This is a genomic window from Marinomonas sp. TI.3.20 (genome assembly GCF_038155025.1).
Taxonomy (GTDB): Bacteria; Pseudomonadota; Gammaproteobacteria; order Pseudomonadales; family Marinomonadaceae; genus Marinomonas; species Marinomonas flavescens.
Window position 1 is genome coordinate 403,700 of record NZ_JBAKAS010000001.1, and the last position, 56,611, is coordinate 460,310.

The following is a 56,611-nucleotide window of genomic DNA, read 5'->3' on the forward strand; positions in this document are numbered from 1 at the left end:
AAGGAAGGCCAGAAAACACTGCATGTACGAATTGATGACACAGGTATCGGCATTTCAGAATCTCAACAAGCGCGTTTATTTCTGCGTTTTAAGCAAGCAGATAATTCTACAACACGACAGTATGGCGGTACCGGATTGGGGCTGGCGATCAGTAAAGAAATGATCGAATTAATGGGTGGAGAAATAGGATTTTCTGCTCAAAAAGAGAACGGTGCTTCTTTTTGGTTTAATGTTTCTCTTGAGTGTGAGAAAGAGGCGCTGAGCGGACCTCGCTATGATGTGTCGGTTGCTGTGGTTTACTCTAATGACACTGGGCGACAATATGTTGGCCAATTATTGGCGCATTTTGGTGTTCAATATACCTTACATGACAAGCTTGGGTCATTGTTGACTATGCCCATAGATTCGCTGACTGGTATTTTAGTGGATAAGTTTGTTTTGGATGATTGTTCTGAGCAAGAAGTCGCTCAGTTAGAGCAGTTGTGCCGACAACATGACATTCGTTTTATTGTCTTAAAACCTTACTCAGACATAACTGAATATTCTGATGCAAGCTTCATTGCTAAGCCGGTATTTTACTCACGGTTAGAAGAGCAGTTAGCAAATATGACCTTGCCACCGCAGGAAGAGCCAACGATGACGGTCAATACCTCGTCATCAGAAGAGCCACAAAAGAGCATTGATAATATGGAAGCAAGAATTTTAGTGGTAGAAGATAACTTAACAAACCAAATTGTGGCACGTGGTTTATTAAACATGTTTGGTGTCGATGTGGATGTGGCTATGAATGGCCAAGAAGCCATTGAGAAGGCGCAGGCGGCGTCTTACGATCTAATCTTTATGGATTGCCAAATGCCGATAATGGATGGCTACGAGGCGACTCGTGCAATCAGGCAAATGCAGGAGGGAGCAACATCATCGAATGTGCCTATTGTTGCGCTCAGTGCGAATGCCATGAAGGGAGATAAGGATTTGTGTCTCGACGCGGGTATGAATGATCATTTAGCAAAACCAATTGCGAAAGATAAGCTGCAAAGTATGCTAGAAAAATGGTTACCAGAAGCGTAGCCGAACGAAGGGAAAAGGGATGCTGATTTTTGATGTGATCGATTATAGAAATCGTTTAGCCAATAATAAAATGCTCATGGATTTAGTCGCCAAGGAGTTTATTAAAGAAAGTGCTGGGCTGGTGCAGCAATTAATTGATTATGCCGCCATAGAAGATTGGGCCAAGGTTGCTCAGGTTGCTCATCGTATCAAGGGAGCAAGTGCTGAAGTCTCGGGTATTGCGATGAGTGCGAGTGCAAAAATCATCGAACAAGCCGCAAACAAAGAAGACATAACAGTTATTCAAGAGGCCGTTATGCAATTACGGTCAAATCATATCGCCTTGCAAGAATCGCTTTCATCTCAAGCGTTTTGACATCATTTAGGCCGCTGAAATTTAATTAATCTTCATTTTTGTACATTTTTGTACTTTTTTCTTTCATTTGAAACCAAATTATCATAAAAATGAAACATTGAGCCACTACAGTGCTTTCTCAACTACTAAAATAATCATATGAGGAACTCCAAAATGCGTAAATCAATGATCGCGACAGCCGTTTTAGGTATGTCTGTTGCTAGTACCAGTTTCGCCGCAACTCAAATTGAGTGGTGGCATGCCATGGGCGGTGCTAATGGTGAAAAGTTGAATGAAATTGTTAAAGAGTTTAACGACTCCCAAAGCAAATACGAAGTAGATCCTGTTTTCAAAGGGACCTATACCGAAACCATGACTTCTGCGATTGCTGCGTTTCGTGCGCACAAACAACCTGCCATCGTGCAAGTGTTTGAAGTGGGTACGGCAACAATGATGGCGGCGAAAGGCGCGATCTACCCAGTTTACGAACTCATGAAAGACACTAAAACAGGTTTTGATCCTAAAGCTTACTTAAGCTCTGTTACAGGGTATTACTCAGATGTGAAGGGCAACATGCTATCTATGCCCTTTAACAGCTCTACTCCAGTGCTCTACTACAACAAAGAGATGTTTAAAAAAGCAGGCATCAGTGCTCCACCAAAAACGTGGGAAGAAGTTGAGACTGTTTCTAAAAAATTATTAGCTAGTGGCGCGAAATGTGGTTTCACGACAGGTTGGCAATCTTGGGTACAACTTGAAAACTTAAGTGCTCGCCATAACGTACCATTCGCGTCAAATGACGATGGTTTCACCGGCCTAGACACTAAACTTTTGTTTAATGGCCCATTGCAAGTTATGCACATTACTAAAATGCGTGAATGGCAGAAGAGCGGTATTTTCAGCTACGGCGGTCGTCGCAGTGATTCCGCACCAAAATTCTATAGCCAGCAGTGTGGCATGTACACAGGCTCATCATCTGCTTATGGTGGTATGACTCGTAATGCCAAGTTTGATTTTGGTGTGTCATCTCTTCCTTATTGGGCAAGCGAAGTTAAACAACCAGATAACACCATTATCGGTGGTGCTTCTTTGTGGGTCTTGCAAGGCAAAGACAAAGCGCAATATAAAGCGGCTGCGGCTTTCCTTCAGTTCTTATCTACTCCGAAAATCCAAGCTGAATGGCATCAGTTCACGGGTTATCTACCAATCACACACGCTGCCTACGATCTAACTAAGAAAGAAGGCTTCTATCAATCTCATCCAGGAACAGAAGCGGCTGTTATTCAAATGACGGCAACGCAACCAACGGTAAACTCTCGTGGTCTACGTTTGGGTAATTTTGTTCAGATTCGTGATGTGATTAATGGCGCGTTAGAAAGTGTTTGGAGTGGTAAAGAAACACCTCAAGCGGCTTTAGATACTGCTGTGAAACGTGGTGATGTTCTGTTACGTAAGTTTGAAAAAGCGCATAACTAATTGCCTTTATTGTTGCTATCCCTATCTGCTGTGCAGGTAGGGATTTTTGATTTCTTGTTTTCTCTTCGAGTGACGTTATGTCTGTTTATTTTCCTCAAAAAAAGCTGCCCTACTTACTGGTGTTACCACAGTTAATTATTACGGCGATTTTCTTTCTTTGGCCAGCGGGTCAAGCGATTCTTCAAGCATTTTATCGTGAAGATGCTTTTGGTTTGAGTCAGCAGTTTGTTGGTCTCGAAAACTTCGTCGATCTTTTTAACGATCCTCTGTATTACAAGTCCATGCTCGTCACCATGGTATTTAGTTTCTCAGTGGCCTTTTTAGGTATCGGTGTGGCGCTTTGGTTGGCTGTGATGGCTGATCGAGTTATTCGTGGAAAAATGGTGTACCAAACATTATTGGTTTGGCCATACGCGGTGGCTCCAGCGCTTGCAGGGGTGCTTTGGTGGATACTGTTTGATCCTAATATTGGTCCCATTGCTTTATTTTTAGACCGTATCGGTCTGCATTGGAACCATTTCCTAAATGGCGATCAAGCAATGATTCTAGTGGTGATTTCTGCCACGTGGAAACAAATCAGCTATAACTTCTTATTTTTCTTGGCTGGGTTGCAAGCGATTCCACGCTCTTTGATTGAGGCCGCGGCGATTGACGGTGCCAGCTCTTTCAGACGTTTTTGGGATATCGTTTTTCCTCTCTTATCGCCTACGACTTTTTTCCTATTGGTTGTTAATTTGGTGTATGCCTTTTTTGATACGTTTGGTGTTATCGATACCACGACTCAAGGTGGTCCAGACGGCAGTACAAATACCTTAGTTTATAAAGTATTTAAAGATGGTTTTATTGGTTTAGACAGTGGTGGTTCAGCTGCTCAGTCTATTGTGTTGATGGCAATTGTCGGTCTCATGACGGTCATACAGTTCCGTTTCATTGAGCGTAAGGTGCAATACTAATGATAGAGAATCGCCCTTGGCTAAAAATGTTTAGCCACTTTATTTTAGTGTTCGGTGTGTTGATTATTGCTTTGCCTGTGTGGGTTGCATTAGTGGGTTCAACACAACCAGAAGGATCGTTTAACTCCGGTAGCGTCCCTCTGTGGTTTGGTGATCACGGCGTTCAGAATTGGGCGCATGTGTTATTTGCTGAAGCGGGCAGTACACTGCAAATTCCAGTGTGGCACCTGTTGCTAAACTCCTTGATCATGGCGCTTGGCATTACCATTGGTAAAATCGCAATTTCAATTATTTCTGCTTATGCGATTGTGTTCTTCCGGTTTCCTTTTCGTGGGGCGATCTTTTGGGTGATTTTTATGACTCTGATGTTGCCGGTGGAAGTGCGCATTGTGCCGACGTATCAGGTCATTGCTAACTTGAACATGCTGAATTCGTTCAGTGGTTTGATTTTGCCTTTGATCGCCAGTGCCACGGCGACTTTTTTGTTTCGTCAGTGTTTTATGTCGATTCCTGGGGAATTGGTCGAGGCGGCGCGGATTGATGGCGCGGGTCCGATACGTTTCTTTTTCGACATCTTGTTACCTATGTCGCGTACTAATATCGCGGCGATGTTTGTGATTATGTTTATTTACGGTTGGAACCAATATCTTTGGCCGCTGATCATCACCACAGACGATACTTATTACACTTTGGTGATGAGTATTAAAAGTATGTTATCCGTTCCTGATGGCGACATTCAGTGGAATTATGTGATGGTAACAACTTTATTGGCGATGCTTCCTCCTGTAGCTGTTGTGGTAGGAATGCAAAAATTATTTGTTAAAGGCTTGGTTGACGCGGAGAAGTAAGCAATGACCGATTTAGTATTAAAGAACATAGGTAAAACCTACCCAAATGGTTACCAAGCGATACCAAGTATAGATTTAGTCATAGAAGAAGGAGAGTTCATCGTTCTTGTTGGCCCTTCAGGTTGTGGTAAATCGACATTGCTTCGCATGGTCGCAGGTCTTGAGACAATTACTCAAGGCGACTTGTTGATTAAAGGCAATCGTGTAAACGACAAAGAGCCTGCTGACCGCGATATTGCGATGGTTTTTCAAAACTATGCGCTGTACCCACATATGACGGTGCGCGCCAATATGGAATACGGCCTTAAAAACCGTGGTGTGCCCAAAGAAGAGCGCCAAGCCAAAGTAACGGATGTTGCTAATATGTTGGGCTTAGACGAATTGTTAGACCGTCGTCCTGGTCAATTGTCAGGAGGACAGCGCCAACGTGTGGCTATGGGTCGTGCCATGGTACGCGATCCGAAAGTGTTTTTATTCGATGAACCTTTGTCTAACTTAGACGCAAAACTTCGTGTACAGATGCGCGTTGAAATTCGCCAGTTGCAACGTAAATTAGCAACGACAACTCTTTACGTAACGCATGACCAAGTAGAAGCCATGACATTGGCAGATCGTCTTGTTGTGCTTAACAAGGGTAAAGCCGAGCAGATTGGTACACCGATGGAATTATACGATAAACCGGCTACGACGTTTGTTGCTGAATTTATTGGTTCTCCTTCGATGAATTTGTTTGATGCCATGATGACTGAAGAAGGCATTGTTTTGTCGGATAAGACTCGCTTACCTATGTCTCATGCTCATCGTGGCTCTGTGATATGGGGCATCCGCCCAGAACATTTACAACAAAGTGATGAGGCAAATGCCGATTTCTCTTTGCAAGTGCAAGCGGTAGAGTCTCTCGGCGCTGAAACATTAATCCACGGCTTACTTGAAGACGGTAGCGGTCAACCCAAACCTATGGTTATACGATTGGCTGGACCTCATTTGCCTGAAATTGGTAGTTATATGTGGTTAATTGCGCCTACGAAGCATTGGCACCTGTTTGATGCTGTTACCCAACAACGTTTGTGAGGCTTTTATGCAAACAAAAACGGCTTTAGTAAAAGACATTTTAAAAACAAAGGTAATGGGGCACCGTGGTGCTTCTTTATTAGGCCCTGAGAATACGCTGGCTTCTATTCGTGCCGCTGCGGCAACTGGGGTTAAATGGGTTGAAATTGATGTCTATTTGATCGCTCAAGGCGGCTTGATTATTTTCCATGATGCAACATTAGATCGTTGCACCAGTGGCTCTGGCGTTACTCGAGAAGCCGATCCTGCTGTCGTCAGCACATTAGATGCAGGTGCGTGGTTTGGTTCTGAGTTCGAAGGGGAAAAAGTCCCGACCTTGATAGAGGCATTAGAGTGTATCCAATCACTTGGTATGGGATTAAATCTAGAGATAAAGCACGATACTGCTGATATAGAAAATATAGTGCCAACAGTATTAGATGCTCTAAAAGAATACTGGATTGATAACGATAAGCTCTTAATTTCTAGCTTTAATCACGCTGCTTTACGTATGGTTTTTGATCTGGATCCGCAGCGTCATCTTGGTCAGCTTTATGAAGATATTCCAGCAGACTGGCAAGCGCAGCTAGAGCAGATTCATGCATATAGCCTGAATTGCTACTATGCCTCGCTAACCAAAGAACAGGCGCAAGCAGTGAAAGCGCAAGGTTATAAGCTGATGTGTTATACCGCTAATGATTCACAGCTAGTGGCGAATCATTGGGAATGGGGTATGGACGTCATTATTACCGATGATCCAACTCAATTTGCCGCGTTAATTTAGTCGAATAGGGTAATGGGTTTGAGCTTAAACGATAGACAGAGTCAAATATTAAACTGGGTTCAGCAAGTAGATAGCCTACTAGTAGAAGATATGGTGGCGCAGTTTGACGTATCTTCTCAAACGATCCGTAAGGATATTAATCAGCTTGCAGAGCAGAATCTAGTAAGGCGTACACATGGTGGCATTTCGCCGGTTTCTAGTATTGAAAACCTATCGTTTGAGCATCGCCATACTCTGAATGTAGCAGCCAAAATGGCCATTGCAGAAAGCGTTGCACGGGAAATTCCTGATGGATCTTCACTGTTTTTAGGGATTGGTACGACCGTTGAGTATGTGAGTAGGGCCTTGTTGAATCATCAAAAGCTGCAAGTTTTTACTAACAATCTCACCGTGGCGAGTATTTTTGGTATGCGGTCAGATACTCAAGTACGTGTTTTAGCTGGAAAATTACGTCATAAACATCATGACTTAGTAGGAGAAGAAACCTTAGCTGGATTACGCCAATACTATTTTGATTATGGCATTTTAGGGTGTGGTGGTTTAGATGAAGAGCAAGGACTTTTGGATTTTGATCCAGAAGAAGCGGCAGTGAGTCGAGTGCTGGTGGAGCAAAGCCGTCATGCATTTCTGGTTGCAGATCAGCATAAGTGGAATCGTAAAGCCATGGCACGGATTCAGCCTTTTTCTAAGATCGACCGCTTTTTTAGTGATGAAATGACGTTACAGAGGCAGCAGCTTTTAGTGTCTGCTGGCGTTAAAGTGGAATTAGTTACTTAGGATATATATGTCAATCAAATCACTTGAGAGCTTAACAACTCAAGCTTGTCAGGGTGTTCAATTTATTCTGACAGATGTGGACGACACGCTAACATGGCATGGGCGTTTACCAGAGCAAACTCTAGCGGCTTTAACACGCTTAACTGAGTCAGGCATTAGGGTTATCCCTGTGACGGGTGGCTGTGCTGGTTGGTCAGACATGATCGCTCGTACACTCCCTGTTGAAGGTGTTATTACGGAAGGTGGCGGTTGTTTTATTGCAAATACAGACGGTGTGTTGGATTACACCTTTTGGCGTGATGAAGCACAAATGAGAGCAGATCAAGCGGATATTCTGGCAAAGGTTCAACAAGCACTAACGGCTTTTCCATCTCTCCGCCTTGCCCGAGATCAGTCCTATCGGTTAACGGATGTGGCAATTGATTATGCGCAAGATGTAAAACCTGCCGCGATTGAAGAAAAAGACGCTTGTGTAAAAGTCCTGTTAGAGCAAGGCCTCAATGTGAAAGTCAGTTCCATTCATATTAATATTAGCCGTGTTGGTTATGATAAGTTTGCAATGGCTGAAAGAGTGTTGAAAGAGCGTTATGGTCTTAGTGAAGACGCTGGCCGTCAGCAGGTTGCGTATGTTGGTGATGCGCCAAATGACGAAAGCATGTTTGCGCGTTTTCCATTGAGTGTGGGAGTGGCAAATATCGCTCAACATTTACCCGTTATGCAATATCCACCGCAATTTCAAACTCAGCAACCAGGCGGTTTTGGCTTTGCCGAGTTTGCCCAATACCTATTGTCGTCGCGTTAGTTTTTAACGCGTTTGACTCTTTTTTAATATTAAGCAGTCAGCTTTTTGTACAGTATCTCAGCTTATCGAAACGAAAAATCAAAGAGACGCATCCCCTCTACTGTTGCCTTAATTTCCATGTTATATAAGCGCCGCGTTTTGAGTGTTCATTATAGAAATTTTAATGTATGGGGAGTTATCAATGCGTTTATATCTATCTGCTTTTTTCACTACATGTTGTCTTATTGTTCCACAAGTTTATGCTCAAGATGGGCAGACGACAGGAACTAATAGTGTTTCTGTTATTAACAAAGAAGTAAGTCAGCCAGTTCTTGCACAAAAATCCAAAGAGAAGAAAGTACCTGCGCTAGTGGCTAAAACCCATTTTAGCAAAGAGGTGCAAACTGCTCAAAAAGAGCTACATACTTTAGGTTATAAAGTAGGGCATGCAGATGGGTTAATGGGCCGAAAAACGATGGCTTCGGTTAAAAAATATCAAAAAGATCATCATTTAAAGACAACCGGTAAAGTAACATCTGAGCTTGTTCTTGATTTAGAAAAAACAGTTAATGCTAAGGCAAAAAAATAAGCGTTTAGCGTAATACAACGGCTTGGTGCTTAAGTGTCTGTGTTAACGGGTGTTTTTTTATTAAAGAAAGAAACAATCCAAATAGCGCAGACACCGAGCACTGAGCCAACTAGTAGATTCACCAGTGTCGTAATGAGAGTGCTGAGCATAGGCTGTTGTATTAACGTACCAGAAATAGCCATTTGAGCAACATGGTGAAGCGCAGGCAATCCATGTATAAAAATCCCCCCACCGACTAGAAACATCGCAATGGTACCTACGATAGAAAGTAGGCGAATCACCCAAGGGGCGCTTCTTAATATGCCTGATCCGATCGTCTTTGTTAATGCTGTTTCGGACTGAGTGAGATGTAGGCCAATATCATCAAGACGAACGATTAAGCCGACTAATGCGTACACACCGACGGTAACGAGTAACGCGACTATGCTTACGACGATCGCTTGAATTAATAAGGGCTGACCATTTACTGTGCCAAGCGCAATGACAATGATTTCAGATGATAAAACAAAGTCAGTACGAATCGCGCCACGAACTTTGGTTTTTTCTAATGAGAGTAGTTCTTTGTCAGAGAGACTTTGTTTTTTCTCAATTTCCTTGTGTATTTTACTCTTATCGTCATGGCGATGTTGAAACACATGCAAAACTTTTTCTGCGCCTTCATAACAAAGGTATACTCCACCAACCATTAATAATGGTTGGATAAGCCAAGGAATAAAAGCGCTAATCGCGAGAGCAAGAGGCACTAATATTGCTTTGTTAATAAAAGAGCCTTTAGCAACGGCCCAAACAACAGGCAGTTCACGGTCGGCTTTGACGCCAGAGACTTGCTCCGCATTTAAGGCCAGATCATCCCCTAATACGCCAGCTGTTTTCTTTGCTGCAATTTTAGAAAAGACGGCGACGTCATCAAGTAAAGTAGTAATGTCGTCGAGTAGTGCAAGAAGCCCTGTCATTGCCATAAAATACGTTCCATTGCCTGAATAGAATAAGTTTTTCATTGTGCGCTAGGTCGGTTGAAAAACCAAATACTAGACGCGGTGTACACGAATCTTGATAATGCCGATAATGCGGCTGTAAGAGAGCCATCACTCTTCTGAGTTATCCATAAACACTACTGATTAACACGTTAACATTTTTCCTCTTGTTGTCATGTTCGAGGTTATTTAAGGTAGTGCGTATTCCATGTTTCTGAGGTCTATATGTCCAGTACTTACCGCATTTGGCGGCGTATGAAAATGCCAGATTTTACTCGCGTTCATCGCTATCAGAGCTTGCCAGAGCAAGGGCCCAAAGTATTGTTTTTTAGTGGCGGTTCTGCGCTGAATAAAATCAGCCGAGTACTTAAAGAATATACCCATCACTCTATTCATTTAGTAACGCCCTTTGATTCTGGTGGCAGTTCAGCTCGCTTAAGAGCGGAATTTGATATGCCAGCGGTTGGGGACTTACGCAGTCGGTTAATGGCATTGGCAGACGAAACCGTTATGGGGCAGCCAGAGGTGTATGCGTTATTCACCCATCGCTTTGAGATGTCACTTTCGCTAGATGTGCTTAGGGGAGAACTTGAACAGCTGGTGGCGGGTGAACACCCCTTGATTAAACCAATACCTAATCCGATGCGAGCGTTAATTCAAACTCAGTTGAGTGTGATACAAGAAAAAATCAGCGCTACGTTTGATTTGCGTGGAGCCAGTATTGGTAACCTTATTATTTCCGGTGGTTATCTAAATAACCAGCAGCAGTTAGACCCTATCGTGTTTCTGTTTTCTCGTCTGACGAAAACACTCGGTGAAGTAAAAACCATCTTAGATTCGCCTTATCATTTAGGCGTAGAGCTTGAGACGGGAGAGTTGGTTCTTGGGCAGCATCGTATTACGGGTAAAGAAAATGCGGTATTGGAAAGTCCGATAAAGCGCATGTGGCTGAACAAAGGGCTAAAAACGGTGTCTCCTATCAATAGAAGAATTGCCGATGACCGTCGAGATATGATCGAAAGTACTGATTTGATCTGTTATCCACCCGGTAGTTTTTATAGCAGTTTGTTAGCTAACTTGATGCCTGAGGGCGTCGGTCGTGCTATCTGTCAAAACCCAAACCCTAAAGTTTACATACCAAATTTGGGTTTTGATCCAGAGCAATTTGGTTTGTCGTTAATGACGCAGGTTGAGCGATTGGTTTCTACGGTACTCGTTGATACAAAATCACTACAAGACATTTCCTTTGGTGGACTGGATTATTTACTTTTAGACGATGAATACGACTATGGTGTTATAGATGAGCATAAATTGTTTGCATTAGGGGTAGAGGTAATAAAAACACCGTTAATTTCCCAGAAAGCAGAAAAATATGACGAACACCTGATCGTTAAAGCATTGCTGTCTATGGTGTAGAAGGTTTCCTAATGTAGGGAAAATATTAAGCCTCGTGATGTTATCAGAGTTTTTTTGATCTCCACAGTCACAAGTAAATCGTTATTATTAAGTGTTGGAGAAGGCATAAATGAATACGAATGTTCTGATTTGCGATGATTCCAGTGTCGCCAGAAAACAATTAGCAAAGGCATTGCCGGCTAGTTGGGATATTACTGTGGATTATGCGCAAAATGGACAGGAAGCCTTAGACATAATTATTAAGAAAAAAATTGATATTCTTTTTCTTGATTTGAACATGCCAGTAAAAGATGGATATCAAACGCTGGAAGCGTTGCAGAGCGTTGAACATGCGCCCAAAGTGCTGGTCGTGTCTAGTGATGTGCAGCTGAAAGCGGTACAACGCGTCAAAGAATTGGGGGCTAGAGAGTTTTATAAAAAACCCATCCAACCTGACCTTATGCAACAGTCACTCTTATCGTTAGGGTTGATGAAGCAAGAAGATCTCAATAAAAAAGCTCTTAACGTTAACCATTCTGTTGTTGATGACTTTTCATTTTCAGAATGTCTTCAAGAAGTATCCAATATTGCGATGGGAAAAGCGGCCAGTGTGTTGGCTGATATGTTGAATGTTTTTGTTAAGTTACCTGTGCCAAAGGTCAATATATTAGAGGTCAGTGAGTTACAGATGGCCCTAAGCTATGGTGCAAAAGACAATCAATATTCTGCCATATCTCAAGGTTTTGTTGGTTCTGGTGTTGCCTTTGAAGCCTTGCTTATTTTTAACGATACCAGCTTTTCTGATATTGCTAAGTTACTTAAGGTTTCAGGTGATATTGATTTTGATATGGAAGTTGAATTGCTGATGGAGGTTTCTTCTGTGTTGGTCGGGCCTTTCATGGATGCACTCGGCAAGCAATTGAACATCGACTTTAGTTTTGGACACCCTGCTTTATTGGGGCAACACGTTACCATGGCGAATCTGATTAACGAGAAAAGATCAAAATGGCGGCGTACATTAACGGTAGAAATTGTCTACGAACTTGAAAACTACAATGTGAGTTGTGACTTGCTTCTACTGTTTACAGAAGAATCCGTTCCCGTACTAGAAGACTTATTATCCTATTTGGTTGAGGATTAGCAATGACAAACTCGATGGAAGAAATGGCAGAAATTCATTGGCTGTTTGATACACTCAACCATATTGATCTAGGGCTTGTGATAGTAGACCAGCATTACAAGGTGATCTTGTGGAACAGTTTTATGGAAAACCACAGTGGCAAGAGTTCGTCTACGGCAAGGAATCAGTCATTATTCAGTCTTTTTCCAGATATAGATGAAGAATGGCTCAAACGTAAATTAGATAATGTAATGGCTTTGAGAACATCCATTTTTATCTCTTGGGAGCAGCGCGCCTATCTCTTTCCTTTTAATAGCTATCGCCCAATCACAGGGCTAGCTGATTACATGTACCAAAATATTACTTTGCGTCCAATAAGTAATGTGAATGGCACTATCGAGCATGTCTGTATTACGGTTTATGATGTAACGGATGCTGCAAGTCATAAGTTGGCGTTATCTACGGCAAACAAACAGCTCGAACAGTTAAGTAAAACGGACTCTCTGACAGAATTACACAATCGAGGAAGCTTAGAGAAAGCGCTCGACATTATTTTTTCTTCTTATCAGCAGAAGCAAGAAGCGCCTCATTCTTTAGTCATGGCCGATTTGGATTTTTTCAAACATGTAAATGATAATTACGGTCATCCAGTGGGGGATATTGTGCTGAAAGAAGTGGCAAAATTGATGATAGCCTCTTCCCGTAAAGGGGACTTTGTTGGCCGTTATGGTGGTGAAGAATTCGTTATTGTTTTGCCTAATACTGCATTAGCAGGGGCGATGAGCTTCAGTGAAAAACTGCGCAAGAAAATCGAGGCACTGACAATCAATACGGATAAGGGAGACATAAAAGTCACCATTAGCTTAGGTGTTGCACAATTAAGTCCTAAAGACCAAATGGTGTCTTCTTGGTTAATGCGAGCAGACGAGGCTTTATATAAAGCCAAAAATGCGGGGCGTAATCAAACAATGGGTTGATTAGCGTATCAATAAGCCCATCAAAAGAGATTCTGATGGGCTTATTGATGTCAGCTAATCCTAGCTCTAATTAGTCTTCTTTTAGCGCTCCGAGTTGCCTCTCAATCGCCATGATCATGCGCACCGCAATGTCTTGGTTCGTCGCCGTTTCAATTCCTTGTAAGCCAGGTGATGAATTAACTTCTAATAACAGCGGGCCTTTGTTAGAGCGAATCAAATCCACCCCTGCCACTTTTAGGTCCATTGCTTTAGCGGCTTTAATCGCAATTCGTTTTTCCTCTTGAGTGATTTTAATCAATTCCGCTCGTCCACCTTGATGAATATTGGCTCGAAACTCACCCGCTGCGGCGGTTCTTTGAATAGACGCGACAACTTTTCCATCAATCACAAAGCAACGTAGATCTTTACCACTGGACTCTTGGATAAACTCTTGCACCAAAATATTTGCGTTTAAACTTTTAAATGCATTAATCACACTGTCGGCTGCTTTACGTGTTTCTGCAAGTACAACGCCTGTCCCTTGTGTACCTTCTAGTAGTTTTATAATTAATGGCGCTCCGCCGACCATATCAATTAGGTCGCCAGTATCTAAAGGAGAGTTTGCAAAGCCTGTGGTAGGAATGTCTAGACCGCTATCCAATAATAATTGTAACGCACGCAGTTTGTCGCGAGATTGAGCAATGGCGGTTGAGTTGTTTAAACAATACACACCGAGGGATTCGAACTGGCGTAATAGGGTGCAAGCGTAAAATGTTTTACTAGGGCGAATGCGAGGAATTACGGCATCTAAATCATTTAAAACTCGGCCGCCGCGATAGTGAATCTCCGGTGTGGTTGCGTCTAATTTCATGTAGCAATTTTTAATGTTTAAAAATTGAATTTCATGTCCTCGTGCTTCAGCGGCTTCAATAATACGACGATTACTGTACAAATCAGGATTACTAGCCAGCAATCCTATTTTGAGGCCGCCTGTGCGCATCTCAGGCGCTTTGTATAAAGAGGCTAAGTCATTCTGTACTCGATCGCCTAGCAGGCAGTGACCCTCTGGGTCGACGAGAATACGACCATTCATTGCTTCGCGACCTAGTAGCATGCGGTAGCCCATGCTGTCTCTGTCAGTGAGCGTTAGTTCGACAACCCAAGATTTTTCACCGAGTGCTAAAGAAGCACGAATCACAGGGCGTTTTTCTTTATCGCCACTGGAGCTTTTGATGACGCGGTGATCAACGATTTGCGCTTCGCAATGTACAGTGATTTTGCGGTTGTCTTGTAATGGATGAACTTCAAAACTGGTCCATTGCTCGCCATTACGTGAAAAATACTGAATATTGATCGCGTGCAAAGAAGAGGTTTTTGCGCCAGAATCGATGCGCGCTTTTACCGCGGGAATGTTAAGAGAGGAGAAGGCACACCACTCTTCACTGCCGATGACGATTTTGGATTCATTAAGTTGATTCATAAAACTTGGCTCTGACTAGATTGTCGATAATAGCAAAAACAAAAAATGGCGCTTGGCTTCAGTAGAAGGCGCTATCGTATTGATTGGCTTTATAGCTTAAAAAGCAAAATAGGTTAAGTTTTATTCGCTAAAAAGCGCTGATCGGAATGATTAAATGGTCAGCATAAGCACAAACTATTGTAATCGTATTGGCTGAGGCTAATATGTGCGTACTGGATTAATTTTATGGAGTCTTGAATGAATGGCCAACTGATTCGCGAGTTGGAAGCGCTGGGCGGTGATATATTGCCAGCAAGTCTGAGAGAGTGTGATGAAATTGTTATTGATCAGCCAGGGTTTAAGACGCGTATCGCGTTATGGGGCGGTCATTTAGTGAGTTTTATACCTACCGGTCAAGAAGATGTGTTGTTTCAATCTTCAAATGAAGGCGCCAAAACTCGATTTGGTCGCCGCCATTTCGGTGTGCCGGTTTGTTGGCCTTGGTTTGGAGCGAACGAAAAACACAGTGACTATCCTGCTCACGGTTTAGCGCGTTATTTTCGTTGGGAGCTTGCTGAGGTTGGGCGTTTTAAAAATGACGATGTGAAAATCGTTCTTCGATTGGCGTCTGAAGAGCATCCATTGATTGAAGAAATGTGGCCACAAGCTTTTGAACTAAGACAAGTTTTTCGTTTTTCTGCCGATGGTTTCAGTATTAACTTTTCTGCCGCAAATTTATCAGAGAAATCCATGCCGGTTAGCGAAGCTCTGCATACCTATTTTCATGTAGGGGATAATAAAACCACACAGGTACATGGTCTTGATGGTGTTATCTATATCGACAAATTAGACAAAGGAGAGCGAAAGCAGCAAAAAGGCATAGTGTCTCCGTTTGAATATATTGACAGTGTCTATTTAGAATCGCCTGATGTTTGTGAAATTCACGATTCAAGCTTGCAGCGAAAAATTATTGTTCGTAGCGAGGGTAGCCAAAGTACCGTTTTGTGGAATCCTGGCCCTGAACTTGCCAAAAAGCGCAGCGACATGGAAGACGAAGATTATCGTCGTTTTGTTTGCGTTGAAACCGCCAACGCCATGAATGATGCTTATGACATTAAACCGGGTGATATGCACCAGCTTAGAGTGAGTGTATCGGTTGAGCCACTAGAGCCAGCTGAAACCACAGAATCCGTATAAGTATTACTGTTTTAGGGAGATGGTGTCACTCTCACAATCAAGCCCTCAGAATGAAATGCTTGTTATAGAAAAGCCCTCAATCGTCAGATTATCCGACGGTTGAGGGCTTTTTTCTTTGTTTAATATATTTTTCGACACTGCTCAATAGATTAATCGATGTTGTATTCCATGATTAAAGGAGCATGGTCAGAAAAACGCTGACCTTTATAGACGCTACCGCCTTGAATTAAATGCTTAATTCCGGGTGTTGCGATTTGATAATCCAAACGACCGCCTTCATCTAGTTTCCAAGCGCGTTCGTAATCTGGCCACCAGGTATATTGCTTGTCTTGCTTATTAACCTGACGAAAAGCGTCAATGTATTCGAGCTCGTTGAAAATTTCGTTAATCCATTTGCGTTCTTCCGCTAAAAAGCCGGAGTTACGCTGATTTACGAACCAGCTACTAACATCAATGGGCGACCGAGCAACATTGGCTGTTCCGCAAAAAATGAATTCACGACGCTTGCGGCGAGTTTTTATTAAATGGTTTTTAAATCCTTCCATAAAGCGATATTTATGCTGTTGAAGCATGTCTTCGTGGTTGGAGCCATGAGGTGTTAGGAAAGCGCCAATGCTTACCTTTTCGAAATCCGCTTGGATAAAGCGTCCTTCAAAGTCACACTCAGGAAACCCCATGCCAGTCATGATAGCTTTTGGCATGGTTTTACAATAAATGGCCACACCTGCTTGCTCGGGGTCTTCCATCGAGTCAAAAAAGTAAGTGTTGTATCCAGGAGGGAAGAAGACACTGTCGTTTAGGCTTCTTTCGTCTGCCTGAATATCTTGTAGACAAACAACATCCGGGTCCTGGCGAACCATCCATTCAAAAAAGCCGCGATCGGCAGCTTGTCTTATACCGTTTACATTAAGACTGATGACCTTCATTTCTGGTCCCTACAATTCCTAGCCGTGTGTTATATTAGCGCCTATCCAATGTTGGCATGGCTTCGCTCGTTCTTGGCGGCGCTTTGTTCTATTTTTAAAATCTATCTGGAGTCGGCATGAAACCTTACCAAAAAGAGTTTATCGAGTTCGCCATCGAGCAAAATGTGTTGCGTTTTGGCGAATTTACACTTAAATCTGGCCGTGTAAGCCCTTACTTCTTTAATGCTGGCTTATTTAATTCCGGCCAAGCGTTAGCAAAGTTAGGTCGCTTTTATGCGGCCGCATTAATGGAAGCAAATATTCCATTTGATGTTTTATTCGGTCCTGCTTACAAGGGCATTCCCCTTGCAACCACCACCGCTGTTGCTCTGTTCGATCACCATAACGTGGATACTCCTTACGTCTTTAACCGTAAAGAAGCAAAAGCCCACGGAGAAGGTGGTTCACTCGTTGGCGCTCCTTTGGCTGGCAACGTCATGATTATTGATGACGTTATCACTGCAGGTACTGCCATTCGAGAAGTTATGGCCATTATTCAAGACGCGAAAGCCGCACCCGCTGGCGTATTGATCGCATTAGACCGCCAAGAGCGTGGTCAAGGCGAATTATCTGCCATTCAAGAAGTCGAACGTGACTTCGGTATGCCTGTCGTTAGTATCGTTTCGCTTAATAACATAATGACTTACTTAGCAGAACAAGCAACCCCTGAATTTGCGGAGTATCTTGATACTGTTAAAGCTTATCGTCAGCAGTATGGTATTGAATCTTAATCGAACCATGATCAGCTCAGTGTCTGGGGCTCTTTTGTCCCAGTGCTAGCGATTGAGCATAAGTGTTTTTTCTAATGCTGACCATTGCTCAGACCAAACTTCTGTCGGCCTCACCTTAAATTCACTGCGCACGTAATGGCGGATTTTTCCTTCAATGACTGCCAGTAAAAAGTTAGCGCAAGGTGCCACTCCCATAACAGGTCGCAAACCTTGTTTTAAATCGGCTTCACGCATTACCTGTTTGAGCTGGGTTTCAATTCGGTCGAACAATTGTGCGATACGAATTCTTAGTCTTTCTGTTTCACCAGCGAGTGCATCGGCTGTTAGTAGTCGGCACATCCCAGGATTGTGCTCTGAAAAGCCTAAAATCAACGTCAGAATCATCTCAATGCGAGCTAACACGTCGCTTTCGTCTTTTACGATTCTATGGATGCGAGAAAAAAGCGATTCTTCGATAAATTCGATTAAGCCTTCAAACATCTTCGCTTTGCTTGGGAAATGGCGATACAAAGCTGCTTCCGATACACCAACCTGCTTGGCCAATGCCGCAGTCGTGATACGAGCGCCAGGGCTACTTTCTAGCATTTGAGCTAAAGATTGCAGTATCTGTGTTCGACGATCGCTTTTCTTGTTGCTCATTTGACTGTCCAGTTCCCAAACCAATTATTGTTAGTATGCAGTACTAAGGCTATTCAGCCGACTTTGTATTAGAAATTAAGGTGCCTACACCTATGTCTGTAAATATTTCTAACAAAGTCGCGTGAGGTACGCGTCCGTCAATAATATGCGAACTTGTCACGCCTGAATTTACAGCAGATAAAGCGCAGCTGATTTTCGGTAACATACCACCATAGATAGTTCCATCGGCAATAAGTCCGTCAACTTGAGTGGTTGTTAAGCCTGTTAACACATTACCTGACTTATCTTGTACGCCAGAAATATTGGTTAGTAACATTAATTTTTCAGCACCAACGGCTTCTGCAACTTTACCCGCGACTAAATCTGCATTGATATTGTAGGAATTGCCTTCAGCGTCTACGCCGATAGGGGCAATAACAGGGATCAGGTCGCTATTTTCTAATACTTTTAAGACACTAATATCAATACTAGCTACCTCACCAACATGTCCGATATCAACTTGTTCCGGTGCGCTCATACCTTCAGCTTGGTACTTAACAAACAGTTTTTTTGCTTGAATAAAATGGCTGTCTTTACCGGTTAAGCCAATGGCTTTTCCGCCAGCTTGAGAAATCATATTGACGATGTCTTTATTAACTTGACCGCCAAGAACCATCTCTACAACATCCATGGTTGCTGAGTCGGTAACGCGCATTCCATTAATAAATTTGGATTCGATATTTAGCTTCTTCAGCATGTCGCCGATTTGTGGACCACCGCCGTGAACAACAATTGGGTTAATACCAATGGCTTTCATCAGAACGATATCGCGTGCAAATCCTGCTTGAAGCGCTTCGTCAGTCATGGCGTTGCCGCCATATTTTATAACAAATGTTTTGCCAGCAAAGCGCTGGATATAAGGAAGCGATTCACTTAGTACTTCGGCAACGTCTAAAGCGGATTCACGCGTAAAAGCCACGATCAACTTACTCCTGTTAGCGATAAAATACCCTGATCTAAACAAGTAGGGTCTTGATGGCTCAGTAAATAGCCATTTTTAAAATAATTTATTGAGTTGCTGCGTCAAACGATGATTGTTCATGGTCAGTGACGAGTGTAAGCAACCACTTAGGGTTGAAATAATAGCCTGAACCAAGGCGATTAACTATAGAAATTTGTATGAAAATTACGAAGTGAGGGCTTAAAAACTAAATTTAGTTACGGTTCTGAAATATGGGTGAGAGAATCAGTAGAGAAAGCGCGAAAAGATGAGAAAAACTCACCTTTTCGTACTGTTTTGTGTCTGAAAATTACTTAGTGCCGGTGTGACCAAACCCACCTTCGCCGCGCTCGGTGCTTTCAAACTCAGTCACGATATTAAATTCAGCTTGAACAACAGGCACTAGTACCAATTGTGCGACGCGTTCACCTGGTTCTATGGTGAAAGATATGTGTCCGCGATTCCAGCAAGAGATCATTAGCTCGCCTTGGTAGTCTGAGTCGATTAGGCCAACAAGGTTACCAAGTACAATTCCGTGTTTATGACCAAGCCCTGAACGAGGCAGAAGAATTGCCGCCAAGCTAGGATCTTCGATATAAATAGACAATCCAGTCGGTAGCAATGTGGTGTCGCCCGGAGCTAATTCAATCGCTTTATCTAGACAAGCGCGAAGGTCAAGTCCAGCAGAACCTTCGGTTGCGTAAGTTGGAAGAGGAATTTCTTTGCCGATTTTGTCGCTAAGAATTTTTAACTGAATAGCTTGTTTCATAGTCTTCACTTTATTTTGTAAATAGGGATTTAATGGGTTGAGTGAGTGTATTGTAGAATCAGATTCACTAACTCCGTGGCTAATGCTGTTTTTGCTGCTTTGGCCGGAAACCAAGTGTCGTTTTTAGTAATGACTGTGACTTGGTTTTCGTCTTGATTAAAGCCAATGTCGGAGCGAGACACATCGTTTGCGATGATTATGTCTAACCCTTTGCTGTCTAGTTTACCTTTCGCGTATTCGATGACGTTCTGTGTTTCTGCAGCAAACCCCACCATGATTCTTGCTCGCTTATCTTTGGCAAGCGTCGCAATGATGTCAGGATTTTTGATCAAGGTCAGCTGCAATTCATCCGTATTACTTTGCTTTTTCATTTTTTGATCGCAGGCTTGCTTCATTTTAAAGTCTGCGACGGCAGCAGCACCGATAAAAACATCGGCTTGTTGAGCCATTGCTGTTTCACACGCAGCGAGCATATCATCGGCGCTTTTAACGGAAATAAGCGTGACACCTGCCGGTACAGGAACTTGCACTGGACCGCTAATTAGCGTCACTTTTGCGCCACGATCAAGTGCCGCTTGAGCGAGTGAATAGCCCATTTTCCCTGAACTGTGATTACTAATAAAGCGAACTGGATCAATAGCTTCCATGGTTGGACCTGCTGTAATTACCCAATGTTGGTTAGCCAGGTCTTGTGTCATAGATGAGAGGTTAAAATAAGCATCAATAGCCTCAAAAATGTCACGAGGTTCACTCATACGTCCAGGACCTATGTCACCACAAGCTTGGGCGCCATCGGCAGGGCCAATGCTCAATACGCCTCGTTTAGCTAATAACGCCGTATTATGTTGAGTGGCAGGGTGCTTCCACATGGCTTGGTTCATTGCTGGAGCGAGCAAAACAGGGGATTCGGTAGCGAGGCATAACGTGCTTAATAAATCATTGGCCATGCCTTGTGCGTAACGCGCCATAAAATCTGCGGAAGCAGGGGCGATAACGATTAAATCGGCCCATTTAGCCAACTCAATGTGTCCCATTCCGGCTTCTGCATTAGGATCTAATAAAGTACTGCGCACGGCGTGACCTGAAACGGCTTGCAAAGTCATTTCTGTGACAAACGCTTTTGCGCCTTCTGTCAGCACAACTTGAACCTCAGCGCCTGCTTTTGTTAATAAGCGAATGAGCTCGATGCTTTTGTACGCAGCGATACCCCCTGTAATGCCTAATAGAATATTTTGTTTCGCTAGGTTTGACATATAAAACTTCTCAATTCAAATCGATAGCCGATTTACAGGCTAGACTAGTATATAAAAGCAATAACGTAAGGCAGGAAGCCGCTAACGTTAATCTCCGCTTTTATTAGGAAAACTGAAAGTGTGTTTTCCATAATTAAAGCAGTGAGACGCCTGTCTTTAAAGTGGTGCAAGATTAACATGGATCAAGGAGTAGATCATGAGTATTAAACACTGGCCAGAGCAAGAAAGACCACGCGAAAAACTCATTCATCAAGGTGCTGAGGCATTAAGTGATGCAGAGTTGTTGGCTATCTTTCTTCGTACTGGCACTCAAGGAATCAGCGCCGTTGAGCTTGCTAGGCAAGTATTGACCCAGTTTGGCGGATTACGTTCCCTTCTATCCGCCAGTCGAGAAGATTTTTGTAAAGGCTTTGGGCTCGGTGATGCAAAGTATACTCAGTTGCAGGCGGTCTTAGAAATGTCTAAGCGTCATCTGCAAGAGCAGTTGAAGCGTGAAACCGTGTTTAGCAGTGCTGAGCATGTCCGGCATTATCTGTCCGCACAGTTGCGTCACTCTCAGCGTGAAGTGTTTGCTGTTTTGTTTTTAGACAGCCAGCACCGACTGATTCGTTATCAAGAGCTGTTTATGGGCACAATTGATGCGGCGGCGGTTTATCCTCGTGAAGTGGTGAAAGCCGCTTTGCAATATAACGCTGCCGCCGTGATCCTAGCGCATAATCATCCAAGTGGTGTGGCCGAGCCGAGTCAGGCCGATATTTCGATTACGTCTAGAATCAAGCAGGCGTTGGATTTAGTCGATGTGCGTTTATTGGATCATTTTGTTGTGGGGGATGGCGTGCCAGTGTCGCTTGCCGAAAGAGGCATGATATCGTGATGATGTGACGATGAGCTTAAAGTGTTGTACTGATGATTTCATCGGCTTATTCGGTATTTTTTTGCTTTTTTAACGACGAACTTTTGAAAGTTGATCATTTTTTTAACAAAATATTTGCTCAGGGCTCTTGCTTATGGGAGAATGCGCGCCGCTATTCCTCGGTACGGGATATTTTTGATTCATAAGGAATCATGCTCCGCCTGAGGAAGTGAAGCACACTTCCAATAATCTTTCTGGATAGCAAAAGGTATTTAATTATGTCTCGCGTATGTCAAGTTACTGGGAAACGCCCTGTTACAGGTAATAACGTTTCTCACTCAAAGCGTCGTACTAAGCGCCGTTTTCTTCCTAACCTTCATTGGCACCGTTTTTGGGTCGAAGGTGAAAACCGCTACATCCGTTTACGTGTATCTTCTAAAGGTATGCGTATTATCGATAAAAAAGGCATCGAAACAGTTCTTACTGAAATGCGTGCCAACGGCGAAAAAGTATAAGGAACTGAATCATGGCTTCTAAAGGCGCTCGCGATTTAATTCGCATGGTATCTTCTGCTGGTACTGGTCACTTTTACACAACTGACAAGAACAAGCGTAATACTCCAGACAAACTAGAAATGAAAAAGTTTGATCCTGTTGTACGTCAGCATGTAATGTACAAAGAAGCGAAAATTAAATAATTTTCGATCTTTATAAAAAAACCGACTCATTGAGTCGGTTTTTTTGTATCTACTATATAGTAGAGTCCGTTGAATATATCATCAGCATTGTTTTCACCGTGCATCTTTGTCGAGGTCCCTATGCCTGAATTACCAGAAGTAGAAACTACCTTGCGTGGAATTGAACCACTGCTTGTTGAGCAATCCATTGCTCGGATTGATATTCGTCAGCCTAAACTACGATGGCCAATCACGCCAACGTTGGCTGAAGAGATGCAAGGGCAAATTATTACTCGCTTGACTCGCCGTGGTAAATACATAGGCATTCACACCGCGTCAGGTACCTTGATTATTCATCTTGGGATGTCAGGCAGCTTGTATTTTGTTGAACCTGAAACGCCGCCTTTGTTTCATGATCATGTGGATTTCTGCCTTCAAAACGGGACACATTGGTTGCGTTATACCGATCCGCGTCGCTTTGGCGCTATTCTTTGGACGACCAATGATTGGCTGCAGCATGAGTTGTTGAGTCATTTAGGGCCAGAGCCATTATCTGATTCGTTTCATGTTGATTACCTTTACGCTAAATCAAAAGGCCGTAAAGTGGCGATTAAAAGCTTTATCATGGACAGTAAAGTTGTGGTCGGTGTAGGGAATATCTATGCAAATGAGGCCTTGTTTATGGCGGGTATTCGTCCGACCCGTATGGCTGGAAATATTAGTAAAGCCAGATATGCTAAATTAGTTGAGTGCATTAAAACAGTGCTATCAGCAGCGATAAAACAGGGCGGAACGACGCTAAAAGATTTCGTCGGAGGCGACGGTAAGCCTGGATACTTTAAACAAGAGCTTGCTGTTTATGGTCGTGCGGATAAGCCTTGTGTCGTTTGTAGCGTGCCTTTAAAGGAAGTGCGACAAGGTCAACGCAGTACTGTGTATTGTTTGCACTGCCAAACTTAACCATTTGGTTAGTATAGGCATGGTTATTGCTCAGTTGGTTAGTGACAATGATAAATGCTGAAAATAAGATTGAGTGTTAAATACGAACTTTAGTGGTTTTTTTTTCAGTAAAGAGTAGTTTGAAAAAACACCGAGTTTTTGGTGCGTTTAGATTGCGATAATCAGCGAATAGAGTTATTTTGACCGGCTAGACAGTTTTTTACATGTCGACGCCATAATTAAAAAAAACAGAAAGAGGAATTGGAATGAAAGGTGTCTTTCTTGCATCCGTAACAGCGCTGGCTATGTCAGCAAGTTTGGTTCACGCCGCAGATGATAAGCCAGCAGTCGTATATGACCAAGCAGGTAAATTTGATAAGTCTTTTAACGAAGGTGTTTATAACGGCGTTAAAAAATACACGGCTGACACTGGTCAAAAGATTCGTGAATTTGAACCAAAAAATGAAGCACAAGTAGAGCAAGGTCTTCGTCGTTTGGCAAAACGCGGTTACTCACCAATCGTTGCGGTTGGTTACAGTATGTCTGCAGCCACTGAAAAAGTAGCGAAAGACTTTCCTAATATCCATTTCAGTATCATTGACAGCGTTATCGACTTACCAAATGTACAGTCGATCGTTTTTAAAGAACAAGAAGGATCCTTCTTGGTAGGCGCATTAGCAGCCATGAAAACGAAAACCAATACGGTTGGTTTTATCGGTGCAATGGATGTTCCTCTGATTCGTAAATTTAGCTGCGGTTACAAGCAGGGTGTGAAATACATTGCACCAAACGATAAAGTGATTGTAAACATGGTTGGCTCTACTGGCGCTGCGTTTACGGATCCAACTAAAGGGTCTGAGCTTGCGAAAAGTCAGTTTTCCCAAGGGGTTGATGTCGTGTTTGCCGCTGCTGGTGGAACAGGCATTGGTATTTACCAAGCCGCCGCTGATGCCGGCAAGTATGCGATTGGTGTGGATTCAAACCAAAACTACCTTCATCCAGGCGTTATGCTGACTTCTATGGTTAAACGCGTAGACCAAGCCGCTTACAACACTTATAAAACGGCTGCAGCCGGTACTTGGAAACCAGGTCTTATCACGCTTGGCCTTGCTGACAACGGTGTGTCTTGGGCGTTGGATAAATACAACGAAAAGCAAGTTACTCCTGAGATGGTTGCGAAAATGAAGACCATTCGAGCTGATATTATTAGCGGTAAAATACAGGTGCATGACTACTCTAAAAACGGTAGTTGCAACGACTAGAAAGTGAAATAAAAAAACAGCGGTTCACGATGAGTGAGCGGCTGTTTTTTTGCATTTGATGCCTTCCTTCGAAGCAATAGATTTGCCAACAATATGTTGTGCGAGTTGTTATTCGGTCTACCTGCTATCCTTCGATAAGGATGAGCGTATCTAGGATAGACGTAATTGCATCATTGCCAGAGTAAGTACAATATTGTTTGTATTAAGTGTATTTACTGCTTCCAACATAAATTGACGAATCATTATTGAAATATGACAAACACAACAACGCCATACGCAATTGAATTGCGCGACATTAGTAAGCGCTTTGGGGCTGTTCAAGCTAACAAAGATATTTGCTTGCAGGTCCCCAAAGGTACCATTCACGGTATTATTGGTGAAAATGGGGCAGGTAAATCGACCCTAATGAGCATCATTTATGGGTTTTACGAAGCGGATTCTGGCCACATAGAAGTGGACGGAGAAATCGTTAATATTCGTAATTCTCAAGAGGCAATCAAAGCCGGCATTGGCATGGTGCATCAGCACTTTATGTTGGTGGAAAACTTCACCGTCTTAGAAAATGTAATATTGGGTGCCGAAGGTGGTGCCGTGTTACGTAAGGGTATACACGATGCTCGTACGGAATTAACTCGTCTGGCCAAAGAGTACAGTTTGGATATAGATGTGGATATGGTCGTTGAAGACCTTCCTGTTGGTTTACAGCAACGAGTGGAAATTTTGAAGGCGTTATATCGTGGCGCTCGTATCTTGATCTTAGATGAGCCTACCGGTGTATTGACGCCACAAGAAGCGGACCATTTGTTCCGTATTTTGTACTCTTTAAAGGAGCAAGGCGTCACCGTGCTCTTGATTACTCATAAGCTGCGGGAAATTTTGGCTTCCACGGACAATGTGTCTGTGATGCGTCAAGGTGAAATGGTTGCTCATAGAGAAACAGCGAAAACAAACAAAGAAGAATTAGCCGAATTAATGGTCGGTAAAAAAGTGCGTTTGACCGTGAACAAAGGTGATGCAACCCCCGGCGATACTTTATTGTCGGCAAAGAACGTTTCTCAATTTGATGCTCAAGGTGTCAAGCGACTCAAAAACGTCAGTTTAGAGCTTCGCTCAGGCGAGATTTTAGGTATTGCTGGCGTCTCTGGTAACGGCCAGAGTGAATTATTGAATGTACTGTCTGGTATCACGGAAATGAGCGAAGGTGAGATTCATTTCGCAGGTGCAACAATTAGCGCGAACTCGCCTAAAAATGCGTCGCAAATGCGTGATATGAAAATGGCGCATGTCCCTGAAGACCGTCATAAAATGGGCTTGGTGACAGGTTTTGAGGCTTATGAAGCCGCCGTTTTGGGGTACCATAATTCTGCTGTTTACAATGGCAAAGTATTTATGCATCGCAAAGTGATGGTGGATGAATGCAAAGATCGTATGGCTGCATGGGATGTGCGTCCGCCAAATCCTCATTTAAAAACGGCGAATTTTTCGGGTGGTAATCAACAAAAGATCGTTATTGCTCGAGAAGTGGAACAAAACCCAGATGTGTTGTTAATTGGCCAGCCTACTCGTGGAGTAGATATTGGAGCAATTGAAAACATACATGAGCAAATTGTAAGTTTACGAGACGCAGGCAAAGCCATTCTATTGGTCTCGGTTGAATTGGATGAAATTATGGCGTTGAGTGACCGTATCCTTGTGATGTTTGATGGCGCTGTTGTTGGTGAGTTGGACGCAAAGGATGCCAACGAGCGTGTACTTGGCTTAATGATGGCAAATGCCTACAGTGATGATGAGCAAGGAGAGTCAGCATGAGTCAGGCAAAGGTTCCTGTTTGGGTCAATCTAGCATTGATTCCGCTGATTAATATTAGTTTGGCGTTTCTGATTTCTGGTTTGGTTATTTATGCCATCGGTCAAGACCCGTTCGAAGCCGCAGGCTATATGCTTTACGGGGCTTTTGGGTATAACGAAGGCATCGGCTATACCTTGTATTACGCGACCAACTTTATCTTCACGGGTCTTGCTGTGTCTGTTGCGTTTAAAGCGGGTCTTTTCAATATCGGTGGTGAAGGTCAAGCGTATATTGGTGGTTTGGGGGTAGGGTTAGTGTGTTTGGCCCTCGATCATACTATGCCGTTTTATGTGATTGCGCCGTTAGCTATTATTGGCGCGGCTGTGTTTGGCGCTGCTTGGGCTTATATCCCTGCGTATCTACAAGCCAAGCGTGGTAGTCATATTGTAATTACTACCATCATGTTTAACTTTATTGCCTCATCTTTAATGGTTTATTTAATGGTGAATTGGCTTAAGTCACCTGATAGTTTGTCATTGAACAGCCGTACGTTTGAAGAAAATGCATGGATGCCTTATCTGCATTCTTTATTGATGCCTCTGGGAATCGATATTGGTGATTCACCACTAAATGGCGCTTTTATTTGGGCATTATTGTGTTGTGTGGGTGTTTGGTTGCTGATTTGGCATACTCGTTGGGGTTATCAATTGCGTACTTTGGGGACGAATCCAACTGCCGCTAAATACGCAGGTATTGATACATCGAAAGTGACTATTTGGGTCATGATGATCTCTGGTGCTCTTGCTGGTTTTGTTGGTTTGAATGAAATCATGGGTGTTAACCATAGCTTGTTGCTGAATTTTGCTGCGGGTTACGGTTTCGCTGGTATTGCAGTGGCTCTAATGGGGCGAAATCATCCGTTTGGTATTTTATTGGCTGCGATTTTATTTGGTGCTCTGTATCAGGGTGGTGCAGAAGTCGCATTTGATATGCCAGAAATTACACCAGATATTGTGGTGGTTATTCAAGGTTTGGTCATCTTGTTCTCTGGGGCTTTAGAGCACATGTTTAAAGATCGCATCGAAGGCTTCTTTATTCGCAGAGCCACAGCGGCACAGGGGAAATAAAATGTACGATACGCTTATTCAAATGTTAGACGCCACAATGCGTGTTTCTACACCGCTTATTCTTGCAGCCCTGGCTGGCTTGTATTCTGAGCGAGCAGGTATTGTAGACATCAGTTTAGAAGGGAAAATATTGGGCAGTGCATTTGCTGCTGCCGCTGCTTCTGCTGTGTTTGGTTCTGCTTGGGTTGGTTTGATTTTTGGTATTATGGCTTCGGTTATGCTGGCATTAATTCATGGCTTTGCTTGTATTACACACCGAGGTGATCATATCGTTTCTGGTGTTGCCATCAATACCATTGTTGCCGGGATGACAGTCACTTTAGGGCTGCATTGGTTTAATTTAGGAGGACAAACTCCTGCTTTAACAGGCAATGAGCGCTTTTTAGATATTACATTACCATTCGCACATGCGATGCAGAATGTACCTGTCATAGGGCAGATATATACGCACTTACTAAGTGGGCACAATATTCTTGTCTATCTTGCCTTCTTTATGGTGCCTGTTACTTATTGGGTAATTTATAAAACACGCTTTGGTTTGCGTCTTCGTGCTGTTGGTGAAAATCCTCAAGCAGTTGATACTGCAGGCATTTCAGTGACATGGATTCGTTATCGCGCGGTAATAGTGTGTGGCATCTTATGTGGTGTTGCTGGCGCATACTTGTCTACGGCACACAATGCTGGATTCTTGAAGGATATGAGTGCGGGTAAAGGCTATATGGCTTTGGCTGCGCTGATCTTTGGTAAATGGCGTCCTGTTCCTGTTATGTTTGCGTGTTTGTTATTCGGCTTCTTAGACGCTGTTGCAGTGCGCTTACAAGGTTTTGTAATTCCAGGATTAGGTGAAGTGCCGGTACAAGCGATTGAGTCACTTCCTTATGTTTTGACTGTTCTTCTGCTAGCAGGCTTTATTGGTAAAGCGATTGGGCCAAAAGCCGTTGGCCGACCTTATGTCAAAGAGCGAGCCTAGACTATGCCAGATGTTGTGATAGACGGCGTTGCTTTTGAGCTTGCGAAAAATGCAATGAGTAAGGCCTATGTGCCTTACTCGAAGTTCAAAGTGGGTGTTGCGATTGAAACGGTCAATGGTCAATACTATTCTGGCTGTAATGTTGAAAATGCGGCTTACCCAGAAGGTACTTGTGCTGAAGCCGGCGCCATTGCCGCGATGATATTAGATGGCGAGAGCCAAATTAAAAACATCTATGTCATGGGCAGTGGTTCCAAATTGGTAACGCCTTGTGGTGGTTGTCGTCAGAAGATTCGAGAGTTTGCTTCACAAGATACTTTGATTCATGTCTGTAGTGATTCTGAAGTACGCCAATCATTTTCATTAGAGGCACTTTTGCCTCATTCTTTTGGCCCTGAAAACCTCGCTGAATAAGTTTGCTTTAGCTGATAATAATGCTAAAAGTAAGAGTAGAAGTGAGAGCAAAAGCCACGTATAGCGTGGTTTTTTTATGCCTACTGTTTAGTTGTTTTCGTGACTTTATTAACGGATAGCCAGCGAGCCAACATAGGGCCGACGATCAGAACCAATAAGAAGCGCATGATCTGCATCGACATGACAAAGGCGACATCTGCATTAGTGGAAGCCGCAATAATGGCTACCGAGTCGGCACCGCCTGGGCTGGTGGCTAGAAAGGCCGTCAGTGGGTCAATATTAGCGAAGTAAACCAATAGCATCGCAAAGCAGCCATTAATAAAGATCAGTGCAATAATTGCTGAGATAACATGTGGAAAAACGTGTAGTGCATGGCGTAGAACTGACGGTGAAAAGCGAAAGCCAATTCCCCATCCTAGTAATCCAAAGCTAATGGCCAAATACCAGCTAGGCAATACAATTGAAAATACGCCAGAGAACTTAATAAAAATGCCTACCGCAATGGATAGCAGAAGAGGGCCACCAGGAAGGCGTAACTTAGCGCCAATAAAAACGGTCATGCAGCTCATCACTACAGTAATCATAAAATCAGAAAAAGAAGAGAGAGCAAACCATTGTACCGATACAGTCGTATCGACATTGAACATACTCGCTACAACGGTAGCTGCGATAGCACAACATGCAACACGTAGGTATTGCATAAACGCGACCAGGCGCATATCAGCCCCATAGGACTCGGACATTATGGTCATGACTGACGCGGCGCCAGGAGAAGAGCCCCAGATTGCCGTGGTTCCTGGCAGTAAGCCTGTTCGACTTAGCAGCCAACCGAGCAAACTTGATGCAACAATAGTAGAGCAAGTACCAAGTAGGAAAATTGGCCATTCTTTGGCGATTTCTTGATAAATAGTCGTCGGTAAATGCCCCGCAATCATCCAGCCAAGTGTGCCTTGTGCCATAGCAAATAAAGGGTTAGGTAACATTAAGCCAGCGCCTCGTACTGTGACTATAATGCCAGCGATCATAGGTCCTAATAGTAAAGCAGCAGGTAAATTGCAGGCTTCTAAAAAGGCAGAAATAGCAAAAGAAAGGATGAGAAGAATGAGAAAGGTCCAAACTTTAGGGTTGTTATCAAATGTGAAGTTTGGTTTGGTCGTCGGTGTGGGCATGTTCTCAATCCAAGACAATTGGCAATGGCGCTATGTTTTGCAGAGCATACCTTAAATATCGCGATAATATGATAAGACTCGTTGCTGTCAGTAATCTATCCACATTTCCTTTGGCACCCTTTCACTAAAGGAATCTGGTATCGTACTTTTACAATGACTTAGTTTGGATGAGAGAGGCCGCGCTTGTTAAAAAAGGATAATAATTTCATGAGAAACATTACGCCCATTTATTGGGTCTTTTTGTCTTTAATACTCACTGCTTGTTCGACTGGAGCGATTACTCGTGCTGATTCGGTGGGCTTCAAAGAGTCGGGTGAAGCAACATACTACGCCACAAAATACCAAGGACGACAAACAGCCAGTGGTGAATTGTTCAACCAAAAAGCCATGACAGCGGCTCATAAGCGTTTGCCTTTTGGAACCAAGGTAAAAGTGACAAATGTAGCCAATGGTAAGAGTGTTATTGTACGAATCAATGACCGCGGTCCGTTTGTAAGTGGCCGTATTATCGATTTAAGTAAATCCGCCTTTCAGCGAATTGCCAGTACTAAGCATGGGGTGATCGATGTCGACATTGCTGTTTTAAATTGAAGCACTTTCTAAGCGTGAGTTGAGAGCTAAAATGTCATTGTTTTTTCCTTTTCAGTCTCGATGAAACAATAGTTGATATCATCTACAATGACGCTTCTTATTATTCATGTAATGGTTTTCACTAATTAACCGCATTTTCCCTCTGGCGATAACCTAGCCATCTGGGACATAATAGTCACAATTATTGTATTGATAATTGTTATCGTGTTCATTTTGGAGGGACCATGCTTCTGTCAGAGCTACCGAAAGGTAAAGTTGCTAAAATTCATTTCGTGGCACATCCACATGAAGACAAACAAATTCAACTCAGTGCATTAGGTTTTGATCCCGGTGAAACGGTGAAACTTATGATGAAAGCCCCCTTTGGAAATCCTCTTCAAATTAAAGTGGGTGCCACTCTTATCGCTATTCATACTGACGATGCTCAGTATATTCATCTGTGTGATGAGCAATGTGAGGGTCATGACGAATGAGTCACCACATTACGTTAGTGGGTAACCCGAATACAGGCAAAACCACCTTATTTAATAAGCTCGCCGGAACGCGTCAAAAAGTCGGAAACTGGGCTGGCGTGACAGTAGATTGTAAAACGGGCTTTTTCCCTGTTGCTGGTCAGCGAGTCGATATGACTGACTTGCCAGGAATTTACAGTTTTGCCACTGAATCTGGTGGTATTGACGAATCGGTTGCCCGTCGTTTTCTGAATAAAGGCGAGTACGATGTCATTGTTAACGTCGTTGATGCGACCAATCTAAAGCGTAATTTAAAGTTAACAAAAGAGTTAATTGAGTTAGGTCAGCCCATGATAGTGGTGATGACGATGACGGATCTCGCAAGAAAAATGCGCATCATGCCGGACTTAGAAATGCTCGCCGAAAACATGGGTATTACCATTCTTGATGGTCATGGACTTTCTGTAATAGATCTACAAAAGCAAGTGTTAGCGCTCGTTGAAACACTAAAAGCCAATCCTATTGTTGCACAGTCAAAGCCCGTTAAAACATGGTTGTCTGGTGTGATGAAACAACAAGCGAAAGCCCACAATACAACGGAATTCGTAGACCGTATTGTATTGCATCCATTGTTAGGTATTCCTATTTTCTTATTGGCAATGTACGCGATGTTTGCCTTAGCCATCGGTTTAGGTACCTTGTTTATTGATCCGATAGATTCTTTTACCGCTTACTGGTTTGTGTCCTTTCCAAGCCATTGGATGCAGCAAGTTGGTGTGCCTCATTGGATTATTATTGTTCTTGCCAACGGTTTAGGTGGTGGTGCTGAGCTGGTTGCTACTTTTGTCCCTGTCATAGCGTGTTTGTATTTATGCCTGAGCTTTTTAGAAGACAGTGGCTATATGGCTCGTGCGGCCTTTATTATCGATCGAGTTATGCTGTCGATTGGATTACCTGGTCAGGCTTTTATTCCTTTATTATTAGGCTTTGGCTGCAACGTCACCTCGATCATGTCGACGCGCAGCTTATCTAACCCTAAGCAGCGCATGCTAACCATGGCAATGGCTCCATTTATGTCATGTAGTGCACGTTTGGCGGTATATGTTATGTTCGTTTCGGTGTTCTTCCGTGACAATGGAGGCTCGCTGGTATTTGGTTTGTATCTTTTAGGCATTCTGATGGCTGTGGGAACCGCGTGGATTTTTAGAAAGCAGCTATTTAAAGATGTACACGCCAGCTCGTTTATCGAAATGCCGCATTATCATCGACCACGTTGGGGCAATATTGTGTTGTCTAGCTGGCATAAAGTACGTGGTTTCGTTATTCGTGCAGGTAAAACCATTATTGTGGTCTCGGCAATATTAACGATACTAAATTCCGTTCCATCTTGGCGCTCGGCCGCAGAGGGTGGTAAACCATCAGCCTTGGCAGAAGTCGGCCAGGTGATTACACCTGCCTTTTCACCAATAGGAATGGGCGACAACAACTGGCCTGCTGCCGTTGGTGTGTTTACTGGCGTGTTGGCAAAAGAAGCCGTCGTTGGGACCATGGATGCACTTTATTCAAATGTGGCTGGGGGAAATGATCAAGCAGAATATATATCGCCCTTTGCTAATTTGAAAGCGGTTAGCGCGATTCTTTGGAGCAACTTAACCGGCGCAATGAATACCTTGATTGACCCATTAGGCTTGTCTGCAGTGAGTGATGCCCAGCACGAAGAAACCTTATCGCTAGGTCATCAAAAAATGGTGTCTTTGTTTAATGGTTGGCAAGGCGCGTTTGCTTATTTAGTGTTCGTGCTGCTTTATACGCCTTGTGCCGCGGCGATTGGTGCCTTGGTAAAAGAAGGTGGGCTCTTGTGGACTGGGGTTGTGACGGCTTGGAGTACATCAGTAGCCTATGTTGGGGCGGTATGTACGTATCAAGTACTTACCTTTTCTCAGCATCCTACCAGCTCTCTTGTATCCATGGGCATTGCAATTGCTTGGATTGTACTCTTTGTCTTCGGGCTTAAATGGTGGATAAAGCCTACCTTAGATAAAAATATCATTGCAAGAGGCTAATATTTTCTCTTTTAGGTGAGAAGATTAAGATAAATAAAAAAAGAGAAACGGCTGGCAAGGACGTTTCTCTTTTTTTGTTAGCTTGCTCCTAAATTCAGTAGTACCAGAGCATAGGTATAAAGAGCAGCATAGATAGCCAGTGCAAACAGAGCTAAGTGATTGATGACATTATGCACTGCTTGATGATAACGCTGCAGTGTTTGAATTGGGCTTTTTAGCGCAGCAGGCCAAGTGTCTGCTTGTAGCAAAGGAAAGCTGCTGAACATCATAAAGAAGCCAGAAATAAACGCGGCATTTCCCCAAAACTCACCAAGATGAAAGTAACCATAAAAAGCGAAATTCCAAACCCCGGCTAAAAAACTCAACAGTGCCAATACACCCTGTCTTTTCTCCAGTTTTCCCCGTAGTGGATTAGGAACAGACAGCAGCAGAATGAGCCACATACAAACCGCGACGACAATACCCATTACGTTTCCTCATGATTGATAATGTGAATAGTATATAGAACAACGAAAGCTTTGTTGTTGATTTAGACGCTGTCAATGCGTCTTTATTACAGAGCAAAGGGGGAATTATTGGATGAATTCAGATTTACTCTATCGGAGAAAGGCTGCAGATGAAAATATCTTTCATTGGCGAGTAGTCACAATTAAGGCAGCCAATGATATTAGCCTCAATCCATTGTTCTTTTGAGATGGTTTCAAAACTCAGGTTATAACCGCAGTGGATTGCCAGATGTTCAAACAACAGGCGTTGAGCGCGTCCATTGCCCTCTCGAAAAGGATGAATCATGTTTAGTTCAATATAGAATTCCGCCATTTCTGTGCAGAGGCAATCGAAATCTAGCTCTTCAAAGAAGCGTTTTTTTTGAATTTGAGAAAATAGCTTATTTGCTTCTCTCACGATAAATTCGGGCTGACAAAAACGTGTATCAAGTTTTGATATTGCAATCGAACGAGGCTCTCCTGCCCAATCATATAACTCTCCAAAAAGCGCGTTATGGAGTGAGCATAGATGGGAAAATCTGTACGGAGCAGGGGTAAAATCGATGTCAGCTAATGCCAAAGTAGAAAGTTGGTTTTCTAATTCACAAAGCTGTTTAGCATCTTTGATATGAAGCTTATTAATCAGAGTGTTGGAGTTAGGGTAGGTGTACGGATCTTGCCCTACGCCATATTTATCGACCATGATGTTAGCCTAGATATTTTGCCAAAATCTGTTCTTTTTTAACTTTCCGTTCTGCTGCACTAAGAGAAAATAAGGATTTATCTACAGAATAGCCTTCTAAACGCATGCTTTCGACGAAATTGTCGCCTTTTTTATTTGAGTACGCTTGTTGTTTAGCCGTTAGGCTGAGCGTTGAACCTTGTTTCATATTGATCTCCTTAAGCTATCTCACCGCTTCAGTATAGCCTAGTGGGTAGATGGCTTCTACGGTTAGATTGGTCAGAATATGCCTAGACCTCTTGCTTCATTCTCCTGAAAACTATATTGTACTAGTACATGAATACATGCCTATTTTATAAATGCCTAATAACGCATTAAAAGAGCAATTTCCTATGAAGGATTTGATCCAGTTTTTATCCGAAGTCGATGATGCCGCAGCGTTAGAAAAGCGCTTAACCGTGTTACTGACGCCAAACGAGATCAGTGAAATGGCGCGCCGTTTAAAAATCATCGCCTTGTTAGATGAAGGTGTCCCCCAGCGGGACATCGCAAAACAGTTAGGTGTGGGCATAGCCACCGTTACCCGTGGCTCCCGAGCATTGAAGGAATTAAAAGAATCATGAGTACCACTCCAAAAAGACCTGAGCGTATTACGCTACCTCGCAAACCTAAGTACATTACCATCAGTGCCGATTGTGACTTTTTTGCCTTGTTTAAAACGGTAGAAAAGCACTTTGATCATTGTTTTATGTTGGAATCCCTTGGTGAAGAGAGTTTTATTTCTCGCCATTCAATCATTGGTTTTGACCCTGAAAAATTGATCTGGGCCCAAGACAATCAGCTTTTTATCCAAGAGCGAGATGGCAGCACAGAGTCGTACGAATCTGATAATCCGTACTATTTATTGCGTGACATCGTGCCGCAAAATATTTTGTCGCGTGGCTTTGCGGGTGGTTTAACCGGCTACCTTGGTTACGACAGCATGAACTACTTCGAGCCGAGCTTGGATCTGCAATCGAGTGACATGTTTGATGCCTTCCGTTTTGGTTTGTACAAAGACGGCCTCATCTACGACAAGATGACCGGCGAAGTGGTCTACTTCTATTACGAAGATGGGCAAGAGGGTGCCAATCGCGTTGCCCTAGTAAACCAGATGATGACGGAAGAAACGCCAGAAAATGGTCCGTTTGTGGTGACGCCTGCCGGTGAATCCATGTCGAAATCCGATCACGCCGATGCCGTGGCAAAAGTGAAGCAAGATATAGTCGACGGCAAAATCTTCCAGTGTGAAGTGGGCTTCAAAATGTGGTTCAACATGGAAGGCGACACCATTAACTTGTACGAGCAATTGCGTGAAGTGAACCCATCGCCACAAATGTATTACATCAAGTTCGGTGAGCAAAAAGTCATCGGCGCGAGCCCTGAGTTATTGTTCCGTGTTCGCCAAGGCGAGATGGAAACTTTCCCTCTTGCGGGGACGGCGAAACGCGGTGTAGACGAAAAAGAAGACGTCGCCTTGGCGCGTGCTTTGTTAAATGATCCAAAAGAAATTGCCGAACACAACATGATTGTGGATCTACATCGTAACGATATTGGCCGTGTGGCGCGTTTTGGTACGGTGAAAGTGCGTAGTCTAATGGACATCAAACGCTTTAGTCATGTACAGCACATTTCCAGCGAAATTGTCGGTATTATGGCGGAAGATCACGACATGTTCTCAGCGCTGGCGAGCAACTTCCCAGCGGGTACTTTAACGGGTGCACCGAAAATAGAAGCGATGAAAATCATCGATGATTTGGAAAATGACGGTCGTGGCCCTTACGGTGGCGCGGTTGGTCAATTCTCCTTCAATGGCGATTGCATGTTTGCGATTCCGATCCGCACGGTTTTTGCGAAGGGCGAGAAAGCCTACGTGCAGACCTGTGGCGGTAACGTCTACGATTCGAATGCTGAAGATGAATACGAAGAAATTCAACGTAAGTTTGCCGGCACACGTCGTGTTTTAGAAAGCTTTGCGCCAAAAGCCAATGCCACACAAGATGCAGGTCAGGAGTAAAAACGCTATGAAAGTATACATTATTGATAACTACGACTCCTTTACCTACAACCTGTATCAGTTTATTGGCGAAGTACTAGAGACCGAGCAAAGTAAGGGTGAAGTTTCCAGCTTTGAAGTGATCGTAAAACGTAACGACGAAGTCACTTTAGACGACATTCGTAAAGCGGCACCGGATCGCATTATTATTTCTCCAGGTCCAGGTTCACCAGACGATAAAGCCTACTTTGGTATCTGTGCGGACGTGATTTTGGAATTCGGTAAAACCATCCCATTAATGGGTGTTTGCCTTGGTATGCAGGGGATTTGTCATGTATTTGGCGGCAATGTAGTGAAAGCGCCATTGCCGATGCACGGTAAGACCAGTCCCATTACTCACAATGGCGAAGGCATCTTTCACGATATCCCTGATCAGTTAGAAGTGATGCGTTATCACTCCTTGATCGCAGAAGCAGAAAGCTTCCCAGAGGTGCTTGAAGTGACCGCGACAGTGGGTGATTTTCAAGTCGCCGACTTTGGTAATATCTCATCGATTCACCAAGGCGGTAACTTTGAACTGATGGGCGTTCGTCATAAAGAATACCCAATTCAAGGCATTCAATTTCACCCTGAATCCTTCGCCACAGAAGGGGGCAAAGACCTGATTAAGAACTTCTTGTTTCAGGTCTGATATTGGCTGTTAGTCATGGTGAGATAAAACGAAAGGCTGAGTAACTACTCGGCCTTTTTTGTTTTTAGCCATTGCCACGCGAGCCCTAAATATTCGTAAAAAGCGCGTTGGGATTTGTAGTTTTCAGAAGCGCCTATGCGCCATTCGCTGCGAGTGTCACTTAGGCGAAACGCGGGGGCGGGAATCACAGAAATACCCGCTTTTGTAAAGAAGCCTTGGGCACGCCTTAGATGCGAGGCTTCACTGACGAGCGCGACTCGTTTTCCTATTAGTTTTGATGCCATGGCATTGGCTTCCGCTTCTGTGTCTTTTGGTTTTGGAAACATAACGATTCTGCTTGGTTTTGTTCCTAATTCTATTGCCGCATCGTGCATGATTTTAGCGTGACCACCGAACCCCGAGACAAAAAGCTGAGCGTCTGGATTGGCTTTTAAAATTCGCAAGCCTTCTTCTAGGCGGTAAATGGCGCTTCTTCCTAGTTGCATCACAGCAGGATCATTAGGGTAATGTTGATGAGCGCTGCCTAATACCACAACAACATCCACAGGTTGCTTGATGTCAAAAATAGGGTAGATGTTTTCCAATGGTGCAATCAGGCGATTGGCGACAGGGTCAAAACTGGTCAGACCTAAGCAGGCAATCGCGATGACCAATAGGCCTCTGGCTAGTTTCGGTCGCGCCGAAATAAGCAGAAGCGCAAACAGCATAATAATCAGTGAGAGTGGAATCGGCATCAGCGCCATGCCGATGATTTTTTTGACGGTGAAAAGGCTTAAAGACATGATTGCTTTCAAATTCAATAAAAGGAAGCGTTAGAATACCGTGTTTAACGGTTTTTATATAATAGGCGTTGAGTAAAAGGCGAGTGATGATATGAAGAATGAAACATCTGAAAATACGCCCTTGTCTATACAGGCGGCACCGCAAGAGACGGATTGGTGGTTGCCCAGACATCAGCAAAAATTAGCCGAGAAAGCGGCTATGAAATCTGTTGACCTGGTGTTTCTGGGGGATTCTATTACTCAAGGATGGGAAGAGGAAGGTCATGTATTTTGGGATGAATATTATGCTTCTCTGAATGCATTAAATCTTGGCTTTAATGGCGACCGAACGGAGCATGTATTGTGGCGGTTAGCCCATGGCGCGGTGGATGATATAGACCCAAAGTTGTTGGTGCTATTGATTGGTACTAATAACACTGGGCATCGGCAAGATGCACCAGCTGAGACAGCATTAGGGATTCAACAAATTCTGCAGATATTGTCTGAAAAGTTGCCCAATACAAATATCCTGCTATTAGCGATGTTTCCTAGAAGTGCCAAACCAACGCAGAAACTACGGGTGTTAAATGACGAGGTGAACCGTTTAATTCAGCCCTATGCGGATGGAGAAAAGGTGATTTATCTTGATATAAACGCGTGTTTTCTAGATGACCGTGGATGTGTAACTCCTGACATAATGAGTGATTATTTGCATCTAAATAGCCCTCAATATCGAGTTTGGGCGAATGCTGTATCTTCTTATATCTTGCCGTTATATTGATTTTTATTAGTGATGATTTCTGATAGAAATCCACATTAAAATGTCTAAATTGACCGCATTTTTTAAATATTTGCTAAACAGACCTAGTGTTAATATAGGGCTATTATTTATAACGATATTTGAAGTGAGACTATAATGATTCGTCATGTATTATTTATCCAATTTAAGGCTGAAGTAACGGCCGATGCGATTACTCAGTGCCTTGGTAATCTTGTTGCGCTTAAGAATAAGATCGATGGAATTGAATCTGTCGAGTGGGGAGAAAATAACAGCCCAGAAGGACGAGCTAAAGGCTACACTCATTGTGTTTTTATGACTTTTTGTGATGGAGAGTCTCGTGATAAATACATTCCACATCCAGCCCATGAAGAACTAAAAGCAGAGCTAGGCCCTATTCTAGAAGACATCATTGTCTTTGACTATGCACTGTAAATAAGCCAATAAAAAGCCCACCTTATTGATAAGGTGGGCTTTGGTGGAGTCTTAGACATTTGTCATTTGTTATTAGACATTCATCAGAACAAAGTTATTTTGCTAATTCAGCCAATAGTTTTTCCGCAACAAGTTCAGAACTCGCTGGATTTTGGCCTGTGATCATTAATCCGTCTTGAACCGCGAAGGCGTTCCAATCCGCACTGTTTTGGTAATCTGCACCACGTTTTTTAAGTTCGTCTTCTAATAAGAAAGGTACAACATCCGTTAGTTGTACGGCATCTTCTTCACTATTTGTAAAACCAGTGACGGTTTTATCTTTAATGTAGTATTCACCATCGCTGTCTTTAATATTTAAGAAAGCACTTGGTGCATGACAAACAGAAGAAATAGGTTTGTTGGCACGTAAAAAGCTTTCGATCAAAGCAATAGATTCTTTATTTTCTGTTAGATCCCAAAGTGGGCCGTGGCCTCCTGGATAGAAAATAGCATCGAAATCTTCTTGTTTCATATCACCTAGTTTGTTCGTATTGGCGATTACATCTTGTGCTGTTTGGTCATCATAGAAGCGTTTTGTTGCCTCTGTTTGAGCGTCTGGTGTCTCGCTATTTGGATCGATTGGAGCTTGGCCGCCATTTGGCGTCGCCACAGTGACTACTGCACCAGCATCGATAAACGCATAGTAAGGTGCGGCAAATTCTTCTACCCAAAAACCAGTTTTATGACCTGTGTTTCCTAGTTCTGAATGAGAGGTTAGAACCACTAGGATTTTTTTAGTACTCATGTCTGACTCCTTAATAGGGTGTATGTTGGTATCGATTTTGTTGCGATTAGTATAGTAATAGATTCAAATCATGACTATAGGGACAAAATTGATATCATTGGTTCAATAATTGATACAATACTCGCGTTGTAATTAAAGAGCGCTAACGTATGGATATATCCTTTGAGCAACTTAAGAGTATGGTGGTGTTTGCTCAAGTGATTGAGCAGGGCAGTTTAACCGCCGCAGCAAAAGCCATGGGTATTTCTCGCGGCGTGGTCAGCTACCACCTTAAAAAGCTGGAAGACCAATTGGGTGTGGTATTGCTTAACCGAACCACGCGCTCGATTTCGTTAACCGAAACCGGTGAAGCATATTATCAGCGGTGTCGCACGATCGCCCATCAAGCGCATGAAGCCAATTTGCAAATAGAAAAAGCCAAGCAAGAGCCCATCGGTAAGTTAAAAATCACGTGCCCAGTTAACTTGGGTCTGCAAATGGTTGTTCCGGCATTGAATGATTTTCGTCGTTTGTATCCACTTATTGAGCTTGATGTGTCGTTAAACGATGACGTGGTGAATATCATAAAGGATGGTGCTGATTTAGCCATCCGTGGTGCACCGCTGGCGGATTCTGGTTTGCAGGCGAGTAGACTGGCTTCTTTTGAAACGTATTTGTGTGGGGCGCCTGAATACTTCCGTCTTCATGGTAAACCGACACAGCCACAAGATTTGTATGATCACGATTGGGTTGTGTATAAACAAGCGGCTAATTCAGTACACCTGAGCCAAGGAGATCGTTCTTTCAGTGTGTCGGTAGTAGGGGCAGTTAGTACCAACAATGCCGCGGCTCGTACGCTCTTTTTAGAAGGCGGTAATGGCATAGGGCGGATTCCAAGTTACGATGCAAAACCTCGCCTTCAACAAGGTTCATTAGAGCGGATTTTGTCTGATTATCGGTGCTCGGATATTGATGTGTTTGCCGTGTTTCCGCCGGGTGCGACGCATTCAAAAAAACTGAGGCTTGTTCTCGATTTTCTAAAACAAGCCTTTTCTCGTTTCCAGTAAAGTAAATATAAAAAAGAGCAAGTTGAGAGGCTAGCCATGTTCGCTTTGATACCGTTATGATGCAGGTATCAATCTAATGGATATAGGCATCATTCATGTTAAAGCGCATCGTTTTATTGTGTTTACTAGGCGGTTTTATGCTCCCTGCAATGGCTGAACAATCGCACCTTGATAAGGCAACGACAATACTAGAAAAAAAAGTCGTTGAGCTCGAACGTAGTGTCGCCATTTTACAGCTCTCAAGCGCATCAACCGACGATTATCAAGCTATTGAAGGGCAGATCGATAAGTTAAAGATGACGATGAAAGTAAATAATAAGGCGACGGATAGGATTAACTTCTTAAGCAATGTAGTGTTTCTACTTTGTGTGATTTTATTAATTTGTCTCTTTTTTCTACGCCGCCAATCACATCAATTGACAGCCTTGTTAAAGACTCAAAAAAGCGAGAATTCATTATGAAAAATACGCCATGTTTGATGATTGTAGATATGCAGCAAGGCATGTCTTGGGTGCAAGCAGGAGAGCGCAATAATCCGAATGCGGAACATGAAATCGCCGAACTACTCGCTCACTGGCGAATAAACCATGCCCCGATTGTTCATGTTCGACACCTGTCTCAAGATTTAGAATCATTTTTCTGGCCGGAGCAGGAAGGTGTTTTATTCCAAGAAGCGTTACATCCATTAAATGGTGAAAAGGTTATCGACAAAGCGGTACCCGACGCGTTCACCCATTCAGAATTAGAGTCTTGGTTGCGAGAGCAGGAAATAAATACCTTAGTAGTTGTGGGTGTTAGTACGAATAATTCAGTCGAGTCTACAGTGCGTTCAGCAGGTAATTTAGGCTTTACTACGTATGTTGTTCAGAGTGCTTGTTTTGCGTTTGCCAAAGAAGATTTCGATGGTCGTGAACGCAGTGCTGAAGAAGTGCATGCAATGTCGTTGGCGAATCTGCATGGTGAATATGCGACGGTCATCTCTCAAAACGATGCGTTTGCTCTTTTGCCAGAGTCGCTTTCTCTAACCAGCCAACAGAGCTAGGCTCCGTTGGCTTTAGTAACGTTAAATACTTTCCCCTGCCTCTATTTTAAAGGGTAAATCGATTACTTTTTGGCTGATAGGATTACCCTGCAGTCTTGATAACAGGTGCTCTGCGGCTAAACGGCCGATTTTCTCTCGGGGGGTAATCACAGTCGCTAATAATGGCACCATGACTCGGGAAATATCGTGGCCATGAAAGCCTGCTATGCCTATGTCTTCTGGCACCTTGATACCCGCTTTTTGACAGGCAAATAGTGCACCGATAGCTAAGTCATCATTGGTACAAAAAATGCCGTCGGTGTCCGGTTGTTGCTTGAGAGCGTCGGCTAAAAAAGTAGCCCCAAGGGTAAATGAAGACGCGCTGGTGGCTTTGACGGTTAAAGGGGTAAGATCATGATTTTCCATGGCTTTTTCATAGCCTTTAATTTTTAGCAGGGTTCTTTCGTCCATCCTGGCTGCAAAATAGACAATTTTCCGACGACCTTTTTCAATCATTAAATTAGTCATCGCAAAGGCGGCGGCTTCGTTATCAATGCCGATGGCTTGCTCAATCGGTGGTGACACAGAGTCCATAATTTCAATCACTGGCACGCCAGCCACTTCGAGCATTTTTCGGACTCGATCGGTGTGGAAACTCTCTGAGATAATCAAGCCATCGACGTTATAAGACAGCAGTGTGGCAATCCGAGCCTCTTCAGACTCTCGACTGTAGCCATAATGTGCCAGCATGGTTTGATAGCCAGCGGGTTCAAAGACGCCTTCAATGCCACGAATAACTTCGGAAAATACCTGGTTGGTCAAAGAGGGCAGTAATACGCCAATCGCATGACTTTTCGAGTTGGATAAAATATCCGGCGCACGATTAGGAATATAACCTAAGGAGTCTAAGGCTTCCCGGATACGGATTTGCAACGGAGAAGAAACAAGGTCAGCGCTTTTTAAGTAGCGGCTGACGGTCATTTTCGTGACGCCGACAAGGTCGGCTACGTCTTGAAGCGTAGGGCGTTTCTTTTTCATTCGCTGATTAAATCCATATCATTGTTACACGTAACATTAGCATATTGCTTACGCTACGAGAAATAAAAAATTTTCTATTACGCCTTTCTTAATCTCTTTATTTATAAGGAATATTATAGAAGTGAGTGTTAACTTCAATTGTATCTAAAACAAAAGACATCTATAGAAAGATGTCTTTATTAGATTACTGTTTTAGCTGTTGTAAGGCTTCGCTCACAATCGCATCCACATCTTGGTCGATGTCGATAATGATGGCTTCATCAGAGGTCGGTTCAACTAGGGTAGCAAACTGACTTTCGAGCATGCCGCGGCCTTTAAAATAATGCCCATCGCGCTTTTGATGACGTTGCCAAATGGTTTCAATATCGCCTTTTAAGTACACCATAGCGAACTGATCGACGCCGTTACGTAAGATGTCTCGATATTCAGGTTTGAGCCCTGAACAGGCAATCACCGCGCTTTGATTGTCTTTCAGCAACTGATTCAACGTAGCTAGCCAGCCCATGCGGTCCGCATCGTTTAGCGGGGTGCCAGTGGCCATTTTTTTGACGTTGGCATCGCTGTGATAGTCGTCGCCATCAAAAAATGGGTAACCCAGTTGCTCAGCAAGTCGCTGCCCGATAGATGACTTCCCTGAGCCAGAAACGCCCAATACAATAATTTTTTTAATCATTTCTTCATGTCTCCTAGCGATCTGTGTTGATTTAGACACAGATCGCTCGTTCAAAAAGCCGTGTTGAACGGCATGACTTAATGGTTAATTATTTCCACCACAAAGCCAGCTGAGGGAAGAAGATAACCAAGGCTAAGACCACAATTTGCAAGCCGATAAAGGGCAACAAAGAGCTGAAAATTTCGCCTAGGCTAATGTCTTTAGGCGCTACGGATTTTAGGTAAAACGCCGCAGGACCAAACGGTGGTGATAAAAATGACACTTGCATGTTCAAACAGAAGACCACGCCAAACCAAACAGGATCGAGACCTAAGTTCATGATGATAGGAACGAAAATTGGCATGGTAAGAAGTGCAACGCCGACCCAATCAAGGAACATGCCGAGGACAAATAGCACCAACATCATGATGAGTACTGTGCCCATCACACTGCCGCCACTCAGCGCCAAAATAGTGGTTTCAACGAAGTCGATACCACCCATTAGGTTATAAACGCCCACTAACGCGGTCGCGCCAATGCCGATCCAAATGATCATGCCACAAGTGCTCATGGTTGCTTTGGCACTTTCTTTAAGCATTGAGAAACTCATCTCACCGCGAATCACCGCACTGATCATGATACCGACAACACCTAATGCAGATGCTTCGGTGACAGAAGCTACACCGGTATAAATACTGCCTAATACCACAGCGACAGACAGTAGCGGGAAGAATAAGGCTTTGAAGTAATTGACGTTAGCGTCTTCAGCCAATTCTTCTTCTGTAGGAAGAGGGGCGTACTCAGGGTGCAGACGACAGACAATCAATACGTACGCCATGTAGGCAAAAGCCAATAAGAGAGCGGGTAAAAAAGCCGCTTTAAACAGTTCACCGATCGAAACGCTGGCGGTTAAACCGTAGATGATCAAGACAATACTAGGCGGCAGCATGGTGCCTAATGCACCGCCGGCACAGGTAGTACCAATCGCAAGTTTACGGTTATAACCAAGGCGTAGCATTTGTGGTAAAGCCAGAATGCCCAAGAGCACGGTTTCGCCACCAATCACACCAGACATGGAGGCCAATACGATCGCCACTAATAGAGTTTGAACGGCAACGCCACCACGCAGTTTTCTACCGAATACCTTCATGGCGTCAAATAAATCGCGGGCGATACCCGATCGATCGAGTAAGGCGGCCATTAACACAAACATGGGAACGGCTAAGAACACATAGCTGCCCACAAAACTGTATAAACGACTAGTCACCAGAGGTAAGGCACCAAAACCAAACCAACCAATGGCAAAAAACATAGCCACGATCAAGGTGACAAACGCGAGTTGCATACCGGTTAACAATAAGAAAATCATTGAACCGAGCATCAATAGGCTACCGTAGCCTATTCCCAGGGAGGATAAATCAAACATTTTTATGCTTCCTTAGGCCATTAATCTCTTGAATGAGATGGAAGAAGAATTGTACGAACATCAGACAGATAGTGAGAAAAATTGTGCCTTTTACTAAGGCTGGAAAAGCAGGGTTCCATGCGGAGCCAGAGGTTTCTAAGTGCCACTCGCCTAATGGTGATAGCCAAGAATCTCGAACCATTTGAAACGATGCCCAAATCAGTAAGCTGGTGAAGAGCAGCCCCATAATATGATGGAAGACATTTAAATAACGACGCGTAGTCTCGGAAACAATGTCGTAAATAAGCACCACGCGAACGTGCTTATTGGTCGCCATGGCATAACTTCCTCCATAGACGAATAAGCAGCCGCCAATAAAAGACGCCGACTCATGTACCCATATGGTTGGAGAATTGAATAGGTAGCGCATCACTACCTCATAAAAAGAAATACCAACGGTAAAAATAAACAACAAACTTAATGTATTGCCCAATCCATGAATAACCTTATCGAGGGCGTTACGAGGTTGTTCAGAAGGGTCTATTTCTGGATGAATCATTTCGGGTTTCATGGCTGTGGTCCAATGTAAAGCGGAGACAGAAAATCTCTTCTTTGCGAGGCGAATAAACAAGGTTGACTAAAGCAAGACAGAATCACTCGGCTGAGTGATTCTGTCTAACAAAAACGGCGAATTAAAGTAGACCGTTTGCTTCTAAGTATTGAGTAATAGAGTCATATACTTTTTGTGCATTTGGAGAGCGTTTGGCAAACTCTTTCCACTGTACACGAGCAATCGCACGGAACTTTTTACGTTCTTCTGGAGACCAGTTGTGAATGGTGATCTTCGGATTGGCTTGCGCTACTTTTACGGCCGCTTCATCGGCGATTCGCAGTTGTGTAGTGATGTCTTCGGCGAAATCACGTACAGAAACCGTTAAAATCGCTTGGATATCAGCAGGTAATTTGTCCCACTTTTTCTTGCTCATAGACACATCGATCAATGGCAAAGAGTGGAAGCCTGGGTACACAGGATGAGTCGCAATGTCGTTCATACCCGCTTTCTGGTTAGTCGAGAAAACAGTGTAATCTGCCGCGTCGATAACGCCTTTACTCAAGCCCGTAAAGACTTCAGAGCCAGGTAGGTTAACAGGGGCAGCACCGGCCGCAGCGAAGACTTGCTGTACTAGGCCTTCAGGGGCGCGAATTTTCAACCCTTTTAAATCGGCTACACTGTCTAAAGGAACGCGAGAGACTAGTGCTTCAACGCCGGTAGTAGAGCCACCAATGAATTTCACGCCGTAAGGGGCATAAAGCTCATTCATCAACTCGTAACCACCACCATAGTTAATGTATTGCAGAAGTTGCTGAGTGTTTGACCAAGCTCCTACGGTATTACCAATCAAGCCAAACGCTGGATCTTTACCAGAAAAGTAACTTGTTGCGGTAATTTGGCCATCCAAGATGCCCATTTTAATGCCATCAAGCGTTTCAGTGTGTTTGAACACGCTGCCAACAGGAAGCAAATCAATGTGTACGCGACCGCCTGACATGGTTTCAACACGTTTTGCCCATTTTTGTTGGATTTGGTAATTCTTATCACCTGATGGATCAGAAGACTGGAATTTAAATTTGTAATCCGCCGCGAATGCGGAAGTCGACATAACCCCTGCTAAAGCAACAGTGGTCAGGGTGGTCAGTAGCTTGCTCATAAAATCTCTTCCTGATGGTTATTGTTGTAGGAAAGTAAAGGTTTGTTAACGGCATGTGTTACCGGTAACTTAAGTGAGATATGTTACCGGTAACTTTTTGGTTTGGTCAAGCAAGATAAAATATTAATGATTAAGTTTTTTATAATTTATTGATTTTTAAAGATATATTTTTTAAATTAAAAACGCGTTTTATTGGTGCATTAGCGATTTTATATTTTTTTAGTGGTATTAATCGGTTTACCGGCTGACTTTATATCGATTAATAACTATGTGTGTAGTAGGATGCAATTTTAAGCTCTATTTGAGGTCCAATACGTTTATGAATTCACCACAAGTTGGCTTGTAACAAATGTATCGAACATTTTCTAAGCTATTATTAGCGCGACCTAAACAAGCTGGCATTATTGCTTTCATTTTGGCGCTGCTGATATTTAGTTCTGTTGCTGCAGAAATGCTACTAAAGCAAAAACACGCCAATCAATCTATTGCTTTGTCTCTTGCCCAAAGTCACGCTTCATTATTGCAAACTGCCATTGATAAAAGTCTGTCGGCCAATTACGCCCTTTCCGCAATGCTGGTTGAAGAGAAAGGAAAAACCCATTGGTTCCCTTCTTTTGCCGCTGCTTTACAAGAAGTGTACCCAGGAATTTCCAGTTTTGCGCTCTCTCCAAATGGCGTTGTCCAGCAAGTATTCCCATTAGAAGGCAATGAACAGGCATTAGGTTTTGATCAATTTTCAGATACTAAGCAAGGTATTGATACGCTAAAAGCGAAAATGACTAATAAGCTCACCCTGTCAGGACCTTTAGATTTAGTTCAAGGTGGGAGAGGGGTCGTTGGACGTTTACCTGTATATGTAACCGATAATGATGGAGGTCAGCCTGCTTTTTGGGGATTCACTAACATCATTATTCGTCTCAGTTCTTTATTAGAGTCTGTTCGTTTTAGTGATCTAGAAACGAATAATTTTGATTATCAACTGGTTAAGCTAAATGTATCTCAAGAGCCTTCGCTCATTATTGCTTCAAATACTAGCGCTATGACGGACAGCGTTAGTGTCACTATTGATGTCGCTAACGCTCAATGGCGTTTGATGCTTTCCCCAAAAGAAGGGTGGCTGCCTATATGGCGTATTGTTAGTGAATTCTTCATTATTTTGCTAGCCAGTATCCTTTTGGGTCGGTGGGTGTATTTAGCTCTAAAAATGCGTGAGGGAAAAGTTGAGCTTGAAATATTAGTCGAACGACGTACCGCTCAATTAAGCAGCTCTATTTTACGAATGAAAGCAATTTTGGCTGCCATTCCTGATTCATTTTATGAAGCCGATGATGAGGGCGTTGTAGCCGATTATCATTCACCAAGAATGGACGAGTGGCATAGCAGGCCAGACTGGCCGATTGGCAAGCATTATACGGAATTGCTCCCTAAAGAGTCTGTGGCGATTTTTACTAAAGCGATGTCAGAAGCTAAAGAGCATGGGTATTCTAATGGTTATGAGTACTTTTATGACTTTGGAAATGAACGTCGTTGGTTTGATATTTCTACTACGCACTCTTCTGATCTTGATGGCACAAATGGTTTTTATATTCTTTTGTCTCGTGAAATAACTCACCGTAAAACGGTTGAGTCAGAGCTACGCATCGCGGCTACGGCATTTCAGACGCAAGACGGTATTTTAATAACGGACCACAATAATAAAATCATTCGAGTGAATGCGGCATTTGAAACCATCACCGGATACAAAGAGTCTGAAGTGAAAGGACAGGCTCCCAGTATTATTAATTCCGGTCGTCACTCAAAATCTTTTTATCAAGAAATGTATCAGCGCCTTAATAAAAGTGGGAGCTGGGAAGGTGAAGTTTGGAACCGTCGTAAAAATGGTGAGATATTCCCTGAGTGGTTAAGCATTTCTGTCGTGAAAGATGACAACAGCGAACTGACCCATTATGTGGCGACTTTTAAAGACATCTCTGAAACTAAAGCGAATGAACGCCGCATTAATCAGCTTAATTATTACGATAGCCTAACGCGTTTACCTAATCGTCGGATGATCACTGAAGATATAGAGAATCTGCTTGAAAATACCGACCTGAAACATCGTCGCAGTGCCATATTATTTATTGATTTAGATCATTTTAAAGATATTAATGATTTAAAAGGCCATCATTTAGGCGATATCTTACTTCAGCAGGTCGCGTCTCGCTTAATGGATTCCACCCGATCTGGTGATTTAGTTGCTCGCTTTAGTGGTGATGAGTTTGTTGTGCTACTAGAAGACGTTGATGTTTCTTTAAACCCCGACCGTATTGCGTACCGTGCAAAACATGTGGCGAATAAGATCATGACAACACTGGCGCAGCCTTTCGAGTTAGAAGGACAGTGTTGTTCCATCACGGCGAGCATTGGTATCTCAATCTTCGGGCAAGACTCAATAAGCAGTAGTGAAATTATTAAGCAATCAGAAATGGCGATGTACGAAGCCAAAGGTCATGGTCGAAATGAAGTGTGTTTTTATGCGCCTCAAATGCATAAGAAAATTCTTGAACGAGTCACCTTAGATAATAGCTTTAGAGAGGCTTTACAGCGAGACGAGTTTGTCTTGTATTATCAGCCGCAGTGGAACGGCAAACAAGAAATGGTTGGCGTTGAAGCACTGGTTCGTTGGCTTCATCCTGAAAAGGGTATGGTGGCTCCGGGCGTCTTTATTCCTTTTGCTGAAGAGTCCAAGCTCATTTTGCCGTTAGGCCGTTGGGTTATGCGTACGGCAATGGCGCAGCTTACCACATGGCAAAAAGAGCCTAAGTATCGTCATTTTATTATGTCGATTAACGTCAGTGTTCTGCAATTCAGTCACGCTGACTTTGTCTCTGAAGTAGAAGATGCTTTGTCTCAAACGGGTGCAAATCCTGCGTTTATACAGTTGGAATTAACAGAAAGTATGTTGGTTCGAGATCAGTTAGATATTATCCAAAAAATGCAATCACTGAAAAAACTGGGCGTACTTATTTCCTTGGATGATTTTGGTACAGGTTATTCCTCTTTGTCTTATCTTCAGCAGTTACCAATCGACCAATTGAAAATAGATCAATCATTTACCCGTGCTATTGAAGAAAGTGACAAACAAGCATCATTAGCGGCGTCGATCATCGGGCTAGGTCATAATTTTGGCATGGAAGTGATCGCGGAAGGTGTCGAAACGCAAGCGCAATTTGATTGGTTAAAAGCCCATAACTGCGACCTTTATCAAGGTTTTTTACTTGGCCGGCCTCAGCCGAGTGAGGACTTTTCTACAGAGAAGAAGTCGAATAGCTAACCTTTTTATTTGCTTAAATATGGATACTAAATAGGCTTTATTAGTATCCATATTGTTTCTTAGGATGTTTTATTTATGGCCCGCTGGGGATTACGTAGCAAATCATTATTTGCATTAATCATGACGTGTATTTTGGCTCTGATATTTGCTGCTGTCATGGGTTGGGCACTGCTAAAAGAAGGTAAAATATATTCTGCTAAAAACTACGCAAAAAGTTTTACCGAGTTGAATTATCAAAAGATTTTAACCCCCATCTCTCGTGAGTTGGCATTGGCGGAGCGTTTTGCTGGTACCTCTACGATAAAAGAATGGATGGAAGACCCTTCAAACATTACCAAACAAGCGGCTTTTACAGAAGATGCCGAGGGCTTTTTAAGTTCGTTTCAAGATCATTCATTGTTCTTTGTAACGGACGCGACCAAAGACTACTATTTTTCAGACGAAAATAATCCCTTTAGTATGACGCCAAAATACCGACTGTCGTACAGTGCCCCCCGAGATGATTGGTATTTTCAGACACGTCAACAGCCTTCGCTATTTAATATTAATGTCGATGAAGACGAGCATTTAAAACTCACAAAAATTTGGATCAACTATATTGTCAAAAATCATGGTGTATTTGTTGGGTTAGTAGGTACTGGTTTTAGCCTAGATCACTTTCTAGATAAATTTACCACAGCCCCTGTCGCCGGTGTTCATCCTTTTATTATCAATGCTGATGGCGGGATTGAGGCTCATCAAGATAAGAACTTGATCGCTTTTGATACCTTGGATGGTAATTATGGTGCTCGCTCAATTTTTGCATTATTAGACAACGATGAATCAAAGCAAAGCGTAAAACAGGCAATGCTGAAAGCGAAAAAAGGTGGGGAAAAAGTTATCTCTGTGATGGTTGAGCAGAATGGTTCAACTCAGCTTATGTCGTTTATGTATTTTCCATTGCTAAATTGGTTCGTGGTAACCAATGTGAATCTAAATGATGTAAACCTGATTAATATGAATATGCTGTTGCCAGCAGTCGGTATTTTTGTTTTCGTATTAGTTTTGCTGATCACTGTTTTTGGTTTTGCAGTAGAGCGATTAGTCATTGCTCCCGTTCGTCGTTTGCAATTGTCCGCAAAAGCGATAGAAAGTGGTTCCTATAATGTCACTTTACCTGTGGTGGGAAATGACGAAATTGGCGATTTAAGTAAAACGTTCAATAATATGGCGGCTCAGGTTAGAAATCATACTGAAGATCTTGAGCGTAAAGTAAAAGAACGAACGGCTGAGCTAGAAGAAACTCATCAAGAAGTAGCCGATGCTCATCGTAAGATAGGTGCTTCGATTGATTATGCGAGTTTGATTCAGAAAGCTATTTTACCTGATCGCCAGATGAAACAATTTTTAGGTGATCACCACAGTATAGTGTGGCGTCCTAGAGACGTTGTTGGTGGTGACTTCTATGTCTTTCAAAACACCGATGAAGGGTGTTTATTAGGCATTGTAGATTGTGCCGGACACGGCGTTCCGGGGGCATTAATGACCATGCTTTTGCGTGCTGCTATTGATCACGCGACTATGGAGGTTGGTATTCAAGACCCTGCCGCTCTGCTACGCTCTATTGATAACACCTTACGATCAATGTTGAATGAAGATGTGAGCGGTGATCGAGTCGCCACAAATGCCGATGTTGGTCTAGTCTATATTAGTAAAGACAATCAAACGATGCGATTTGCTGGGGCGAAAATTGGCTTGTATGCGAGTAATGGCAAAGAGATTATTCAGTACAAACCTTCAAGACGAGCGCTTGGTGATAGGCGTTTAGGTGAATACGAAAATATTGATTTACCCGTATCTGGTTGGACTTATTACATGACAACCGATGGTTTCTTGGACCAAGCTGGTGGAGAGAAAAAATTTGGTTTCGGTAATCGTCGTTTTGAATCCTTATTACAAGATGCAGCAGGGCTAACCTTAAGCGCACAGGCTTCAGCATTTGTTGAAGCATTAAATGAATACATGGGTGATCAACCACAGCGCGATGATATTACTTTATTGTCATTTCGTTTTGGTAAAGAATTAGCCAATCGTGAGGGATAAACTATGCCAACGCCGGACCTTTATGGTTTAAGAGAGCGCTTCGAAAAAGATAAAATATTACTGTGTTTTAATGGCCCTATATCGAGAAGTTTAATTGAAGAAATCGGTAATGCGCTGAAAAATTATTTACAGTCTGAGAAGCTGCCACCGGCATCCGCCTTGGATGTTTTTGCGGCCTATATTGAGCTCACTCAAAATATTCGACATTATGCGGCGCAGTCACAACTCGAAGGGGCTCAAACGGCGACCGTCATCGTTAGCCACAATAATGACTGTTATAGTGTTGCTGCAGGGAACACGGTTCGATTGGAGGATGGTGTAGCGTTACAAAAACGAATTGAATCGTTTGCCAAAATGGACAAAGTCGAATTAAAAGCGGCGTATAAAACTCAACTACGACAACCTCGTGACCTACAGGCGGTGACTGGAGCAGGGCTCGGCTTAATTGACATGGCGCGTAAATCTACGAAACCGATGGAAGCCACATTAAAGCCGATCGACGATGAAACAGCCTACTTCAGCCTAAGTGTACAAATCTGAGAAATATATGAACGAATTATTGATTGAAAGTACTCAGTCTTCTCCAGCGATCCGAGGTGATTGGGAGAAAGGCACTCTTTATATGGATGGAGATTCATACCCAGAGAACTCCTACGAATTGTATGCCGATGTAGTGGCTTGGGTTAGTCGTTTTCTAAAAGAAACGTCAGCGCCTTTAACGCTAGAACTGACGCTGTTTTACCTCAATACCAGTAGTATCAAAGTCATGATGGATATTTTTGATGAGATGGAAGAAGCCTTCCAGACTGGTCGTCAAGTCGCTATTAATTGGCTCTATGATGAAGAGAATGAGCGAGTTGCAGAACTCGCTGAAGAATTTAAAGAAGACTGTACTTTCCCTTTTAATATTATAGGACGGTCATGAAAATAGATTTCTCGGCATTAGAAGACGACGTAAAAGCTATCCTGGAAAATTCAGAATACGACAGTCATCCTGCTCGTGAAGCGTTAAGTCGCTTATGGGAAATGAATCTGAATCAATGGAATCGAGTCGAGCGCATCACACGCTTATCAGACTCCTATCAAGATATGATGATGCAGCGGGAAAAGAGCATTAGTGCCCGCTATGACAAGCATTTACGTCAGCTTGAGAAAATCACACGGATCTCAGACCATTATCAAAAAATTCTAAAGCAGATGAACAGTGAGCTGGAACAAGCGGCACTGGTTGATCCTTTAACTGAACTGCCGAATCGACGTATGATGATGAAGCGTTTAACTCATGAATTTGAGCGTAACGACCATCAGAAAAGTTGCAGTGTTGCCATGATCGATGTGGATAACTTTAAGCTAGTTAATGATCAATTTGGCCACCAAATTGGTGATAATGTGCTTATGGCTTTGGGTAAACTAATGACCGAAGTATTGGCAGACAATGGTTATATTGGTCGCTGGGGAGGAGAAGAGTTTTTAGTTATATTTACAGGGAAAAACCAGCAAGAAGCACAAACCTTGATGGAAGAAATGCGTGTGGCAGTGACGTATTTAGCACTCTCTTTTGAAAATAAAGCATTAACAGTGAGTGTGAGTATTGGCATCAGTCAATACCGAGACGGAGACAATATCGACGCCTTGCTGACGCGTGCTGATAACGCGCTTTATACGGCTAAATCAAAAGGACGCAACCAAATCACAATAGATTGAGAGACGCTAATATTAGTTTCTTTGTAAACGTCTAGACATTAGTCTAAGTGCCATTCAATTGTTACTGGAAAAAGCGCATTATGTGGTTAACTCGATACCAAGAGCAAAACGATAATGGCGGCCATTGACGTTCCAGAAGTACAAAAGTTCATCGCAAACACCCCTCCTTTTTCCAATCTTTCTCACGCTCAAATAACAACCTTGCTGACAGGCATGAGCTTGTCTTATGTGCGCCAAGGGCAAAAATTAGTTCTTATAGACGAATCCGCGACGGTTCATTTAATTCGTCGTGGTGCTTGTGAGATACGCACGCCTAAAGGCGCTTTAGTCGATCAAATTGCGGATGGAGAATGCTTTGGTGTATTGACTGTGTTGGCACAAAATCCAGATGGTCTGGAAGTGGTTGCGATGGAAGACAGCTTGGTATATCGCTTTGATAAACAAGCCTTTTGTAAGGTGCTTGAACAGAGCGAGTCGTTAGCGTTATTTTTCAAACATACGCGCCAACATCGATCCCGTAAATTATCCCGCAGCCAATCCGCAGATTTGAATACCCCAGTACTTCAGCTGTCTACACCGATAGAACAGATAATGACTCGTCAGCTCGTTCAAGCAACCTTGGATGAAACGGTGCAAGTGGCCGCGGCTAGAATGACGGAAGCGAGAGTAAGCTCTATTCTCATTATTGAAGATAAGCATTTAGTGGGTATCGTAACGGATCGAGATCTTCGTTCCCGAGTATTGGCGTTAGGTATGAGTGCAGAGGTAACGCTTGCTAATATTATGACGGGTGATCCCGCGACTCTAGAACCAAAGGCGTTAGTGATGGAGGCTCAAACATTGATGAGCGAGCATAATATACATCACCTACCTATCGTGTCTGCTGAGGGTGTTCCTGTTGGTATGATGACGGCGGCTGATTTATTGCGTCATCAAGAGCTCAGTCCGATTCTTTTGATTAATCAAATTCACCGACAATTAACCGTAGAGAGTTTGGCTCGTGTTTGCCAGCAGTGGCCTACTTTAATTGTAAATTTGATTCTAACGGATATGAAACCAGCGGATATTGGCAAAGTGCTGGCCGCCGTCAGTGATAACTTAACACAACGACTTATTGAACTTGCCATTAATGAGTTGGGTGAGCCACCCATGGCATTTCAGTTTTTGGTCTTTGGTTCACAGGCAAGAAGTGACCAATCCCTAGGCAGTGATCAAGATAATGGTTTGATGCTATCAAGAGCACCTACTGAAGCAGAAGGTGCATACTTCTCCGCCTTAGCTCGCTTTGTTTGTGATGGGTTAGGAGACTGTGGTATTCGTTTGTGCCCTGGCGATATTATGGCGAGCAACCCAAAGTGGCGAATGACGCGATCACAATGGCAACAAGTCTTTTCGAAATGGATCTCGAGTTCGACACCAGAAGCCCTTTTAAAAGCGAGTATTTTTTTTGATGTGCGCTGTGTTTATGGCGATGAAGAGTCTGTTGTAACACTGCTCAAAAGTATGCAGACAGAAGTAGCAAATCATAGTTTGTTTTTGGCAACATTAACGCGCAGTGCCTTGGCATCGAAACCGCCATTGGGCTTTTTCCGACATTTTTTACTAGAGTCGTCGGGTGAACATAAGCATCAATTAGACTTAAAGCATCAGGGGTTAGCGCTGATCAACGACATTGCTCGTTTGTATGGATTGGCTTGTGATAGGTATCGAGTGGGAACGATTGAGCGTTTAGAACAGGCGATTTATGAAAAACGCATAAGTTCGGATACCGCACGTAATTTGATGGATGCCTGGCATGAGTTGAATGCGCTGCGATTAGAAGCACAACGCCGGCACTGGCAATCATCAGGTAAGGCCAGCGCTTACCTTGACCCTAGTCTTTTAAGTCCGTTAGAACGGACACATTTGAAAGCAACATTTGCCATTATTAAAGACGCACAAGAGGTTGCTTTGCAGCACTTTGCTGGCGGTTACGCTTAGTGTTAACGTCTCTTTTTAATAGGTTCAAAGCATGGCGACTTCATAAGTCGAGTGAAAAGCGGCCATGGCAAGAATGGGACTATTTGGTGCTAGACATTGAAACGAGTGGGTTGGACCCTAAGCATGATCATATTGTGAGTGTTGGCTGGGTATTGATTCAAAATGGGCAGATTCAACTGGATACCGCGCGGCACCTATTGCTAGATGGTGCTCAAGTAGAAGACAGTATTGGTATTCATCTAATAACAGATGGTGATGTAGCGGATCATGGGCGTCGTGAAGAAGGTGTCATTCGTTATCTTAGGCAATTGCTTCGCGATAAAGTATTAGTAATGCACCATTCCCCCTTAGAGCTCGGCTTTTTAAAAGCATGGTGGCAGCAACTAAAACAACCACCACTGTCGGTGAGTTGGCTAGATACATTGGCAATCGAAAGAACAAAATCAACTCGTAACGATCAGCCAATTCAAGAGGGAGGGTTTCGTCTAGCGCCTTGTAGAGCACGCTATGGGTTGCCTGATTACCAAGGGCACGACGCGTTAACCGATGCCTTAGCCACAGCAGAGCTGTTACTGGCGCAAGTGGCTTATCAAGGCAAAGGTTGCCGCC

At 43.2% G+C, this 56,611-nt stretch carries 60 protein-coding genes and 1 pseudogene (2 of these 61 cut by a window edge); 42 read left to right on the top strand and 19 right to left on the bottom strand.

Annotated elements, in window-relative coordinates; genetic code table 11:
• The 10 genes from V6259_RS01865 to V6259_RS01910 all read left to right on the top strand — a co-directional run.
• Window positions 1–1,068 carry the 3' portion of an ATP-binding protein gene (locus tag V6259_RS01865; RefSeq protein ID WP_341583099.1) on the top strand. The gene continues 2,100 nt to the left of window position 1, outside the view, so the window shows 1,068 of its 3,168 coding nt (coding positions 2,101–3,168); the start codon falls outside the window, past its left edge; the stop codon is at window positions 1,066–1,068.
• Window positions 1,069–1,087: 19 nt separating this feature from the next.
• Window positions 1,088–1,423, top strand: a complete 336-nt coding sequence (locus V6259_RS01870; RefSeq protein ID WP_341583100.1) for an Hpt domain-containing protein — start codon at window positions 1,088–1,090, stop codon at window positions 1,421–1,423.
• Window positions 1,424–1,576: 153 nt separating this feature from the next.
• A complete protein-coding gene (gene ugpB / locus V6259_RS01875) occupies window positions 1,577–2,878 on the top strand; it encodes a sn-glycerol-3-phosphate ABC transporter substrate-binding protein UgpB (RefSeq protein ID WP_341583101.1) in 1,302 nt (433 codons plus the stop codon).
• Between the two features lie 77 nt (window positions 2,879–2,955).
• Window positions 2,956–3,831 carry a sn-glycerol-3-phosphate ABC transporter permease UgpA gene (gene ugpA, locus V6259_RS01880; protein WP_341583102.1) on the top strand — a complete coding sequence of 292 codons (876 nt, stop codon included), beginning with the start codon at window positions 2,956–2,958 and terminating at the stop codon, window positions 3,829–3,831.
• Window positions 3,831–4,679, top strand: coding sequence for a sn-glycerol-3-phosphate ABC transporter permease UgpE (ugpE, locus tag V6259_RS01885; RefSeq protein WP_341583103.1), 849 nt, complete (start codon window positions 3,831–3,833; stop codon window positions 4,677–4,679). The genes ugpA and ugpE overlap by 1 nt, the downstream gene beginning before the upstream one ends.
• 3 nt (window positions 4,680–4,682) lie before the next feature.
• The gene (locus V6259_RS01890) at window positions 4,683–5,750 is read left to right on the top strand and encodes a sn-glycerol-3-phosphate import ATP-binding protein UgpC (RefSeq protein ID WP_341583104.1); all 1,068 of its coding nucleotides are present in this window, start codon (window positions 4,683–4,685) and stop codon (window positions 5,748–5,750) included.
• A 7-nt stretch (window positions 5,751–5,757) separates the two neighbouring features.
• A complete protein-coding gene (locus V6259_RS01895) occupies window positions 5,758–6,513 on the top strand; it encodes a glycerophosphoryl diester phosphodiesterase (protein WP_341583105.1) in 756 nt (251 codons plus the stop codon).
• 18 nt (window positions 6,514–6,531) lie between these two features.
• On the top strand, window positions 6,532–7,290 hold the full coding sequence (locus V6259_RS01900; protein ID WP_133010877.1) for a DeoR/GlpR family DNA-binding transcription regulator: 759 nt from the start codon (window positions 6,532–6,534) through the stop codon (window positions 7,288–7,290).
• 7 nt (window positions 7,291–7,297) lie between these two features.
• Window positions 7,298–8,092, top strand: coding sequence for an HAD-IIB family hydrolase (locus tag V6259_RS01905; RefSeq protein WP_341583106.1), 795 nt, complete (start codon window positions 7,298–7,300; stop codon window positions 8,090–8,092).
• Window positions 8,093–8,273: 181 nt separating this feature from the next.
• Window positions 8,274–8,660, top strand: a complete 387-nt coding sequence (locus V6259_RS01910) for a peptidoglycan-binding domain-containing protein (RefSeq protein ID WP_341583107.1) — start codon at window positions 8,274–8,276, stop codon at window positions 8,658–8,660.
• Between the two features lie 29 nt (window positions 8,661–8,689).
• Here the strand turns inward: V6259_RS01910 and V6259_RS01915 are convergent, their stop codons facing one another.
• Complete coding sequence (locus V6259_RS01915; RefSeq protein WP_445928495.1) at window positions 8,690–9,619, bottom strand: DUF808 domain-containing protein; 930 nt, start codon at window positions 9,617–9,619, stop codon at window positions 8,690–8,692.
• Window positions 9,620–9,895: 276 nt separating this feature from the next.
• Here V6259_RS01915 and V6259_RS01920 point away from each other — a divergent pair, with 276 nt between their 5' ends.
• The 3 genes from V6259_RS01920 (at window position 9,896) to V6259_RS01930 (ending at window position 13,126) form a co-directional block, all read left to right on the top strand.
• Window positions 9,896–11,050 (top strand): GAK system CofD-like protein, encoded by a 1,155-nt coding sequence (locus V6259_RS01920; protein WP_240536963.1) that lies wholly within the window; start codon window positions 9,896–9,898, stop codon window positions 11,048–11,050.
• Between the two features lie 109 nt (window positions 11,051–11,159).
• On the top strand, window positions 11,160–12,170 hold the full coding sequence (locus V6259_RS01925) for a response regulator (RefSeq protein WP_133010880.1): 1,011 nt from the start codon (window positions 11,160–11,162) through the stop codon (window positions 12,168–12,170).
• A gap of 2 nt (window positions 12,171–12,172) precedes the next feature.
• On the top strand, window positions 12,173–13,126 hold the full coding sequence (locus V6259_RS01930) for a sensor domain-containing diguanylate cyclase (protein WP_341583109.1): 954 nt from the start codon (window positions 12,173–12,175) through the stop codon (window positions 13,124–13,126).
• A 70-nt stretch (window positions 13,127–13,196) separates the two neighbouring features.
• Here V6259_RS01930 and rimK read toward each other — a convergent pair whose 3' ends face one another.
• On the bottom strand, window positions 13,197–14,105 hold the full coding sequence (gene rimK, locus V6259_RS01935; protein WP_207923193.1) for a 30S ribosomal protein S6--L-glutamate ligase: 909 nt from the start codon (window positions 14,103–14,105) through the stop codon (window positions 13,197–13,199).
• Between the two features lie 75 nt (window positions 14,106–14,180).
• A pseudogene (locus tag V6259_RS01940) lies at window positions 14,181–14,585 on the bottom strand (ATP-dependent zinc protease family protein); the annotation flags it as partial.
• 237 nt (window positions 14,586–14,822) lie between these two features.
• Between V6259_RS01940 and V6259_RS01945 the strand changes: the two are divergent.
• Window positions 14,823–15,761 carry a D-hexose-6-phosphate mutarotase gene (locus tag V6259_RS01945; protein ID WP_341583110.1) on the top strand — a complete coding sequence of 313 codons (939 nt, stop codon included), beginning with the start codon at window positions 14,823–14,825 and terminating at the stop codon, window positions 15,759–15,761.
• A gap of 149 nt (window positions 15,762–15,910) precedes the next feature.
• Here V6259_RS01945 and V6259_RS01950 read toward each other — a convergent pair whose 3' ends face one another.
• The gene (locus tag V6259_RS01950) at window positions 15,911–16,687 is read right to left on the bottom strand and encodes an exodeoxyribonuclease III (protein ID WP_133010884.1); all 777 of its coding nucleotides are present in this window, start codon (window positions 16,685–16,687) and stop codon (window positions 15,911–15,913) included.
• 116 nt (window positions 16,688–16,803) lie between these two features.
• Between V6259_RS01950 and pyrE the strand changes: the two genes are divergently transcribed.
• Window positions 16,804–17,457: an orotate phosphoribosyltransferase gene (pyrE, locus tag V6259_RS01955; RefSeq protein ID WP_341583111.1), complete on the top strand. Its 654-nt coding sequence runs from the start codon at window positions 16,804–16,806 to the stop codon at window positions 17,455–17,457.
• 45 nt (window positions 17,458–17,502) lie between these two features.
• On the opposite strand, the gene slmA is transcribed toward pyrE, so the two are convergent.
• The 4 genes from slmA to coaBC form a co-directional block, all read right to left on the bottom strand.
• A complete protein-coding gene (gene slmA / locus V6259_RS01960; protein WP_133010886.1) occupies window positions 17,503–18,096 on the bottom strand; it encodes a nucleoid occlusion factor SlmA in 594 nt (197 codons plus the stop codon).
• A gap of 49 nt (window positions 18,097–18,145) precedes the next feature.
• The gene (gene argB / locus V6259_RS01965) at window positions 18,146–19,054 is read right to left on the bottom strand and encodes an acetylglutamate kinase (protein WP_133010887.1); all 909 of its coding nucleotides are present in this window, start codon (window positions 19,052–19,054) and stop codon (window positions 18,146–18,148) included.
• Between the two features lie 331 nt (window positions 19,055–19,385).
• A complete protein-coding gene (gene dut / locus V6259_RS01970; protein ID WP_133010888.1) occupies window positions 19,386–19,844 on the bottom strand; it encodes a dUTP diphosphatase in 459 nt (152 codons plus the stop codon).
• 29 nt (window positions 19,845–19,873) lie between these two features.
• Window positions 19,874–21,097 (bottom strand): bifunctional phosphopantothenoylcysteine decarboxylase/phosphopantothenate--cysteine ligase CoaBC, encoded by a 1,224-nt coding sequence (coaBC, locus tag V6259_RS01975; RefSeq protein WP_341583112.1) that lies wholly within the window; start codon window positions 21,095–21,097, stop codon window positions 19,874–19,876.
• 196 nt (window positions 21,098–21,293) lie between these two features.
• Here coaBC and radC point away from each other — a divergent pair, with 196 nt between their 5' ends.
• From radC to cdd, 9 genes are all read left to right on the top strand, one after another.
• Window positions 21,294–21,971 (top strand): RadC family protein, encoded by a 678-nt coding sequence (radC, locus tag V6259_RS01980; RefSeq protein WP_133010890.1) that lies wholly within the window; start codon window positions 21,294–21,296, stop codon window positions 21,969–21,971.
• 257 nt (window positions 21,972–22,228) lie between these two features.
• A complete protein-coding gene (gene rpmB, locus V6259_RS01985) occupies window positions 22,229–22,465 on the top strand; it encodes a 50S ribosomal protein L28 (protein WP_133010891.1) in 237 nt (78 codons plus the stop codon).
• Window positions 22,466–22,476: 11 nt separating this feature from the next.
• Window positions 22,477–22,647: a 50S ribosomal protein L33 gene (gene rpmG, locus V6259_RS01990; RefSeq protein WP_123096784.1), complete on the top strand. Its 171-nt coding sequence runs from the start codon at window positions 22,477–22,479 to the stop codon at window positions 22,645–22,647.
• 120 nt (window positions 22,648–22,767) lie between these two features.
• The gene (gene mutM / locus V6259_RS01995; protein WP_133010892.1) at window positions 22,768–23,586 is read left to right on the top strand and encodes a bifunctional DNA-formamidopyrimidine glycosylase/DNA-(apurinic or apyrimidinic site) lyase; all 819 of its coding nucleotides are present in this window, start codon (window positions 22,768–22,770) and stop codon (window positions 23,584–23,586) included.
• Between the two features lie 245 nt (window positions 23,587–23,831).
• Window positions 23,832–24,827: a BMP family lipoprotein gene (locus tag V6259_RS02000; RefSeq protein ID WP_341583113.1), complete on the top strand. Its 996-nt coding sequence runs from the start codon at window positions 23,832–23,834 to the stop codon at window positions 24,825–24,827.
• Between the two features lie 252 nt (window positions 24,828–25,079).
• Entirely contained in the window at window positions 25,080–26,636 is a 1,557-nt protein-coding gene (locus tag V6259_RS02005; RefSeq protein ID WP_341583114.1) for an ABC transporter ATP-binding protein, read from the top strand.
• Window positions 26,633–27,742 (top strand): ABC transporter permease, encoded by a 1,110-nt coding sequence (locus V6259_RS02010; RefSeq protein WP_341583115.1) that lies wholly within the window; start codon window positions 26,633–26,635, stop codon window positions 27,740–27,742. The genes V6259_RS02005 and V6259_RS02010 overlap by 4 nt, the downstream gene beginning before the upstream one ends.
• Before the next feature lies 1 nt (window position 27,743).
• Window positions 27,744–28,712: an ABC transporter permease gene (locus V6259_RS02015; protein WP_133010896.1), complete on the top strand. Its 969-nt coding sequence runs from the start codon at window positions 27,744–27,746 to the stop codon at window positions 28,710–28,712.
• 3 nt (window positions 28,713–28,715) lie between these two features.
• Entirely contained in the window at window positions 28,716–29,126 is a 411-nt protein-coding gene (cdd, locus tag V6259_RS02020) for a cytidine deaminase (protein WP_341583116.1), read from the top strand.
• Between the two features lie 80 nt (window positions 29,127–29,206).
• Here cdd and V6259_RS02025 read toward each other — a convergent pair whose 3' ends face one another.
• Window positions 29,207–30,295 carry an AbrB family transcriptional regulator gene (locus tag V6259_RS02025; RefSeq protein ID WP_341583117.1) on the bottom strand — a complete coding sequence of 363 codons (1,089 nt, stop codon included), beginning with the start codon at window positions 30,293–30,295 and terminating at the stop codon, window positions 29,207–29,209.
• Window positions 30,296–30,502: 207 nt separating this feature from the next.
• Here V6259_RS02025 and V6259_RS02030 point away from each other — a divergent pair, with 207 nt between their 5' ends.
• The 3 genes from V6259_RS02030 (at window position 30,503) to feoB (ending at window position 33,401) form a co-directional block, all read left to right on the top strand.
• Entirely contained in the window at window positions 30,503–30,886 is a 384-nt protein-coding gene (locus tag V6259_RS02030; protein WP_341583118.1) for a septal ring lytic transglycosylase RlpA family protein, read from the top strand.
• Between the two features lie 224 nt (window positions 30,887–31,110).
• Window positions 31,111–31,359, top strand: a complete 249-nt coding sequence (locus V6259_RS02035; RefSeq protein WP_133010900.1) for a FeoA family protein — start codon at window positions 31,111–31,113, stop codon at window positions 31,357–31,359.
• The gene (feoB, locus tag V6259_RS02040; RefSeq protein WP_341583119.1) at window positions 31,356–33,401 is read left to right on the top strand and encodes a ferrous iron transport protein B; all 2,046 of its coding nucleotides are present in this window, start codon (window positions 31,356–31,358) and stop codon (window positions 33,399–33,401) included. Before V6259_RS02035 ends, feoB begins: the two co-directional genes overlap by 4 nt.
• Before the next feature lie 77 nt (window positions 33,402–33,478).
• Here feoB and V6259_RS02045 read toward each other — a convergent pair whose 3' ends face one another.
• From V6259_RS02045 to V6259_RS02055, 3 genes are all read right to left on the bottom strand, one after another.
• On the bottom strand, window positions 33,479–33,868 hold the full coding sequence (locus tag V6259_RS02045; RefSeq protein WP_341583120.1) for a hypothetical protein: 390 nt from the start codon (window positions 33,866–33,868) through the stop codon (window positions 33,479–33,481).
• Window positions 33,869–33,992: 124 nt separating this feature from the next.
• Window positions 33,993–34,589 carry a Fic/DOC family protein gene (locus V6259_RS02050; RefSeq protein WP_341583121.1) on the bottom strand — a complete coding sequence of 199 codons (597 nt, stop codon included), beginning with the start codon at window positions 34,587–34,589 and terminating at the stop codon, window positions 33,993–33,995.
• 4 nt (window positions 34,590–34,593) lie between these two features.
• Window positions 34,594–34,776 carry a YhfG family protein gene (locus V6259_RS02055; protein WP_341583122.1) on the bottom strand — a complete coding sequence of 61 codons (183 nt, stop codon included), beginning with the start codon at window positions 34,774–34,776 and terminating at the stop codon, window positions 34,594–34,596.
• Window positions 34,777–34,960: 184 nt separating this feature from the next.
• On the opposite strand from V6259_RS02055, the gene V6259_RS02060 reads away from it, so the two are divergent.
• From V6259_RS02060 to V6259_RS02070, 3 genes are read left to right on the top strand one after another with little or no spacing between them, the layout of a single operon-like run.
• Window positions 34,961–35,191, top strand: coding sequence for a Trp family transcriptional regulator (locus V6259_RS02060; RefSeq protein ID WP_133010905.1), 231 nt, complete (start codon window positions 34,961–34,963; stop codon window positions 35,189–35,191).
• A complete protein-coding gene (locus tag V6259_RS02065; protein ID WP_341583123.1) occupies window positions 35,188–36,624 on the top strand; it encodes an anthranilate synthase component I family protein in 1,437 nt (478 codons plus the stop codon). The genes V6259_RS02060 and V6259_RS02065 overlap by 4 nt, the downstream gene beginning before the upstream one ends.
• A gap of 7 nt (window positions 36,625–36,631) precedes the next feature.
• Window positions 36,632–37,294 carry an anthranilate synthase component II gene (locus V6259_RS02070; protein ID WP_341583124.1) on the top strand — a complete coding sequence of 221 codons (663 nt, stop codon included), beginning with the start codon at window positions 36,632–36,634 and terminating at the stop codon, window positions 37,292–37,294.
• Window positions 37,295–37,338: 44 nt separating this feature from the next.
• Here the strand turns inward: V6259_RS02070 and V6259_RS02075 are convergent, their stop codons facing one another.
• Window positions 37,339–38,076, bottom strand: coding sequence for an ElyC/SanA/YdcF family protein (locus V6259_RS02075; RefSeq protein WP_341583125.1), 738 nt, complete (start codon window positions 38,074–38,076; stop codon window positions 37,339–37,341).
• A gap of 91 nt (window positions 38,077–38,167) precedes the next feature.
• Here V6259_RS02075 and V6259_RS02080 point away from each other — a divergent pair, with 91 nt between their 5' ends.
• Window positions 38,168–38,836, top strand: coding sequence for a GDSL-type esterase/lipase family protein (locus V6259_RS02080; RefSeq protein ID WP_341583126.1), 669 nt, complete (start codon window positions 38,168–38,170; stop codon window positions 38,834–38,836).
• Window positions 38,837–38,971: 135 nt separating this feature from the next.
• A complete protein-coding gene (locus V6259_RS02085; protein ID WP_133010910.1) occupies window positions 38,972–39,268 on the top strand; it encodes a Dabb family protein in 297 nt (98 codons plus the stop codon).
• 94 nt (window positions 39,269–39,362) lie between these two features.
• Here V6259_RS02085 and V6259_RS02090 read toward each other — a convergent pair whose 3' ends face one another.
• Window positions 39,363–40,052, bottom strand: a complete 690-nt coding sequence (locus V6259_RS02090; RefSeq protein WP_133010911.1) for a type 1 glutamine amidotransferase domain-containing protein — start codon at window positions 40,050–40,052, stop codon at window positions 39,363–39,365.
• A gap of 149 nt (window positions 40,053–40,201) precedes the next feature.
• Between V6259_RS02090 and V6259_RS02095 the strand changes: the two genes are divergently transcribed.
• The 3 genes from V6259_RS02095 to V6259_RS02105 all read left to right on the top strand — a co-directional run bounded on the left by V6259_RS02095 (window position 40,202) and on the right by V6259_RS02105 (window position 42,140).
• Window positions 40,202–41,098, top strand: a complete 897-nt coding sequence (locus V6259_RS02095) for a LysR family transcriptional regulator (RefSeq protein ID WP_341583127.1) — start codon at window positions 40,202–40,204, stop codon at window positions 41,096–41,098.
• 95 nt (window positions 41,099–41,193) lie between these two features.
• On the top strand, window positions 41,194–41,559 hold the full coding sequence (locus tag V6259_RS02100; RefSeq protein WP_341583128.1) for a hypothetical protein: 366 nt from the start codon (window positions 41,194–41,196) through the stop codon (window positions 41,557–41,559).
• A complete protein-coding gene (locus tag V6259_RS02105; protein WP_341583129.1) occupies window positions 41,556–42,140 on the top strand; it encodes a cysteine hydrolase family protein in 585 nt (194 codons plus the stop codon). The genes V6259_RS02100 and V6259_RS02105 overlap by 4 nt, the downstream gene beginning before the upstream one ends.
• Before the next feature lie 21 nt (window positions 42,141–42,161).
• Here V6259_RS02105 and gntR read toward each other — a convergent pair whose 3' ends face one another.
• The 5 genes from gntR to V6259_RS02130 form a co-directional block, all read right to left on the bottom strand.
• A complete protein-coding gene (gene gntR / locus V6259_RS02110; protein WP_341583130.1) occupies window positions 42,162–43,157 on the bottom strand; it encodes a gluconate operon transcriptional repressor GntR in 996 nt (331 codons plus the stop codon).
• 184 nt (window positions 43,158–43,341) lie between these two features.
• Complete coding sequence (locus tag V6259_RS02115; protein WP_341583131.1) at window positions 43,342–43,830, bottom strand: gluconokinase; 489 nt, start codon at window positions 43,828–43,830, stop codon at window positions 43,342–43,344.
• Between the two features lie 88 nt (window positions 43,831–43,918).
• Window positions 43,919–45,235: a TRAP transporter large permease gene (locus V6259_RS02120; protein WP_341583132.1), complete on the bottom strand. Its 1,317-nt coding sequence runs from the start codon at window positions 45,233–45,235 to the stop codon at window positions 43,919–43,921.
• Window positions 45,228–45,785, bottom strand: a complete 558-nt coding sequence (locus V6259_RS02125; RefSeq protein WP_341583133.1) for a TRAP transporter small permease subunit — start codon at window positions 45,783–45,785, stop codon at window positions 45,228–45,230. Before V6259_RS02125 ends, V6259_RS02120 begins: the two co-directional genes overlap by 8 nt.
• 121 nt (window positions 45,786–45,906) lie before the next feature.
• Window positions 45,907–46,923 (bottom strand): TRAP transporter substrate-binding protein, encoded by a 1,017-nt coding sequence (locus tag V6259_RS02130; RefSeq protein ID WP_341583134.1) that lies wholly within the window; start codon window positions 46,921–46,923, stop codon window positions 45,907–45,909.
• Window positions 46,924–47,272: 349 nt separating this feature from the next.
• On the opposite strand from V6259_RS02130, the gene V6259_RS02135 reads away from it, so the two are divergent.
• The 7 genes from V6259_RS02135 to V6259_RS02165 form a co-directional block, all read left to right on the top strand.
• On the top strand, window positions 47,273–50,236 hold the full coding sequence (locus V6259_RS02135) for a bifunctional diguanylate cyclase/phosphodiesterase (RefSeq protein ID WP_341583135.1): 2,964 nt from the start codon (window positions 47,273–47,275) through the stop codon (window positions 50,234–50,236).
• 75 nt (window positions 50,237–50,311) lie between these two features.
• Window positions 50,312–52,318 carry a biofilm regulation protein phosphatase SiaA gene (gene siaA / locus V6259_RS02140; protein ID WP_341583136.1) on the top strand — a complete coding sequence of 669 codons (2,007 nt, stop codon included), beginning with the start codon at window positions 50,312–50,314 and terminating at the stop codon, window positions 52,316–52,318.
• A 3-nt stretch (window positions 52,319–52,321) separates the two neighbouring features.
• On the top strand, window positions 52,322–52,858 hold the full coding sequence (siaB, locus tag V6259_RS02145; protein ID WP_133010925.1) for a biofilm regulation protein kinase SiaB: 537 nt from the start codon (window positions 52,322–52,324) through the stop codon (window positions 52,856–52,858).
• A gap of 7 nt (window positions 52,859–52,865) precedes the next feature.
• Window positions 52,866–53,243, top strand: a complete 378-nt coding sequence (gene siaC / locus V6259_RS02150; RefSeq protein ID WP_133010926.1) for a biofilm regulation phosphoprotein SiaC — start codon at window positions 52,866–52,868, stop codon at window positions 53,241–53,243.
• Window positions 53,240–54,022 carry a diguanylate cyclase domain-containing protein gene (locus tag V6259_RS02155; protein WP_133010927.1) on the top strand — a complete coding sequence of 261 codons (783 nt, stop codon included), beginning with the start codon at window positions 53,240–53,242 and terminating at the stop codon, window positions 54,020–54,022. Before siaC ends, V6259_RS02155 begins: the two co-directional genes overlap by 4 nt.
• 114 nt (window positions 54,023–54,136) lie before the next feature.
• On the top strand, window positions 54,137–56,002 hold the full coding sequence (locus V6259_RS02160; protein ID WP_341583137.1) for a DUF294 nucleotidyltransferase-like domain-containing protein: 1,866 nt from the start codon (window positions 54,137–54,139) through the stop codon (window positions 56,000–56,002).
• On the top strand, window positions 56,002–56,611 hold the 5' portion of the coding sequence (locus V6259_RS02165; protein ID WP_133010929.1) for a 3'-5' exonuclease. It continues 68 nt past the right edge of the window; only the first 610 of its 678 coding nucleotides appear in the window; it begins with the start codon at window positions 56,002–56,004; its stop codon lies off the right edge, out of view. The genes V6259_RS02160 and V6259_RS02165 overlap by 1 nt, the downstream gene beginning before the upstream one ends.

Coding starts and splice junctions, on each gene's coding strand:
- V6259_RS02080 (WP_341583126.1), top strand. CDS start 38,168: ATGAAGAATGAAACATCTGAAAATACGCCCTTGTCTATACAGGCGGCA.
- V6259_RS02025 (WP_341583117.1), bottom strand. CDS start 30,295: ATGCCCACACCGACGACCAAACCAAACTTCACATTTGATAACAACCCT.
- rimK (WP_207923193.1), bottom strand. CDS start 14,105: ATGCGCACAGGCGGCCTCAAAATAGGATTGCTGGCTAGTAATCCTGAT.
- ugpA (WP_341583102.1), top strand. CDS start 2,956: ATGTCTGTTTATTTTCCTCAAAAAAAGCTGCCCTACTTACTGGTGTTA.
- V6259_RS02070 (WP_341583124.1), top strand. CDS start 36,632: ATGAAAGTATACATTATTGATAACTACGACTCCTTTACCTACAACCTG.
- feoB (WP_341583119.1), top strand. CDS start 31,356: ATGAGTCACCACATTACGTTAGTGGGTAACCCGAATACAGGCAAAACC.
- V6259_RS02000 (WP_341583113.1), top strand. CDS start 23,832: ATGAAAGGTGTCTTTCTTGCATCCGTAACAGCGCTGGCTATGTCAGCA.
- V6259_RS01920 (WP_240536963.1), top strand. CDS start 9,896: ATGCCAGATTTTACTCGCGTTCATCGCTATCAGAGCTTGCCAGAGCAA.
- V6259_RS02055 (WP_341583122.1), bottom strand. CDS start 34,776: ATGAAACAAGGTTCAACGCTCAGCCTAACGGCTAAACAACAAGCGTAC.
- V6259_RS02130 (WP_341583134.1), bottom strand. CDS start 46,923: ATGAGCAAGCTACTGACCACCCTGACCACTGTTGCTTTAGCAGGGGTT.
- V6259_RS02085 (WP_133010910.1), top strand. CDS start 38,972: ATGATTCGTCATGTATTATTTATCCAATTTAAGGCTGAAGTAACGGCC.
- pyrE (WP_341583111.1), top strand. CDS start 16,804: ATGAAACCTTACCAAAAAGAGTTTATCGAGTTCGCCATCGAGCAAAAT.
- V6259_RS01890 (WP_341583104.1), top strand. CDS start 4,683: ATGACCGATTTAGTATTAAAGAACATAGGTAAAACCTACCCAAATGGT.
- siaB (WP_133010925.1), top strand. CDS start 52,322: ATGCCAACGCCGGACCTTTATGGTTTAAGAGAGCGCTTCGAAAAAGAT.
- V6259_RS01895 (WP_341583105.1), top strand. CDS start 5,758: ATGCAAACAAAAACGGCTTTAGTAAAAGACATTTTAAAAACAAAGGTA.
- mutM (WP_133010892.1), top strand. CDS start 22,768: ATGCCTGAATTACCAGAAGTAGAAACTACCTTGCGTGGAATTGAACCA.
- siaC (WP_133010926.1), top strand. CDS start 52,866: ATGAACGAATTATTGATTGAAAGTACTCAGTCTTCTCCAGCGATCCGA.
- V6259_RS02160 (WP_341583137.1), top strand. CDS start 54,137: ATGGCGGCCATTGACGTTCCAGAAGTACAAAAGTTCATCGCAAACACC.
- V6259_RS01925 (WP_133010880.1), top strand. CDS start 11,160: ATGAATACGAATGTTCTGATTTGCGATGATTCCAGTGTCGCCAGAAAA.
- ugpE (WP_341583103.1), top strand. CDS start 3,831: ATGATAGAGAATCGCCCTTGGCTAAAAATGTTTAGCCACTTTATTTTA.
- V6259_RS02065 (WP_341583123.1), top strand. CDS start 35,188: ATGAGTACCACTCCAAAAAGACCTGAGCGTATTACGCTACCTCGCAAA.
- coaBC (WP_341583112.1), bottom strand. CDS start 21,097: ATGTCAAACCTAGCGAAACAAAATATTCTATTAGGCATTACAGGGGGT.
- siaA (WP_341583136.1), top strand. CDS start 50,312: ATGGCCCGCTGGGGATTACGTAGCAAATCATTATTTGCATTAATCATG.
- V6259_RS01915 (WP_445928495.1), bottom strand. CDS start 9,619: ATGGCAATGACAGGGCTTCTTGCACTACTCGACGACATTACTACTTTA.
- V6259_RS01945 (WP_341583110.1), top strand. CDS start 14,823: ATGAATGGCCAACTGATTCGCGAGTTGGAAGCGCTGGGCGGTGATATA.
- V6259_RS02155 (WP_133010927.1), top strand. CDS start 53,240: ATGAAAATAGATTTCTCGGCATTAGAAGACGACGTAAAAGCTATCCTG.
- radC (WP_133010890.1), top strand. CDS start 21,294: ATGAGTATTAAACACTGGCCAGAGCAAGAAAGACCACGCGAAAAACTC.
- dut (WP_133010888.1), bottom strand. CDS start 19,844: ATGAAACAAGCTATTCAGTTAAAAATTCTTAGCGACAAAATCGGCAAA.
- slmA (WP_133010886.1), bottom strand. CDS start 18,096: ATGAGCAACAAGAAAAGCGATCGTCGAACACAGATACTGCAATCTTTA.
- V6259_RS02135 (WP_341583135.1), top strand. CDS start 47,273: ATGTATCGAACATTTTCTAAGCTATTATTAGCGCGACCTAAACAAGCT.
- cdd (WP_341583116.1), top strand. CDS start 28,716: ATGCCAGATGTTGTGATAGACGGCGTTGCTTTTGAGCTTGCGAAAAAT.
- V6259_RS02105 (WP_341583129.1), top strand. CDS start 41,556: ATGAAAAATACGCCATGTTTGATGATTGTAGATATGCAGCAAGGCATG.
- V6259_RS02050 (WP_341583121.1), bottom strand. CDS start 34,589: ATGGTCGATAAATATGGCGTAGGGCAAGATCCGTACACCTACCCTAAC.
- V6259_RS02115 (WP_341583131.1), bottom strand. CDS start 43,830: ATGATTAAAAAAATTATTGTATTGGGCGTTTCTGGCTCAGGGAAGTCA.
- V6259_RS02075 (WP_341583125.1), bottom strand. CDS start 38,076: ATGTCTTTAAGCCTTTTCACCGTCAAAAAAATCATCGGCATGGCGCTG.
- V6259_RS02010 (WP_341583115.1), top strand. CDS start 26,633: ATGAGTCAGGCAAAGGTTCCTGTTTGGGTCAATCTAGCATTGATTCCG.
- ugpB (WP_341583101.1), top strand. CDS start 1,577: ATGCGTAAATCAATGATCGCGACAGCCGTTTTAGGTATGTCTGTTGCT.
- gntR (WP_341583130.1), bottom strand. CDS start 43,157: ATGAAAAAGAAACGCCCTACGCTTCAAGACGTAGCCGACCTTGTCGGC.
- V6259_RS01905 (WP_341583106.1), top strand. CDS start 7,298: ATGTCAATCAAATCACTTGAGAGCTTAACAACTCAAGCTTGTCAGGGT.
- V6259_RS02035 (WP_133010900.1), top strand. CDS start 31,111: ATGCTTCTGTCAGAGCTACCGAAAGGTAAAGTTGCTAAAATTCATTTC.
- V6259_RS02090 (WP_133010911.1), bottom strand. CDS start 40,052: ATGAGTACTAAAAAAATCCTAGTGGTTCTAACCTCTCATTCAGAACTA.
- V6259_RS02120 (WP_341583132.1), bottom strand. CDS start 45,235: ATGTTTGATTTATCCTCCCTGGGAATAGGCTACGGTAGCCTATTGATG.
- V6259_RS02100 (WP_341583128.1), top strand. CDS start 41,194: ATGTTAAAGCGCATCGTTTTATTGTGTTTACTAGGCGGTTTTATGCTC.
- V6259_RS01910 (WP_341583107.1), top strand. CDS start 8,274: ATGCGTTTATATCTATCTGCTTTTTTCACTACATGTTGTCTTATTGTT.
- V6259_RS02045 (WP_341583120.1), bottom strand. CDS start 33,868: ATGGGTATTGTCGTCGCGGTTTGTATGTGGCTCATTCTGCTGCTGTCT.
- V6259_RS02005 (WP_341583114.1), top strand. CDS start 25,080: ATGACAAACACAACAACGCCATACGCAATTGAATTGCGCGACATTAGT.
- V6259_RS02125 (WP_341583133.1), bottom strand. CDS start 45,785: ATGAAACCCGAAATGATTCATCCAGAAATAGACCCTTCTGAACAACCT.
- V6259_RS01930 (WP_341583109.1), top strand. CDS start 12,173: ATGACAAACTCGATGGAAGAAATGGCAGAAATTCATTGGCTGTTTGAT.
- V6259_RS01950 (WP_133010884.1), bottom strand. CDS start 16,687: ATGAAGGTCATCAGTCTTAATGTAAACGGTATAAGACAAGCTGCCGAT.
- V6259_RS01870 (WP_341583100.1), top strand. CDS start 1,088: ATGCTGATTTTTGATGTGATCGATTATAGAAATCGTTTAGCCAATAAT.
- V6259_RS02015 (WP_133010896.1), top strand. CDS start 27,744: ATGTACGATACGCTTATTCAAATGTTAGACGCCACAATGCGTGTTTCT.
- rpmB (WP_133010891.1), top strand. CDS start 22,229: ATGTCTCGCGTATGTCAAGTTACTGGGAAACGCCCTGTTACAGGTAAT.
- V6259_RS02060 (WP_133010905.1), top strand. CDS start 34,961: ATGAAGGATTTGATCCAGTTTTTATCCGAAGTCGATGATGCCGCAGCG.
- V6259_RS02030 (WP_341583118.1), top strand. CDS start 30,503: ATGAGAAACATTACGCCCATTTATTGGGTCTTTTTGTCTTTAATACTC.
- V6259_RS02095 (WP_341583127.1), top strand. CDS start 40,202: ATGGATATATCCTTTGAGCAACTTAAGAGTATGGTGGTGTTTGCTCAA.
- rpmG (WP_123096784.1), top strand. CDS start 22,477: ATGGCTTCTAAAGGCGCTCGCGATTTAATTCGCATGGTATCTTCTGCT.